A 57671-nucleotide genomic window follows, 5' to 3' on the forward strand; every position below is an offset into this window, starting at 1 on the left:
TCAATTGAGCGTCGCGCTCCATGGCGCGCAGGCGGCGGCGCAGGGCTTCGATCTGGTCTTCTGTGGTCAGACCAAACTCTTCGACCAGTTGCTCGCGGGCAGCAGGCGAACCCCGATCGGCGAGATGCGCCAGGATCAGTTCGCGGCTGGGAATAGGGTTTTCATATTTTTCCGCTTCACGAGCGGCCTCGGGATCGAGGGACTGCCAATCGGCCATTAGAGAGTTTTCACCTTGTCTATATGCGGGTTAGTTTGGCATAGGCGCCATCAAACGGGAAATTTCCGACTATATAAGGCCCTTCTGGAGCCTTGTATCGACGCCTGAAAGCCCTTTTGAACACCGCTGGTAAAAAAATTCATTTTTTTTTGCTGACAGGGGTTTACAGTTAAAAAGGCGCTCCGTATAGTGCGCGCCATCGACGACGTACACACGTTGACGAGATGCCCAGGTGGTGAAATTGGTAGACACGCCAGCTTCAGGTGCTGGTGACCTTACGGTCGTGGAAGTTCGAGTCTTCTCCTGGGCACCAATTTCGAGTTTGAGACTAGATCAGTTTCAAGGCTCACACAAAACCCGCGAAAGCGGGTTTTTTGCATTCTAAGCAACGGATTTGTTAAAACTGATTAATTAAAATTAAATCAGGGGTTTACAGATCAAAAAGCGCTCCGTATAGTGCGCCACATCAACAGCGGCAACGCTCGCGATGAATGCCCAGATGGTGAAATTGGTAGACACGCCAGCTTCAGGTGCTGGTGACCTTACGGTCGTGGAAGTTCGAGTCTTCTTCTGGGCACCAATTCAAACTCAAGGTTACGACGTTGAGTTTCCCGAAAACCCGCGAAAGCGGGTTTTTGCGTTTCTGGCGTTTGAAAACCCGCAAGCCTGTGTGGCGAGGGAGCTTGCTCCCGCTGGGATGCGCAGCATTCCTCGCTTTTACATCAGTCATTCCCTCTCTCAGGATTAACGAACGCTACGCAGCCGAGCGGGAGCAAGCCCCCTCGCCACACATGATCACCAGATCATGCTCTAGCAAACCTCCGCCCTCGTCGCAAGGCGCACTTGAGAAACAATATCGTTTATCATTGTTGCAAGTTTTTGCAATGCGACAGTGAGGAACCCTGCGAATGATGTTTCGAAATACCCTGCGCCGCGGCTTGACCTTCACCCTGCTCGGCCTGGCACTCGCCACTCCCCTCACCCAGGCAGCCGATGCGGTTTCCCTGACGCTCTACAACGGTCAACACAAGGAAGTCGGCGATGCGATCGCCAAGGCTTTCGAGGCCAAGACCGGCATTCACGTCAACGTACGCAAGGGCAGCAGCAACCAGCTCGCCAGCCAGGTCATCGAAGAAGGCGACCGCTCCCCCGCCGACGTGATTTACACCGAAGAATCTCCTCCGCTGAACAACCTCGGCGAGCAAGGCCTGCTGGCCAAGACTGACGACGCCACGCTGGCCGTGCTGCCCAAGCAATACGTAGCCGGCAACGGCACCTGGATCGGTGTCACCGCGCGGGTTCGCGTGGTTGCCTACAACCCGAAACTGGTCGATGAGAAAGACCTGCCGAAGTCGGTGATGGAATTCTCCGATCCGAAATGGCAAGGCAAAGTCGGTTTCGTACCAACCAGCGGCGCATTCCAGGAACAAGCCGTGGCGATCATCAAGATGCACGGTCGCGACGCCGCCGAAGAATGGCTGACCGGCCTGCGCGCTTTCGGCAAGACCTACAGCAACAACATGGTCGCCCTCAAAGCCGTGGAAAACGGCGAAGTCGCTACGGTGCTGGTGAACAACTACTACTGGTTCGCCCTGCAGCGTGAGAAAGGCAAACTCGACTCGAAACTGCATTACTTCACCGGCGGCGACGTCGGCGGACTGATCACCGTATCCAGTGCTGCCGTGCTGAAATCCAGCAAACATCCAAAAGAAGCCCAGCAATTCCTTGCCTACATGGCCAGTGAGGAAGGCCAGCGCGTGATCACTCAGACCACCGCCGAATACCCGCTGCACAAAGGTATGGAATCGGATCGCGGGCTCAAGCCGTTCAGCGAATTAGAAGCCCCGAACGTGACCCCGGCCGACCTGGGCAACGCCGAAGAAGCGCTGGAGCTGGAACGTGAAGTTGGCCTGAACTGATGGCCGCATCGTTATCCACCCCCGCCGCGCGCGGGGGTTACGTACCACGACGCAAGCGCCCGTCGATCTGGCTGGTGCTGCCGGTCTTATTGCTGGTGATCATGAGCCTGTTGCCTCTGGCCTATGTCGGCCTGAAAGCCTGGCAGGCCGGCTGGGCCGAAGCGCTGCACCTGTTGTGGCGCCCTTACGTATTCGGTCTGCTGCGCAACACCCTGGCGTTGATGGTCGGCGTAACGCTGACTTGCGGCGTGATCGGCCTGTCACTGGCGTGGCTGCTGGAGCGCAGCAATCTACCGGGACGTCGCCTGTGGGGGGTGGTTCTGTGCTTGCCGTTCGCGGTGCCGGCGTTCGTCAGCAGCTTCACCTGGGTGTCGTTGAGCGCGCAGTTCGAAGGCCTCGGCGGGGCGATTCTGGTGATGAGCCTGTCGAAGTATCCGCTGATCTTTCTGCCGGTCGCGGCGACCCTGCGCAACCTCGATCCGTCCCTTGAAGAATCGGCTCGCACCTTGGGACAGAATCGCTGGGGCGTGTTTTTCCGCGTCACCCTGCCGCTGCTCTGGCCGTCGCTGCTGGCTGGCTCGCTGCTGATTGCCCTGCACATGCTGGTCGAGTTCGGCGCGCTGTCGATCATCGGCCTGCAAACCTTCACCACCGCCATCTACCAGCAATTCGAACTGGAATTCAGCAACGCCAATGCGGCGATGCTTTCGGCGGTGCTGCTCACGCTGTGTCTGATGCTGCTGTGGCTGGAGCTGCGGGTGCGCGGTAAAGGGCGCCATGTGCGCACCGGCCAGGGTGCAGCGCGTCGAGCCGAGCAAGTGCGGTTGGGACCGTGGGCGGTTGCCGGTCAGTTCTATTGCCTGTTGCTGGCGATTGTCGGTAGCGGGATTCCGCTGGGAATGCTCGCGTACTGGCTGGCGGTGGGCTCATCGGCAGCGTTCCCGGTCGCGGCGATCACCGAAGCCCTGCTGTCTTCGCTGGCCTTGTCGCTGGGTGGCGCAGCGCTGTGCCTGCTGCTGGCGGTGCCGGTCGGGTTGCTGGTGGTGCGTTACAAGGGCCAACTGGCGATCTGGGCCGAACGCTTGCCGTATCTGCTCCACGCCTTGCCGGGCCTGGTAATCGCGCTGACGCTGGTGTATTTCGCCCTGCACTACGTGCCGGCGCTGTACCAGACCTCGACATTGCTGCTAATCGCTTATGCGCTGCTGTTCCTGCCATTGGCACAGGCGCCGATTCGCACGGCACTGAACAAGGCTGCGCCGCAGCTGGAGGAAGCGGCACGCACGTTGGGGGCATCGTCATTCACCGCGTTTTGCCGGGTGACCCTGCCGATCATCTTCCCGGCACTGGGTGCGGCGTTTGCGCTGGTGTTTCTGGATGCGATGAAGGAATTGACGGCGACGCTGCTGCTCAGTCCGACCGGGCTGAACACGCTGGCGACCGAGGTCTGGGCGCATACGGCAAATGTCGAGTTCGCGGCGGCAGCGCCTTATGCGGCGTTGTTGATTGTGGTGTCGGGGTTGCCGGTGTATCTGCTGACGACGCGGATGTATCTGAGCCGCTGAAATCGCCTTCGCGAGCAAGCCCGCTCCCACAGTTTGACCGAGTCCCACCAGAGGAATGCGATCGAATGCGGGAGCTGGCCTGCTCGCGAAGGGGGAAACATCAGGCCCTGAACTGTCCCAGACTGGCCTTCAGCTGCGCCGCCAGCCCATCCAGCACCTTGCCACTGGCCGTGGTTTCCACCACCGCCTGCGCCGCTTTCTCGGCCTGGGCATGAATCGTTTCGACCCGCCCACGCACTGCCTGCGCGCCCTGCGCCTGATGCGCCGCTGCCTGCGTTGCCAGACCGATCGCCGCATGCACCTGCTCGACCGAGGCCTGCACTGACTGCTGCAACCGTGCGCTGTCGCGTAACACCAGCAAACCTTCGCTGGCCTGACGCCCCGCCTGGCCGATCGCTTCGACCGCCTCACGCGCGCCCTGCTGCAACGCGACGATGTGCGCCTGAATGTCACCGGTCGAGCTTTGCGTCTTGCTCGCCAGCGCGCGCACCTCGTCCGCGACCACGGCAAAACCGCGGCCGGTCTCACCGGCCCGCGCCGCTTCGATCGCCGCATTCAGGGCCAACAGGTTGGTCTGCTCGGCGATGCCGTGAATCACCGTCAGCACCACTTCGATCTGTTCGCTCTGCTGCGCCAGTCGCTCGATGACTTTCGCCCCGGTATCAACCTGCCCTGCCAGCGCCTCGATCAGGCTGCCGACTTTCGCCGAGGTACGAGTGTTTTCATCGGTGGCCTGGCGAATATCCACCACCTGCTTCAACGCCGCCTGCATGGCATGGCTTTCCGATTGCGCCTCGTCAGCCATTTGCGACAGCGCGCGCAGGCTTTCCGCCACTTCGTCACGCTGCATCCCGGCCGCTGCGTCGGCACCGGCATTGCGCAGGGTCATGGCGCCGATTTCCACACCGGTACGCTGGGCCACGTCGCCCGCCTCGCGCACGATCGGCTGCAACTTATCCACAAAGCGATTGACCGCCGAGGCCATGTCGCCGATTTCGTCCTTGCTGTTGATCTGCACGCGCTTAGTCAGGTCGCCCTCGCCTGCCGCCAGATCGTCCATCGCCGCATTGAGCATCTTCAAGCGATTGACCACCCGGTGCCCCAGCACCACCGCCAGCAACAGCAGCACGCCACAGCCGACCAGCGCCAGACCCATGCCGATCCGCCAGCGCAAGGTCGCAGCGGCGTCCTGTACCGTGCTGGTGGTATTGGCTTTCATTTCGGCAGCGGTGGATTGCGCCGACTGCAGGCGCGCCTGCATTGCCGTCGCGCTGTCGGCGGCGGCGCCCTTGAGGCTGTCGCCCACCAGTTGATCACTGCTGGCGATCAGCGCCGAGAAGCGCTGGTCGAGCGCCGCCAGATCGGTTTCCACCGACGCGGTCGAGACGCCCATCAGCACTTTGCCGATTTCCACGCCGTTAGGGTTGATCGAGGCTTCGAGGTAGTAGACCGACGGATCGTTTTTCGCCGCGTCCAGCACCTTGTCCAGCGCGCGCTCGCCCTGGCCTTTTTCCAGCAAGGCCTTGTTGATCGGATTTTCGCGGTTGAGGTAACGCGTCAGGTGTTGACCGGTGGCATCGTCGTAAACCACGAACAACACGTTGGGATTGCGCTGGGCGCGACGAGCAAATTCGGACAGGGTCGGCACGTCGCTGTCCCACATGGCGCGCGGCGCCACCGAGGCGAGCAACTGAGCCATGTCATTGGCCGAGTCCTTGAGATCTTTTTCCAGTGTCGTACGCAGTTGCGCCTGCTCCTCCTTCAGACGGGAAGACAGGCCGGCGGTCAGACGCTGCCGGGTACTTGAGGAAAGGTTATCGAGGCTTGAGGTGACTTCACGCCCGGCCTGCTCTAGCTCGCCGGAGAGCTTTTGGCTGTCAGCGCCCAGACGAGTGCCGAGATCGGCTTCCAGCGCCGTGACCGTGCTTCGTGTCAGGGCGACTGCCACCAGCACTTGCACCAAAAGGGCGATACCAAGGGTAACGAACACGGGCCGCAACAAACGGCTTTGTAACAGTGAGAGAACGGCCGACACTGTGAATCCCTCTACTTCTGACGCCATTAATTTGATGGCACTCTTGTAGGAAGATTTACAGCAAAGGTCATGCCGTCCAACAGGCATAAACGACAAAGGCCCCGATTAAGGGGCCTTTGTTTTTTACATCAACGACTTATCAAGCGAACGGATGACGCAGAACGATGGTTTCGTTGCGATCCGGGCCCGTCGAAATAATGTCGATCGGCGCGCCGATCAGCTCTTCAACGCGTTTGATGTAGGCACGAGCGTTAGCTGGCAGCTCTTCCAGGGTTTTGGCACCCACGGTCGATTCGGTCCAGCCCGGCACTTCTTCGTACACAGGCTGCAGGCCCACGTAGCTGTCAGCGTCGGTCGGCGCCACGGCATTGCCTTGCGCGTCCTTGTAGCCGGTGCAGATGTTGATGGTTTCCAGACCGTCGAGTACGTCCAGCTTGGTCAGGCAGATGCCCGAGATGCTGTTCACATCGATCGCGCGACGCAGGATGACGGCGTCGAACCAGCCGCAACGACGGGCACGGCCGGTGGTAGCGCCGAACTCGTGACCTTGCTTGGCCAAGTGCGCACCCACGTCGTCGAACAGCTCAGTCGGGAATGGACCCGAACCGACGCGAGTGGTGTAAGCCTTGGTGATGCCCAGGATGTAGTCGAGGAACATCGGGCCAACGCCCGAACCGGTCGCCACGCCACCTGCGGTGGTGTTGGAACTGGTCACGTACGGGTAGGTACCGTGGTCGATGTCGAGCAACGAACCCTGAGCGCCTTCGAACATGATGTCTTTGCCGGCGCGACGCAGGTCGTGCAGCTCGGCAGTCACGTCGAGCATCAGCGGCTTGAGCAGCTCGGCGTATTCCTTGCACTCGGCCAAGGTCTTTTCGAACTCGATGGCCGGCTCCTTGTAGTAACCGACCAGCATGAAGTTGTGGTAATCCACCAGCTCACGCAGCTTGTCTTCGAAACGCGGCATGTTCAGCAGATCGCCCACGCGCAGACCACGACGGGCAACCTTGTCTTCGTAAGCCGGGCCGATGCCGCGACCGGTGGTACCGATCTTCAGCTCGCCGCGGGCTTTTTCACGGGCCTGGTCCAGCGCCACGTGGAAGGACAGAATCAGCGGGCAGGACGGGCTGATACGCAGGCGCTCGCGCACCGGTACGCCTTTCTCTTCCAGCTTGGTGATCTCACGCAGCAGGGCGTCAGGTGCAACCACCACGCCGTTGCCGATCAGGCACTGCACGCCTTCGCGCAGCACGCCCGACGGGATCAGGTGCAAGACGGTTTTCTCGCCGTCGATCACCAGGGTGTGGCCAGCGTTGTGGCCACCTTGGTAGCGCACTACGGCGGCAGCATGTTCGGTCAGCAGATCAACGATCTTGCCTTTGCCCTCATCACCCCATTGGGTGCCCAGGACTACGACATTCTTACCCATAACACTTGTCCTCATTCGCGCAAACTTGGTGCCGGCGATGGCCGGCAGGAAAACTCAAGAAGCCAGTGGCGATACTTGCCAAAGCCCGTTCTGCTGAATCAATTGCCGGTCGCAGTCCGCATCACGGGCGGCGGCCAAAGGTTGTCCAGGCAATGCCTGAACGACACGCTGACCCTCACTGCGCAACTGGCAAACCTGCTGCCAGAGTGCCGCATCCGTACTGTCAGGCATCCAGATACCGCCAGACGGTAGCTCGATCTCAGCACGCCCCAGGGTCACCAGGGTTTTCAAATCGGTAGAGAAGCCGGTCGCCGGACGGGCACGACCGAAGTCGGCGCCGATGTCGTCGTAACGACCGCCCTGAGCGATGGACTGGCCCACGCCCGGGACAAACACCGCGAACACCACACCCGTGTGGTAGTGGTAGCCGCGCAGCTCGCCCAGGTCGAAGTACAGCGGCAACTCCGGGAAACGCGTCGCCAGACGATCGGCGATCTCCAGCAAATCTTCCAGCGCCGCCAGAACCGGCGCCGGTGCATTGGCCAGACGCTCACGGGCCGCACTCAGTACTTCACGGCCGCCACACAGATCGACCAGCGCCCGCAGCATGCCGGACAGATCGGCCGGCAGGCCTTCGGTCAAGGTAATGACCTCGTCGATGGCCTTGCGTTGCAACGCATCGAACAACTGCTGCTCGACTTCACCGGACAGACCGGCGGCACGCGCCAGACCACGGTAGATGCCGACATGGCCAAGGTCCATGTGCACATCCGGCACATCGGCCAGTTGCAGCATGGCCAGCATCAGGCTGATCACTTCAACGTCGCTGCTCGGGCTGGCATCGCCGTAGAGCTCGGCACCCAACTGGATCGGGCTGCGCGAGGACGACAGTGCACGCGGCTGGGCATGCAGCACGCTGCCGGCGTAGCACAGACGGCTCGGACCTTCGCGACGCAGGGTGTGCGCATCGATGCGCGCCACTTGCGGCGTGATGTCGGCACGGAACCCCATCTGCCGACCCGACTGCGGGTCGATGACCTTGAAGGTACGCAGATCCAGGTCCTGGCCCGCACCGGTCAGCAGGGATTCCAGGTACTCGATATGGGGAGTCACGACAAACTCGTAACCCCAGCTCTGGAACAGATCCAACACCTGACGACGCGCGACTTCAATGCGCGCCGCTTCCGGTGGCAGTACTTCTTCGATGCCATCTGGCAGCAGCCAGCGGTCTACCGTTGCCATTACGCCATTCCCCTTTGATCCGGGCGGCCAGCCTGCGGGCGAGCCTTGAGTGAAGCAGAAAATGACCGATCCGTTCAAAACGCACGCGCATGAACGACGCGGCGAAAGGCCTGTTACCGGCTTCGCCCATCACTTTCCTCGAAAAACGCTCGGGCCATTCAACCCGATGCCTGCAACAAAAAACAGCAATCAAACGTGCAGACGCAAAAAAGCCGGGAATTTCCCGGCTGCCGCATCATACACACGTTTTCCCAAAGGATCACCCCGCCCGAGGTTTTAGCCGCCGGGCGGAATGATTCAGGTCAACGTCGTATCAAGGCTTGGACTTTTCCAGGTAACGGAAGAAGTCGCTGCTTGGGTCGAGAACCATGACGTCGGATTTGTTCGCGAAGCTTTCACGGTAGGCACGCAGGCTACGGTAGAAACCGTAGAACTCCTGATCCTGGCCGTAGGCCTTGGAGTAGATCGCAGCGGCCTGGGCATCGCCATCACCGCGAATCTCTTCGGACTCACGATAGGCTTCAGCCAGCAGCACGCGGCGTTGACGATCGGCGTCGGCACGGATGCCTTCGGCCAGCTCGTTACCCTTGGCGCGGTGCTCGCGAGCTTCACGCTCACGCTCGGTGCTCATACGTTCGAACACGCTGCGGTTCACTTCTTTCGGCAGATCGATGGCCTTGACCCGGACATCGACGACTTCGATACCCAGCTCTTTTTCCGCCATCTTGTTCAGCGACGCGGTTATGTCAGCCATCAGCGCATCACGCTCACCCGACACCACTTCGTGCAGGGTGCGCTTGCCGAACTGGTCACGCAGACCGGATTCCAGACGACGGGACAGACGCTCGTCGGCGATCTGCTTGAGGCCGGAAGTCGCGGTGTAGAAGCGCTCGGCATCTTTCACGCGCCACTTGGCGTAGGCATCGACCATCACGGCTTTCTTTTCCAGGGTCAGGAAGCGCTGTGTCGGTGCATCCAGCGTCATCAGACGTGCGTCGAATTTACGCACCTGGTTAACGTAAGGCACTTTCACATGCAGGCCCGGCTGGACATCGGCCTGAACCACACGACCGAATTGCAGCAGCACCGCGCGCTCGGTCTGAGCCACGATATAGAAGCAGTTCCAGCCCACCAGCACCACGACAACGCCAACGATCAGGGCGATCAGCGATTTATTGCTCATCAGCGGGTCTCCCTTGTACGTGTCTGCGGCAGGTCAGTGACATGCGGCGCGACGTCCGTGTTGTTGCTGGCGGCAGCCGAACCGGTAACCGGTGCATTGCTGCCCGAACTGTTCTGGATCATTTTGTCCAACGGCAGGTAAAGCAGGTTGCTCTGGCCGTTCTTGTTGCCGGTCACGAGTACCTTGCTGGTATTGCTGAAGACTTCCTGCATGGTGTCCAGGTACAGACGCTGGCGGGTGACTTCAGGGGCCTTGCGATACTCGGCGACCAGTTTGGTAAAGCGATCCGCCTCACCCTTGGCGCGCGAAACCGTTTCGTCGCGGTAACCGTTGGCATCCTCGAGGATACGCTGGGCCTGACCACGGGCTTCCGGCACGACGCCGTTGGCGTAGGTTTCCGCCTGGTTGCGCGAACGCTGCTCGTCTTCACGGGCGCGGATCACGTCGTCGAAGGCTTCCTGCACTTCACGCGGTGCCGCTGCGCTCTGTACGTTGACCTGGGTGACGGTGATACCGGTGCGATAGGTATCGAGGAAACGTTGCAGACGCTCCTTGATTTCGCTGGCCATCAATTCACGACCTTCGGTCAGCACCTGATCCATGGCGGTCGAACCCACCACGTGGCGCAGGGCGCTGTCGGTCGCATGCTGCAGACTGATTTCCGGCTGATCGACGTTCAGCACGAAGTCCTGCAGGTTGCTGATCTTGTACTGCACGGTCAGCGGCACTTCGACGATGTTCTCGTCTTCAGTCAGCATCTGGCCCTGCTTGGTGTAGGCACGCTCACGCGTGACGTTTTCCATGTACTTCTTGTCGATCGGCGGGAAGTAGATGTTCAGGCCGGGGCCGACGGTCTCGTAGTACTTGCCGAAGCGCAGCACCACGGCTTGCTCCTGCTCGTCGACCACATAGACCGCGCTGTACAGCCAGACAGCCGCCAGCACCACGAGGCCGATGCCGAGCAGACCGCCGAAGCCGCCACCACTCCTGCCCGAACCACCGCCGTCATCACCACCGCGTTTCTTACCACCACCGAACAACCCGTTCAGGCTTTCCTGCAGCTTTCGGAAGGCCTCGTCGAGATCCGGTGGCCCCTTGCGGTCGCCGTTATTGCGGCGCTTGCCACCCCAAGGATCCTGATTATTCGAGTTGCCACCCGGCTCATTCCAAGCCATAGCGCTCTCCATCTGATAAAGCAAAGACGCACCCACGGCGCGCCGACCAATGCTACAGAATGCCTGCCGTTGCGGCACAACCGCTTTGCCAGGCTTTTATTGCAAAGTGTGTTGCTCGATGAATTCCATCGGCTGCAATCCTTCGCGGCTTACCAGTCGATTCAACTCGACCCGGGGCAAACGAACGGCCAGCAGGCAGATGCCTTCTTCGTCATGCTCTTCTTTCTGTACCGCACCGAGTTCGAAGAACTGCGCACGCAGTCGAGCGAACCGTTGCGGCAAGCGCAATGTCCCCACAAACAAATCACTGCCCAGCAACTCGGCAATGGCTTGCTCAAGCAATTCCAGCCCCGTGCCATCGCGCGCCGACAGCCAGACCCGCTGCGGTTTGCCATCGGCATCGCGCTGGATCTGTGGCTCAACGCCTTCAAGCAAATCGAGTTTGTTGTATACCTCGAGGATCGGCAAGTCCTGGGCTCCGATCTCGCCCAGTACCACCATCACCTGCTCGATCTGCAACATGCGATCCGGTTCGGCCGCATCGATCACGTGCAACAGCAGGTCGGAATTGCTCGACTCTTCGAGCGTAGACCGAAATGCCTCGACCAGCTTGTGCGGCAAGTGCCGAATGAACCCTACCGTGTCAGCCAGAACGATCGGCCCCAGGTCGTCCAGTTCCAGACGGCGCAGGGTCGGGTCGAGGGTGGCGAACAACTGGTCGGCCGCGTACACCTCGGATTTGGTCACGTTATTGAACAGCGTGGATTTGCCGGCGTTGGTATAGCCCACCAGAGACACGGTAGGGATATCCGCACGGGAACGGCCGCGACGCGATTGCTCGCGCTGGCTGCGCACTTTTTCCAGACGACCCTTGATCTGACGCAGACGAACCCGCAGCAGACGCCGGTCGGTTTCGAGCTGGGTTTCACCCGGGCCACGCATGCCGATACCGCCACCCTGACGCTCAAGGTGAGTCCAGCCGCGAACCAGGCGGGTGCTCATGTGATCAAGCTGGGCCAGTTCTACCTGGAGCTTGCCTTCATGGGTACGGGCGCGCTGAGCGAAGATATCGAGAATCAGGCCGGTACGGTCGATCACGCGACACTCGAAAACACGTTCGAGGTTACGTTCCTGACTGGGCGTGAGAATGTGATTGAAAATCACCAGATCGGCCTTTTCGGCATGGACCAGGTCGCGTAATTCCTCGACCTTGCCGCTGCCAATCAGGAATTTGGCGGTTGGCCGATGACGCGGTACGTTAAAAAACGCAACGGTCTCGGCGCCCGCCGAATTAGCCAATTCCTGAAACTCCTGCGGATCTTCGCGCGCCTCAGGGTCCTGACCTTCCAAGTGAACGAGGATGACTCGCTCACCACCACCGTGGCGCTCAAAGAACAAAGGAGACTCCTATCAGGCGTTACCTGGCTCAGCGTCACCCGCATCGGATTCGGTTGCGCTAGGCAGACGAATTGGACGTACTGGCACGACTGTCGAGATAGCGTGTTTGTAAACCATCTGGCTGACGGTGTTTTTCAGCAGGATAACGAACTGGTCGAACGACTCGATCGTGCCTTGCAGTTTGATACCGTTGACCAGGTAGATGGAAACCCCAACTTTCTCTTTACGTAAAGTATTCAAGTAAGGGTCTTGTAGCGAATGCCCTTTTGACATGTGCCGCACTCCTTTAAGGATTCAATAATAAAAATAGGTAATTCAGATGGCTTTGGCCGCCACACCCCCAAGGATAGACGGCAATTGCAAGGACTCAGCTCAATATGGAGATGGTCCCAAGGTATTTCAAGGCGCGTGGCAGATTGTCGCAATCAAGACTGTCCAGCCAGTGCAGTTCTTCCCAGCTGCGCAGCCAGGTGAACTGGCGCTTGGCCAATTGACGCGTGGCAATGATGCCGCGTTCCTGCATTTCAGCTAACGACAGCTTGCCATCCAGGTAGTCCCAGACTTGGCGGTAGCCTACCGCACGTATAGACGGCAACCCGGAATGCAGGTCACTTCTTTTACGCAGGGCTACGACCTCGTCGATGAACCCCTGTTCCAGCATATTTGTGAATCTTTGTTTAATGCGCTCATGCAGTACCTGGCGATTTGCCGGAGCAATGGCCAAGTTCGCGACAGTATAGGGCAATTGTTGCCGTCCCGAAGCGGCTGCTTCAGTACTTTGCGCAGATTGTTGCTGACGCAGGGCAGTCATGCTCTGACCGCTGACCCGATAAACCTCCAGCGCCCGACTCAGGCGCTGCGGATCGTTCGGATGAATGCGTGCCGCCGACACCGGATCGATGCTCGCCAGTTGATCGTGCAGGGCTTGCCAGCCAAGGCGTGCAGCCTCTTCTTCGATCTGCGCACGGACCTCGGGATCCGCCGCCGGCATGTCCGCCAGGCCATCAACCAACGCCTTGTAATAGAGCATGGTGCCGCCAACCAGCAGCGGAATTTTCCCGCGTGCGGTGATTTCAGCCATGGCTTGCAGGGCATCGCGGCGGAAATCCGCAGCCGAATAGGCCTCGGCCGGATCAAGAATGTCGATCAACCGGTGCGGAAACTCGGCCAGCAGTTCTTTCGATGGCTTGGCGGTGCCGATGTCCATGCCGCGATAGACCAGCGCCGAGTCGACGCTGATCAGCTCGCACGGCAGCACCTTGGTCAGCTCGATGGCCAGGTCGGTCTTGCCCGCAGCGGTCGGGCCCATCAGAAAAATCGCTGGAGGAAGCTGGCTCATCAACGACCGCGCAGGAACAGTTTGTCCAGATCGTCCAGGCCCAGCTGGGTCCAGGTCGGTCGGCCATGGTTGCATTGACCGCTGCGCTCGGTGTTTTCCATGTCGCGCAGCAGGCCGTTCATTTCCGGCAGGGCCAGGCGCCGGTTGGCACGGATCGCGCCGTGGCAGGCCATGGTGCCGAGCAGTTCGTTCAGGTGCGCCTGAATCCGGTCGCTGGTGCCGTATTCCATCAGGTCCGACAGCACGTCACCCACCAGACGATTGGCCTCGGCCTGCTTGAGCAGCGCCGGAATCTGGCGGATTGCCAATGTTTCCGGGCCCAGACGCTGCAGCTCGAAGCCCAGTTTCTGGAACCATGCAGCGTGTTCTTCAGCGCAATCGGCCTCTCGCTGACTGACCGCCAGCGACTCCGGCACCAACAGCGGCTGACCGCTGAGACCTTCGCTGGCCATGGCGATTTTCAGGCGTTCGTACATGATCCGCTCGTGCGCGGCATGCATGTCCACCAGCACCAGCCCCTGAGCATTCTCGGAGAGAATGTAGATGCCCTTGAGCTGCGCCAGCGCGTAACCGAGCGGCGGAATGTCTTCCTGGCCGGCTGGCAGCGCGTTGGCATTCGCTTCCGGCAACGGTGCGAAGAACTCGCGGTAAGCAGCTTGTGCCTCGGCGGCCGGCACAGCCGACTGCGGACGCGGCGTGTACTGATACTGATAAGCGCCGCCAGCGCTGGCGCCCGACGAAGTATTGAACGCCGGTTGCGCCTGCGGCTGTTCCAGCAGCGCGTTGGCCGCCAGACGCATTTCGCCCTGCGGGCCGAACTCGCCGGCCTCGATACCGGTTGGACGCACCACGGCTGTGGTGACAGAGCCGGCCAGTTGATCTTCCGGACGCACATCGCCCAACGCGCGGTGCAATGTGCCGTAAAGGAAGTCATGCACCATGCGCCCGTCACGGAAGCGCACTTCGTGCTTGGTCGGGTGCACGTTGACGTCCACCGCAGCCGGATCGACCTCGAAAAACAGCGCGAAGGTCGGATGACGGCCATTGAACAGCACATCGCGATAAGCCTGGCGCACCGCGTGGGCCACCAGCTTGTCGCGCACCGCACGACCGTTCACGAAGAAATACTGCAAGTCCGCCTGACTGCGGTTGAAGGTCGGCAACCCGACCCAGCCCCACAAGTGCAGACCATTGCGCTCGATCTCGATCGGCAGCGCCTGCTCAAGGAAGCCCGAACCGCAGATCGCCGCCACACGCCGGGCGCGGGCCGCATCATCGTGGGCCTCGTGCAGGCTAAGGATGGTCTTGCCGTTGTGGCGCAGATGGAAGGCCACGTCGAAACGCGCCAGCGCCAGACGCTTGATCACTTCTTGCAGGTGATCGAATTCGGTTTTTTCGGTCTTGAGAAACTTGCGCCGCGCCGGCGTATTGAAAAACAGGTCGCGCACTTCCACCGAGGTACCGACCGGATGCGCCGCCGGCTGCACCCGAGGCGCCATGTCGCGACCTTCGGTTTCGACCTGCCAGGCCTGATCAGCATCGCGGGTGCGCGAGGTCAGGGTCAGGCGCGCCACGGAGCTGATCGACGCCAGTGCCTCACCACGGAAGCCCAGGCTCATCACCTGCTCCAGATCTTCGAGATTGCGAATCTTGCTGGTGGCGTGACGGGCCAGCGCCAGCGGCAGGTCGTCGGCGGAAATGCCGCTGCCATCGTCACGCACCCGCAGCAGCTTGACGCCGCCCTGCTCGACATCGACATCGATGCGCTTGGCACCGGAGTCGAGACTGTTTTCCAGCAACTCCTTGATCACCGAAGCCGGGCGCTCGACCACCTCGCCGGCGGCGATCTGGTTCGCCAGCCGCGGGCTGAGCAGTTCGATGCGTGCGGCGTTCAACACCTGATTCATTCTTTGGACGCCAGTTCGGTGCCGGGAATGGTCAGGTGCTGGCCGATCTTCAGCTCATCGCTACTTAGATTGTTGGCACTGCGCAGCGTCGCGGGGGACACCTGATAACGCACGGCGATCATCGCCAGCGTCTCGCCCGGGCTCACGCGGTGATCGCGCGGGCCTTGGGCGATCTTGCCGGAGTCACGCAGCCAGGCAATGTAGGTGCCCGGTGGCGGATTCTGCTGGAAGAACTGGCGCACGCCGCTGCTGATCGAACGCGCCAGCGCCTGCTGGTGGCTTGAAGCCGAGAGCTTGTTCGCTTCGTTGGCGTTGGAGATGAATCCGGTTTCGACGAGGATCGACGGGATGTCCGGCGACTTCAACACCATGAACCCGGCCTGCTCCACGCGCTGCTTGTGCAACGGAGTCACGCGACCGATGTTGGTCAGGACTTTCTGGCCGACGTTGAGGCTGGAAGTCAGCGATGCGGTCATCGACAGGTCAAGCAACACGCCGGCGAGCATGCGGTCCTTGTCGTCGAGGCTGACGTTGCCGGCACCACCGATCAGGTCGGAACGGTTTTCGCTGTCGGCCAGCCAACGGGCGGTTTCCGATGTCGCGCCGCGATCAGACAGGGCAAACACCGAGGCACCGAAGGCTGCCGCAGACGGCGCAGCGTCGGCGTGGATCGAAACGAACAGGTCGGCGCCCTTCTTGCGGGCAATTTCGGTGCGGCCGCGCAACGGGATGAAGTAGTCGCCGGTACGGGTCAGTTCGGCGCGGAAACCTTTCATGCCGTTGACCTGACGCTGCAGCTCGCGGGCGATCTGCAGCACCACGTCTTTCTCACGCTGGCCGCGCGAGCCGGACGCACCCGGGTCTTCGCCGCCGTGACCGGCGTCGATCACCACAATGATGTCGCGCTTGCCAGCCGGGGCCGGTGGCAACTTGATCGCCGGTTCAGACGGTGTCACCGGCACTGCCGGCACGGTGGCGACCGATGGCGTTGGCGCAGGCGGCGGCGCGGCATCGGCCGGGTTGTCGAACAGGTCGACCACCAGACGGTTGCCATATTGCGCGTTCGGCGCCAGCGAGAAACTTTTCGGGGTGACGGCTTTTTTCAGGTCGATGACCACTCGCAGATCGGTCGGCGTGCGCTGGGCCGAGCGCATCGCGGTGATCGGCGTGTTAGCAGTCGAGACCTTTAACGGCGCCCCCAGGGTGGCGCCATTGATGTCGATCACCAGCCGATCCGGTGCGGTCAGGGTGAAGACGCTGTGCTGCACCGGACCGCTCAGGTCGAAGACCAGTCGCGTGTTGTCCGGCGCCCGCCACAGGCGCACGCTGTTGACCTTTGTCTCGGCCACAGCGTTGACGGTTACTGCCATCAACATCAGTCCAACGGCAGCCACCAACGCGCGAAAGCGCATACCTAACCCCATCATTTAATTGGATTCCAATGCCAAAGCGGCACACCAGGCCTCGCCACGCGAGCCCTGGGATAAAATTTTCAGCGAACGCCCGCTGTCTTGCGGGCTAATGGTAATGGTCAGGTCAGGCTTTGGCAAAAAGCCTGCACCTTTATCGGGCCACTCGATCAGGCACAGGGCATCGTCTTCGAAATAGTCGCGGATGCCGAGAAACTCCAGCTCCTCCGGATCGACCAGGCGATACAGGTCGAAGTGGAAGGCGCGCACATCACCGATCTCGTAGGGTTCGACCAAGGTGAAGGTCGGACTTTTTACCGCGCCGACATGCCCCAGCCCACGAATGATGCCCCGCGACAGGGTGGTTTTGCCCATGCCCAGATTGCCTTCCAGGAAAATCAGGCCGTGGCCCTGGGTAATGCGGGCGATCCGTGCGCCAAAGTCGCTCATGGCCTGTTCATCGGCCAGGTACAGGGTTACTTCAGACACGGTGCATGCTCCTCCAACAACTGACGAATGACTGGAATCAGATCACTGGCCGCCAGTCCACGGCCGAATTTACCTTGTTGCGCGCCGGCATTGGCGTGCAGCCAGACGGCCAGGCACGCGGCATCGAAGCCATCCATGCCTTGGGCCAACAACGCGCCAGTCAAGCCGGCGAGTACGTCGCCCAGGCCGGCGGTGGCCATGGCCGGATGGCCTTGATGACACAGCGCCAGACGCCCATCGGGGTGGGCGATCAGGCTGCCGGCGCCTTTGAGCACGACGACGGCCGAGTATTTTTTGCTCAACGCCCGCGCGGCGGCCGGACGATCTGCCTGCACCTCGGCAGTGCTGATCCCTAACAGGCGCGCCGCCTCGCCCGGATGCGGGGTGATCACGCATTCCTTGGGCAGACTGACAAATCCGCTCGCCAGCAGATTCAATGCGTCGGCGTCCCAAACCTGTGGCAGCGGCGCATTGGCGGCAGCGGATAACAGCGCCCGCCCCCAACTCGCCTGCCCGAGTCCCGGACCAACCACCAGCACCGAAACCTTTTCCAGCAGCCCCATCAACTGATTGGCCGACGACGTGCCGAGGGCCATGACTTCCGGGATTCGCGTCAGCGCTGCCGGGACATGCTCCGGACGGGTCGCCAGCGACACCATGCCCGCGCCGCTGCGCAAGGCCGTTTCGCTACTGAGCAGAATCGCCCCGCCAAAACCCTGATCGCCACCGATCAGCAGCAAATGCCCGAAGCGCCCTTTGTGTGCAGCGGGCGCACGCGGGGCCAATCGTGGAAGATTAGCCGCCGAGAGACGCAGAGCGCTGACAGGAATGTCACGGTAGATGTCGGCGGCGGCTTGCAGATCGTTAAACACCAACGCCCCGACCTGATCCGCCGCATCCCCGGTGAACAGGCCGAGCTTCAAGCCGATGAAAGTCACGGTAAGGTCAGCGTGAACCGCAATGCCGAGGACATGTCCGGTATCGGCACACAGTCCGGAAGGAATATCCACCGCCACCACCGGCAGGCCACTGGCATTGATCGCCTTGATTGCAGCGGCATACGGTTCACGGACATCGCCGGCCAGCCCAGTGCCGAGCAAGGCATCGACAATCACCCCGCGCAGCTCGCTTTGCGCGGTCCAACCCTGCACGGCGACGCCATCGTTGATGGCCTGCGCATAAGCCTGTGCTGCATCGCCCTGCAAACGTTGCGGATCACCGACGGCCAGCACCCGCACCGCCCACCCGGCCCGGTGCGCCAGCGCGGCGATCAGAAAACCATCACCGGCGTTGTTGCCATGCCCGGCAAGCACAGTCATTTCGCTCGCCGACGGCCATTGCCGCACCAATGCACGCCAGGTCGCGTGCGCGGCGCGCTGCATCAATTCGAAGCCCGGCGTGCCCGCAGCGATCAGCCGCGCATCGAGTGCTCGCACCTGTGCAGCGCCATACAGCGCGTCGGGTAATTCATCTTTCGTGTGCGGCATGCGTCTTCGGGCTCCGATGTCTGGCAGAATTATACGCACCTCAGCTCCGGTTTCTCTCGCCTCATGTCCGCCATCACCACAGATCTGCCCGCCCTCGCCCAATCGATCAAGGATTGGGGCCGCGAGCTGGGCTTCCAGCAAGTCGGCATCAGCGGTCTGGACCTGGCCGAGCATGAGCAGCACCTGGAGCGCTGGCTCGCCGCCGGCTACCACGGCGAAATGGACTACATGGGCGCCCATGGCAGCAAACGCTCGCATCCCGAGGAGTTGGTGCCCGGCACGCTGCGCGTGGTTTCGCTGCGCATGGACTACCTGCCCGGCGACACGCAAATGGCGCAGATCCTCGCGCAACCGGAGAAAGCTTACGTCTCGCGTTATGCCTTGGGCCGCGATTACCACAAATTGATCCGTAAACGTGTGCAGCAATTGGCTGACAGGATTCAGTCGGAGATCGGCCCGTTCGGTTTTCGCGCCTTCGTCGACAGCGCCCCGGTGCTGGAAAAAGCCATCGCCGAGCAGGCCGGGCTGGGCTGGATCGGCAAAAACACTTTGGTACTGAACCGAAAGGCCGGCAGTTATTTCTTCTTGAGCGAACTGTTTGTCGATCTGCCGCTGCCGGTGGACGAACCGCACAGCAGCGAACATTGCGGGCGCTGCACGGCGTGCCTGGACATCTGCCCGACCAACGCCTTCGTCGGCCCCTATGTGCTGGACGCCCGGCGCTGCATCTCCTACCTGACCATCGAACTGAAAAACGCCATCCCCGAAGACCTGCGCCCGCTGATCGGCAACCGCGTGTTCGGCTGCGACGACTGCCAGATCGTCTGCCCGTGGAACCGCTTCGCCAAGCCATCCGGGGAAAGCGATTTCAAGCCCCGGCACAACCTGGACAACGCCGAACTGGCGGAACTGTTCATGTGGGACGAGGATAAATTTCTCAGCAGCACCGAAGGCTCGCCGCTGCGCCGCGCCGGTTACGAGCGCTGGCTGCGCAATCTGGCGGTCGGCTTGGGCAACGCGCCGTCGAGCATTCCGGTGCTGGAAGCCTTGAAGGCGCGCCGCGACTACCCGTCAGAGCTGGTACGTGAACACGTCGAGTGGGCGCTGAAACAGCACGGTCAATTGTAGGAGCTGCCGCAGGCTGCGATCTTTTGACTTTGATTTTTAAAAGACAAGATCAAAGGATCGCAGCCTGCGGCAGCTCCTACAGAGAAATGTATTAATGCTCGTCGTTGTAGACGAACTTGGGCATTTCCCAGTGGAACCGAATCGCCAGCAACCGCAACAGAAAACCGCCGAACAAAGTGATCAGAATCGCCTGCTCGCTCGGCACATTCAGGTACAGGCAGAGCATGTAGCACCACGCGGCGGCGAACGAGACGCTGGCGTACAGTTCGCGGCGGAAGATCAGCGGGATGTCGTTGCAGAAGATGTCACGCAGGATGCCGCCGAAGACGCCGGTGATCACCCCACTGACCGAGGCCACCAGCATGCCGTGGCCCATTTCCAACGCGGTCATGCAGCCGATCAGGGTGAACGCCACCAGACCGACCGCATCGAGCACCAGAAACAATGAGCGCAGGTGACGCATCCAGCGTGCGGTGAATACAGTGAGCATCGCGGCGGCCGAAGTCAGCACCAGGTATTCCGGGTGCTTGACCCACGTCAGCGGATAATGCCCGAGTAACACATCGCGCACCGAACCGCCGCCCAATGCAGTGACGCAGGCGATCAACACCACCCCGAACCAGTCCATGCCGCGCCGCCCGGCAGACAGCGCGCCGGTCATGGCTTCAGCGGTAATGGCGATCAGATAGAGCATCAGCAACATGGCGGCGGTCCTGGCAGGAAGGCGCGCAGTCTAGCCATTTCAGCGCCGCACCAGAAGGGGGCGCGCTCCGGGATGCATTTCTGACTTGAATCTTACGGGACTCTGACGCCCTCTTCGCGAGCAAGCCCGCTCCCACAGGGGGGACGCATTCCAAATTGTGGGAGCGGGCTTGCTCGCGAAGACGTCAGGGCAGACACCCCTCAATCAGAACTTGATGAAATGCTTGCGGTAGTGCTGCAGCTCGGCGATCGACTCGCGGATGTCGTCCAGCGCCAGGTGAGTGCTGCCCTTCTTGAAGCTGTCGCGCACGTCCGGTGCCCAGCGTGCGGCCAGCTCTTTGAGTGTCGACACGTCGAGGTTGCGGTAGTGAAAGTAGCTTTCCAGTGCCTTCATGTGGGTATAAAGGAAGCGACGATCCTGGCAGATGCTGTTGCCGCAGATCGGCGACTTGCCCTTCGGTACCCATTTCTCGAGGAAAGCGATGGTTTCGGCCTCGGCCTCGGCCATGCTGATACGGCTGTCACGCACGCGCTGGGTCAGGCCCGAGTTGCCGTGGGTGCGGGTGTTCCACTCGTCCATGCGGGCGAGCACTTCGTCACTGTGGTGAATGGCGATCACCGGGCCTTCGGCCAGGGTGTTCAGGTCACTGTCGGTGACGATGGTGGCCATTTCGATGATGACGTCGTTTTCCGGATCCAGACCGGTCATTTCCAGGTCGATCCAGATCAGGTTCTGCGGGTTTTGCATATTCGGGCTCCTAGGCAATGCTGCGCAGTTTAGCCTAGGCCGGTGCCCGGGCGTGCTAAACTCGCGGCCGTTTTACCTAATCGCTGCATTCTTCAGACGGAACACCCATGGCCAAACGCCAACTCAATCGTCGTCAAAACTGGCGCATCGAAAAGATTCAGGGCGAGCGCGCCGCCCGCGCCGCCAAACGCGAGTCCTCGGCGGTCGAAGCCCTCGAGGGCGGCGACCTCGGCCCCGAGCAACACGGCCTGGTGATCGCCCACTTCGGTGTGCAGGTCGAAGTCGAGGCCGTGGACGGCGAACAGGCCGGCCAGGTTTTCCGTTGCCACCTGCGCGCCAACCTGCCGGCGCTGGTAACCGGTGATCGGGTGGTCTGGCGCGCCGGCAACCAGGGCATCGGGGTGATCGTCGCGCAACTGCCGCGCACCACCGAACTCTGCCGCCCCGACAGCCGTGGCCAGCTCAAGCCGGTCGCCGCGAACGTCGACATGATCGTCATCGTCTTCGCACCGCTGCCCGAGCCGCATGCCAACCTGATCGACCGCTACCTGGTCGCTGCCGAACACGCCGGCATCCGCCCGTTGCTGTTGCTGAACAAGTTCGACCTGATCGACGAGCAGAACGCCCCGGCGCTCAATGCCCTGCTGGCGGTGTACCGCACGCTGGGTTATCCGGTGCTGGAAGTCTCGGCGCATCACGGCAATGGCATGGAACAGTTGCAGAAGCAGCTCGACGGGCGCATCAGCGTGTTCGTCGGCCAGTCCGGCGTCGGCAAGTCGTCGCTGGTCAACAGCCTGCTGCCGGAAGTCGAAACCCGTGTCGGCCCGTTGTCGGAGCTGTCCGGTCAGGGCACGCACACCACGACCACCGCACGCCTGTTCCACTTCCCGGGCGGCGGCGAGTTGATCGACTCCCCGGGTATCCGTGAGTTCGGTCTGGGCCACGTCAGCCGCGCCGACGTCGAAGCCGGTTTCATCGAGTTCAACGACCTGCTCGGCACCTGCCGCTTCCGCGACTGCAAGCACGATCGCGAACCCGGTTGCGCACTGCTCAAGGCCTTGGAAGACGGCCGCGTGCAGCAGCAGCGGATGAACAGCTACCGCTCGATCATCGCCAGCCTGCCGGAAAACGGCTACTAAACAGCTGCACCGGCAGCCCCTCGTCCGAGGGCTGCCGGATGTGGGACCGCGCCTGACAAATCCTCGATTCCGTTAAACGTCAGACTCTTCTGACAGACTCGTTCGCACCTGTTTGCAGGACATTTCTCTTTCACCGCCCAGCCCTTGTAGGCTCGCGTCAGATGCCTAGATTGGGGTCCTCCTTCGCACCTTCGCGACCTTCGAGGAACCCCATGCAGACCTATCACCTGTTCATCAGCCATTCGTGGAACTACGCCCACGCCCACGACAATCTGGTACGCCTGCTCGGCGCCAGACCGGATTTCAGTTTCAAGAATTTTTCCGTGCCGCCGCACAACCCGATCATGGGCGCGCAGACCGACAAGCAACTCGAAGAAGCCATCGAGAACAAGATTCGCCCGTGCTCGGCGGTGCTGATCATGGCCGGGATGTATTCGACTTACAGCAAGTGGATCAACAAGGAAATCGAGATCGCCAAGCGCATGGGCAAAGTGATCATAGCGATCAAGCCGTTCGGCGCCGAGCGCATTTCCACAGTCGTGCGTGAGGCGGCGCACGCCGAATGCGCGTGGAACACCAACAGCATCATTGGTGCGATCCGTCAGCACACGGCGGTGTAACCATGCGCAAGGGACTGTTTATCGGCATCAACCACTACGACCACGTCTCGCCCTTGAGCGGCTGTAACAACGACGCCATGGCCATGGCGTCGGTGCTGGAGCGTCATGCCAACGGGCGACCGAACTTCAGCAGCAAAGTGCTGACTTCAGCCGAAGAAAAACTCACGCTCAGCCACATGAAACAGCAGATCCAGAGCCTGTTCTCAGGCGATTGTGACGTGGCACTGCTGTACTTCGCCGGCCATGGTCAGTTTGACACCAGCATCGACGAAGGACTCCTGATTCCCCAGGACTATCAGCCTGGCGGAGACGGGATCCGCATCAGCGACATTCTGGAGTGGGCGGACAAGGCCCCGCACATCAAGAACAAAATCATCATTCTCGATTGCTGCCAGGCCGGCGCAGCAGGCGCCATGCGCAATCTGCGTGGCGGCAGCAGTGTGATCGGCGAAGGCGTGACCATTCTCACGGCCTGCAAAAAAGAACAGTACGCCCTGGAAAGTCGCGGTCATGGCGTATTCACGGATCTGTTGCTGCAAGCGCTGCACGGTGGCGCTGCCAACGTACTCGGCAAGGTCACCCCCGGTAGCGTTTACTCGTTTGTCGACAATGCGCTGGGCGCCTGGGAACAGCGTCCGGTATTCAAGACCAATGTCTCGCAGTTCGTACCGCTGCGCGAGGTCGCGCCGCTGATTGCCGAGGAAACCCTGCGCAAACTCAAGGACTGGTTCCCGGAGCCGAGCTTCGTTTTCAGACTCGATCCCAGCTACGAGCCCACCGAGGCGCTGTTCGACCCCGAGCACGGCGACATTTTCAAGCAACTGCAAATGTGCAACCGCCACAGCCTGATCGAACCGGTGGATGCAGAGCACATGTACTACGCCGCCATGAACTCAACTGGCTGCCGCCTCACGGCGCTCGGCGCCTATTACCGTGAACTCGCCCTCAAAGGACACTTCTGATGCCCGTATTCATCAGCTACCGCCACATGGATCGCCCGCAGGCCATGGCGATCAATGCGCAATTGATGCAGGCCAACATCAAGACTTACCTCGACGTACTCGACCCGGAGTCTCAGACCACCGACGACATCACCGGGGTGATCACCCGCAACATCACCGAATGCACACACCTGCTCGCGGTGGTTTCAGAGAAAACCGCTCTGTCGTGGTGGGTGCCGTTCGAAATCGGCGAAGCGACGATCAGCAATCGCCGGATCTGCTCGTTCCGCACCGGGCCGGCAAAGTTGCCGGAGTATCTGGACAAGTGGCCGAAGCTGAGCACGGCCAGTGATCTGAATTTCTTCATCGATGCCTATCGTGAAGAAGTATCGAGCAAGCGCTCGATGACGCTGGATTCGAGCAACGAATCCTTCAGCGGCACCTATAAGCGCAACGCCGATCTTTTCCATGAACAACTGAAGAACCGGATTCGGCGCGGTTTCTGAAGCCAATCGACAGCCACAAAAAAGCCGACATCACTGTCGGCTTTTTTGTCGCTCACTGCTTCGGCGCAGGGGCCGGTGCAGCGGCTGGCGGAGCTGTTGGCGCTGGCGCCGCAGTCCCCGGCACTGCCGGTTTCGGTGCGGCGTCGTCGAACAGGTTCAAGCGTTCGCGCAACTCGTGCGCCGGCACCGGTTGCTGATCCGCCGGCAGCGCGTTCGGATCGACCGGCGTCGCCGGAGCGGCGCCGTTCTGACCTTCGGCGGCTGGCTTGGCCGCGTCGGCACCTTGCGAACCTTCGATGGCGGCCTGGGCCTTTTTGGTCAGGACCACGATGTCGATGCGGCGGTTGACCGGATTGAACGGGTTTTCCTTGTCGAACAGCGCCGACGAGGCGTAACCGACCACGCGCGCCACCTGCGAATCCGGATAGCTGCCTGCCACCAGCGCACGCCGCGCGGCGTTGGCACGGTTGGCCGAGAGTTCCCAGTTACCGAAATCACCGGTGCCGGTGTACGGCTTGGCGTCCGTGTGGCCGCTGATACTGATCTTGTTCGGCACCGCTTTGATGGTGTCGGCCATGGCCAGCAGGATGTCTTCGAAGTACGGTTTCAGGCGTGCGGAACCTGAGTCGAACATCGGCCGGTTCTCGGCGTCCATGATCTGGATGCGCAAGCCATTCGGCGTGATCTCGAACAGGATCTGATCCTTGAACTTCTGCAGCTGCGGGTTCTCGTCGACCTTGTTCTGCAGTTCTTGCAGCAACAGCTCCAGGCGCTCTTTCTCGACCTGCTCGGCCATGCCTTCGACCTGCTCGGTGTCGACCGTGACCTTGTCCGGTTGCGGCTGCGACTTCACCTCAGGGTTGAGGGTGTTTTCCGGCGCCAGGGTCGGCGTGCCGCCCAGATCAATGATGTACGGCGTGCCACTTTCGGAGAAGCCGACCGGGTCCTTGAAGTAACCGGCGATGGCGATCTTCTGCTCAGGCGTTGCGGTGGACAGCAGCCACAACACCAGGAAGAACGCCATCATCGCCGTGGCGAAGTCGGCGAAGGCGATTTTCCACGCCCCGCCGTGGTGCCCACCGGCTATGCGCTTGACGCGCTTGATGATTATCGGCTGATTATTTTCCATGGCTTAGCGACCGCGAACGGCTTGTTCCAGCTCGGCAAAGCTTGGACGGTGCGCCGGGTACAGAACCTTGCGCCCGAACTCCACGGCCAGCGATGGCGGCATGCCGGAAGCCGACGCCACCAGCGAGGCCTTGATGGCTTCGTAGACGTTCAGTTCTTCCTTGGCATCGTGCGCCAGGGAATGCGCCAACGGCCCGAAGAAGCCGTAGGCCGCGAGAATACCGAAGAAGGTACCGACCAGTGCCGCACCCACGTGCAGACCGATGGATTTCTGATCGCCTTCACCCAGCGACGCCATGGTCACCACGATACCCAGTACCGCCGCGACGATACCGAAACCGGGCATGGCGTCGGCGATGCCGTTCACCGCATGGGACGGGTGCTCGAGGTCTTCCTTGAGGCTGTAGAGTTCCATGTCGAACAGGCCTTCCAGCTCATGCGGAGCCATGTTGCCGGAGGACATGATGCGCAGGTAATCGCAGATGAACGCGGTCATGCGTTCGTCTTTGAGCACGGCCGGGTACTTGGCGAAGATCGGGCTTGCGGCAGCGTCTTCGATGTCGCCTTCGATGGCCATCATGCCTTCGCGGCGGCTCTTGTTGAGGATCTCGTAGATCAGGCCGAGCACTTCCAGATAGAACGTGTGGCTGAAGCGCGAACTGAACATGCTCAGGGATTTCTTGAGCACGTGCATCGTCATGTAACCGGGGTTGGCCTGGAGGAATGCACCGAGGGCCGCACCACCGATGATCATCACCTCGAAGGGCTGGATCAGGGCGGCAATTTTGCCGTGGGAGAGCACGTATCCGCCGAGCACGCTCGCGAATACGACGATGATGCCGATAATTTTAGCCATAGGTAGAAAGTACTTATTTAAGTCGGGTTCAAGGTCATATTCGGAAGTTAAAAAATCTCTTCTTCTACTTATCGGCAAAACTGCGCCAGACTATAGCCAGTTCAGGCGAAAAGCCAATTTAGCCCATGCCGGGCGCGTCTACAGTCAGTGAAGATCTCGTCCAGACATGGCTAATGAAACGAACGTCCCACACGCAAAACCGACCACGCTCGAGGGCTGGGTCAAACTGCTCGATGGCGTGCGCCTACCCGTGCCGCAAGAGGCGCACGACAAGGTTTGCCGGGCGATCCGCGACAACCGCAGCTCGCTGCGCGATATCGCCGACCTGATGCAGGACAGCCCGGCGCTGGCCTTGAGCATCATCCGTGAGGCAAATCGTCACACCCACGGCACCATGGCCGCTCCGGCGGAAAATCTCGAGGTGGCGATCAACCGTCTGGGCCTGGCGCGTACCGAAGAATTGCTCGCACGTCTGCCCGTCGAACCGCAGATGCAGATACCCAAGGCCTTGCGCCAACTGCAGATGATCAGCCAGCACGCGACACAACAGGCCAACGGTTTTTTTGCCAGTCGCCTGGCGCGCCTGTGGCAGGACATTCACTGGGGCAGCCTGTTGTTTCTGTCGCCGTTATGGCCGCTGGCGCTGACGTTTCCCGAATTGCTCGAAGAGTGGGAGCTGCGGGTTATCCACAAGGGCGAATCGGCGCGCACGGTCGAGAAGCAACTGTTTGGCGTGCGCCTGCTGAAGATCGCCGAAGCGCTGGTACAAGTCTGGCACCTGCCGATCTGGGTGCAGCAGGGTTATAAACTGCTGCTCAGCGAACAGCGCGAACTGGTGAAAGTTCTGCGCATCGCCCGCGACAGCGAACATCCGTTGCGCCAGCAGAATCGCCTCGACGACGATCCGACCCTGCGCCGCTGGCTCAACCAGCCGGCCAACACCGTGTTGCTGGCCAACGGCCTGGCGCTGTCGGCACAACAGGCCTGGGACAGTCCGCACAGCGAGCGCTGGCAGTACCTGACCAGCCTTTATCTGCAAATCTCGATGGACGAAGTGCAGCAGCAGTTGCACCAGCAAGCCGCCAACAGTGCGCGCCAGCATGCCATGCCCGATCTGTGGCACCCGGCCGTTTCATTATTATGGCCATGGGGCACCCATCGCTTGCCGGCCGGGATGCTGCCGGCGGCGGCGCCGAATGCCGAGGATCTGACTCAATGGCGCCGGCAATGCGCCGAACTGCTGGCCGAGCCGAGCCGCTTCACCAATGCCATGAGCCTGACCGTCGCCGCCCGTGATGCGCTGGTCGCCAGCGGCATGCGCCGGGTGATGATTCTGATGGCCGACCGCACGCAATCGAATCTGCGGGTGAACCAGACCTTCGGTTTGCCGAAGGAAGCCGCCGCGCTGAATTTTGTCGTCAGTCAGAGCAAAGTCTTGCAGCGCCTGCTCGCACAGCAGGCACAGGTACGGATCACCCCCGAGAACAACGCACAGTTTTCCGCATTGTTACCGCCGGGCCTGCGTGCGCTGTTCCGTGGCGAGCATCTGTTCCTGCGTTCGCTGGTCAATAACGGCCGGGTGATCATGATCGTCGTGGCCGACCAGGGCGGTGGGCCGTTCGCCGACATCAGCGTGCAGGCTTTCGGCAAAACCGCACAGTGCATCGAAAAGGCCCTGCACAGCTTTAGCAGCCGTGGCCGATGAGGCTGCGCTACAATCCCCCCCTTTGTGCTCTGGAGACCTCACATGTCTGACTTCTCTGGCTTGCCGCTCGTCATCGAACCGAGCGACCTGCTCCCTCGGCTGGATGCCAGCGAACTGATTCTGGTGGACCTGACCAGTGCCGCCCGCTATACCGAGGGCCATCTGCCCGGCGCACGCTTTGTCGACCCCAAGCGCACCCAGCTCGGCCAGCCGCCGGCGCCGGGGCTGCTGCCGGCCAAAGCCGATCTGGAGGCGTTGTTCGGTGAGTTGGGCCATCGTCCAGACGCGGTCTACGTGGTCTATGACGACGAGGGCGGTGGCTGGGCCGGGCGTTTCATCTGGCTGCTCGACGTGATCGGTCACGACAAATACCACTACCTCGACGGCGGTCTGCCGGCGTGGCTGGAAGCCGGCATGCCGATGTCGATCCAGGTTCCGCCTGCTGTGGGTGGGCCGGTGGCGCTGACCCTGCACGACGAGCCGACGGCAACCCGCGAATACCTGCAAAGCCGTCTCGGCGCCGCCGATCTGGCGATCTGGGACGCACGCGGGCCGCTGGAATATTCCGGTGAGAAAGTGCTGGCCGCCAAGGGTGGACACATCCCCGGCGCCGTGAACTTCGAGTGGACCGCCGGCATGGACAAGGCGCGTCAGTTGCGGATTCGCACGGACATGCCGCAGATCCTCGAAGACCTCGGGATCACCAAGGACAAAGAAATCATTACCCACTGCCAGACCCATCACCGGTCGGGCTTCACTTATCTGGTGGCCAAGTCCCTCGGTTATCCGCGGGTCAAGGGCTACGCCGGTTCCTGGGGCGAATGGGGCAACCACCCTGACACGCCTGTCGAGATTCAAGGTTCTAAGGACAACTAATGAAAGAGCGTCTGTTTATCCTCAGTCAGTACCTGCTGCCTCATCACCTGCTGTCGCGCCTGGCCGGCTGCGTCGCCGAGTGCCGCGTGCGCTGGTTCAAGAATGCCTTCACCCAGTGGTTCGCCAAGCGTTATCAGGTGGACATGTCGCAAGCACTGGTCGAAGACCTGACCGCCTACGAGCACTTCAACGCGTTCTTCACCCGTGCCCTGAAAGACGGCGCGCGGCCACTGGACCAGACTCCGGGCGCGATCCTCAGCCCGGCCGACGGTGCGGTCAGCCAGCTCGGCCCGATCGAACACGGTCGGGTGTTCCAGGCCAAGGGCCACAGCTTCAGCGTGCTGGAACTGCTGGGGGGTGACACGGCGAATGCCGCGCCGTTCATGGGCGGCGACTTCGCCACCATTTACCTGTCGCCGAAGGATTATCACCGCGTGCACATGCCGCTGGCCGGCACCCTGCGCGAGATGGTCTACATCCCGGGCCGGATCTTCTCGGTCAACCAGACCACTGCGGAAAACGTTCCGGAGCTGTTCGCCCGCAACGAGCGTGTAGCATGCATTTTCGACACCGAACGCGGGCCGATGGCCGTGGTGCTGGTCGGCGCGATGATCGTCGCCTCGATCGAAACCGTGTGGGCCGGTCTGGTCACCCCACCGAAGCGCGAACTGAAAACCTTCCGCTACGACGAAGCCGCCCGTGCGCCGATTCATCTGGAAAAAGGTGCGGAACTGGGGCGCTTCAAGCTGGGTTCGACGGCGATCGTGCTGTTTGGCCCGGATCAAGTGAAGTGGGCTGAAGAACTGGTAGCGGGTTCGCCAGTGCAAATGGGCCAGGCCCTGGCCCTGCCGACGGCCTGAGCCGGCTGATCCGCCCTTTCACACGTCTGTGAAGGGGCGGACACGACCTGGGAGGCGCCGTTACTCTATCTGCCCACGGAAGCCGATCGGCCCTTCGTTGGCGTAGGTATTGGTGCCACTGAGGTTTTTCCCTCCATCGCTGGAAGTGACGCTCAACGCGACAACGTTCTGATTGTCCCGGCCACCGATCACCCACTTGCCGCCCGGATGCCATGGGGCATCATTGCCACCCCACTGGTTCTCGACGTTGTATTGATTTTGACCGGTGCGCTGCGCCTTGAAGCCAATCGGGCCTTCGCCGGCGTAAGTCATGGTGCCGGTGAAGCTTTTGCCACCATCGCCCGACTTGATCTCGATGGCGACGACTTGCTGGTTGTCCCGCCCGCCCAGCACCCAGGTTCCACCCGGATGCCACGGTGCCGAACTACCGCCCCATTGATTTGCCACTGCATATTTAGACATGAACCTCATCTCCTTGAAGTTTCGGGAGACCTGCCCGAGGTTGACGGCAGGCCGTGCAACCGTGCGTTTCCGATCGCACGTCTGAGAGACTAGTAGGGCTTGTTGAATGGCATCCGGCCAGCAGACCAGCGGTCAAAAAGCCTGACGCCATCCGGCGAAACAGACCACAGCTGCTAGAGTTCTTGGTGTTGCCAATTTCGCCGCTGGAGCCAGTCACGGCATGAGTGAGTCACGCCCCCAACCCTCCCTGCGCGCCCCGATCCCGACGCAAACGCGCCTGTCGTTCTGTGAAGCCACCCCGCGCGACCTCAAGCGCTGGATCGCCGGCCTGCCCAAGGCCAACATCGGCGAAACCGCCCGCCAGTTGTATCAAGGCCTGGGCGAACTCAACCAATTGCTCACCCCTAGTGACAATCGCCTGCAACTCCTCGAACTGCTGCGCCCTGAGGTTTACTTCGTCTGCCAGCATCTGGAGCGGCATTTCCTGCATCAGGCGATCATGCTCGATGACCGTTCGCGCAAGATCAACAACCTGTGTCAGGCGCTGCAAAGTCATCTGGCTATCGGCTACAAGCAGATCGTTCTGCGCATTGTCCCCAAGTATCACAAGGATCGTGCGGCGCTGGTCAGTCAGGCCCTGCAACGGGCCGCGCATGCGCTCAAGGGGCAACTGCTGCGGGCGACGCAGCTGTACAGCCCGCCGCCGGAACATCTGTGGTTCGAGCTGCATCAGTTGTATCGCTGCGCTTGCGCCTTGCAGTTGCAACAGCGTCGGGTGCATGACGATCTGGCGAGTTTGAGCAGCGAACTGAGCCTGGAACAGACCTACATCGCCGCCCTGCTGCTGGGCAGCGCCCGTTGCAATCAACTGCGGCAGAACCAGATCGCCCGGCTGGCCGAAGTGCTGGAGCCGTGGAGTGCCCTGCTCAAGCTGCATCCCGGCAGCCCGCAGGATGGACTGTTCGCCATCAGCGCTGAACTGGACGCCGGCCCGCGCTACCGCAGCATGTTTCGCAAAGAACAACAGGGCGCATTGCTGGGCTTCGATCCGCAACCGCTGGTGAACATGATCGAAGCGCATTTACTGCAACAGGAGACGTCGACGCCGCTACCTGTCCCGGCAGGACTGAGCCTCGATACCCTGCAACATTTGCACGCCAGTTGGGGACAGGCCGCCGAGCGCAGTTTTCAGCGCACCGCCGGTCAAGGCAGCCTGACCGTGTGCGTTGGCATGAGCGCCCTGCACTTTTACCTGGGCGGCGAACGCAGCTTCAGCGAACTGCTGAAACATCCCGGTGCTCGCGCGGCCAATTTCAGTCGCGTCGTGGTCCAGGGCGAAAAGGACAGCTGGAGCCAGGCCTTCGACGCCGCACCGCTGGGCGCGACTGAAGAGTTGCTGCCGTACGAAGAAATCCAGTACGACCATCTGGGCGAAGACGAGAGCAACACCGACAGCCCTCCACACTATCCGACCTACAGTTTGCCGGTGATCAACCACAGTCCCGGCGGCTATTGTCTGGCGTGGCCGAGTGAAGTACCCGCCGAATTGCAGGCCGGGGAAATGCTCGGAATTCAGGACAGTGCGAATCAGGGCTGGAGCATTGCGGTGGTGCGCTGGATTCGTCAGGTGCGCGGCAGCGGGCCGCAAATGGGCATAGAACTGGTCGCACCACACGCCGAACCTTGCGGTTTGCAACTGGTGCGCTCGCGAGATGATCACAGTCAGTATTTGCGCGGTCTGCTGCTACCGGAGATCAGCGCCATCGACCTGCCCGCGACCTTGCTCGCCCCGCGCCTGCCGTTTCAGGAAGGCAATAAAGTGCTGATCAACACCCACGGCGAAGAACACCGCGCCGGGCTGGATCGACGGGTGGCGAGTACGCACAGTTTCAATCAGTTTGCCTATCGCTCGCTGGAGGCCGCGCAGAATGGCGGGGGCGAGGAGGATTTCGATTCGTTGTGGAAATCGCTTTAGATCGGGTTGAGCCCTTCGCGAGCAAGCCCGCTCCCACAGGAGACCGAGTTCAATGTGGGAGCGGGCTTGCTCGCGAAAGGGCCCGCTCAGACTACAGAGATATCAGAGCTGCCCGTCGCGATCGCGAAAGCCCAGCAGATACAGCACGCCATCCAGTCCCAAGGTCGAAATCGCCTGCTTCGCCGACTGTTTGACCAGCGGCTTGGCGCGGAACGCCACACCCAGCCCGGCAATCGCCAGCATTGGCAGGTCATTCGCGCCGTCGCCCACAGCGATGGTCTGCTCCAGACGCAAGCCTTCCTTGTGCGCCAGTTCCTTCAGCAGATCCGCTTTACGCTGCGCATCAACGATCGGCTCGATGGCCACGCCGGTGCACTTGCCGTCGACCACTTCCAGTTCGTTGGCGAACACGTAGTCGATGCCGAGTTTGGCCTGCAGCTGTTTGGCGAAGTAAGTGAAGCCGCCAGACAGGATCGCGGTCTTGTAGCCCAGACGCTTGAGTTCGGCGAACAGGGTTTCCGCGCCTTCGGTCAGGCGCAGCGAAGCGCCGATCGAGTCCAGCACGCTGACATCCAGGCCCTTGAGCAGCGCCAGGCGCTCTTTGAAGCTGGCGCGGAAGTCCAGTTCGCCGGCCATCGCGCGCTCGGTGATGGCCGAGACCTGCTCACCGACACCGGCGGCCTTGGCCAGTTCGTCGATGACTTCAGCTTCGATCAGCGTCGAGTCCATGTCGAACACCGCCAGACGCCGGTTGCGGCGGAACAGCGAATCTTCCTGGAAGGCGATGTCGACGTTCAGCTCCTGCGCGACGCTGAGGAATTCGGCACGCAGCGCCTGCGGATCAGCCGCTTCGCCACGCACGGAAAACTCGATGCAGCCCTTGCCTTTGTCCGCCGGAGTGTCCAGCGGCATGCGACCCGACAGACGGTCGATATGGTCGATGTTCAGGCCATATTTGGCGGTGATCGAGCTGACCGCCTGCAATTGGCCGGCGGTCACTTTGCGGGTCAACAGGGTGACGATGTGGCGTTTCTTGCCCTGATTGCCCACCCACTGCTGGTAATCCTCTTCGGACACCGGGGTGAAGCGCACCTGCTGGTCGAGCTCGTAGCCCTTGAACAGGATGTCCTTGAGCACGGCTTTGCCTTGCTCGGAGTCGGGAATCTCGACCAGGATGCCGAACGACAGGGTGTCGTGGATCACCGCCTGACCGATGTCGAGAATGTTCACACCACCCTGGGCCAGAACGCCGGTAATGGCCGCAGTCAGACCCGGACGGTCGACTCCCGTGATGTTAATCAGGACGATTTCGCGCAACGCGCACCCCCGCAACTGGAAAAAAACCGCATTCTACCCACTTTCAGTGACCATCGGGCACCGCGAGCGCTTTGCCGGTCTAGGGCCTGTCGCTATACTGCGCGTCAACTTCACGGACAAAAGAGCCGAGCTCAGTGAACCGGCCCACGCCAGTTAAAACCGATAACTTCTTCCTGCTGATCTTCCGTGCACTGCGCCACCGCCGTGTGCCGATTGCATTGCGCATTGCCAGCCATAACGTGATCCTGGTCGCTCTGGCCCTAGTGATCTATGCCGGGGTGATGGGCCTGCAGTTCAAGCAGGCCATGCACGAGCAGGCCGATGCGCTGGGCGAAAGCCTGACCACGCAGACCGCCACCTCTGCCACTGAACTGTTGGTGTCCAACGACATCCTCAGCCTCAACGTGCTGCTCAACAACCTGACCAAGAACAAGCTGGTGGCCCACGCGGCTATCTATAGCGTGGACAACCGCATCCTCGCCGAATCCGGTCAGCGCCCCAAGCACAGCCTGCTGGGCGAAGCCGAGGGCATGTACGAGAGCAAGATCACCTTCCAGGACGTGACTGCCGGGCAACTGCGCATCAGCCTGGACATGGATCAGTTCCAGCAGCCGATGACCATCAGCCTGCAGAGCATGGGCATTCTCAGTGCGATCCTGCTGGCCTTGTCGCTGGCCCTGAGCCTGCGCATGGGGCGCTATCTATCGACGCCGTTGCTGCAATTGCGCGTCTGGCTGCGGCGCATCGACGAACACACGCCGGGCATAGATCGTCAGGACGAAATCGGCGATCTGGCGCGTCAGCTGCACGCCAACTACGCTCCGGAGCCTGCGCCTGAACCCGAGCCAGAGCCGGAACCCGAGTTCGAGGAAGAGGATGAGCCAGAGTTCGAAGTGCGCAACCTGCGTGACCCGAGCTTTGACGAAACCCGCCCGATGGCCGCGCAAAAACCGGCGCCGCGCCACGTGGTCAGCACCGTTGAAGACGATGATGACGACGAAGATCCGTTTGCCGATCTGCGCGACGAGTCGCTGACCGAAGCTGTTCCGGCGCCGCGTAAAGCGACACCAAGCGTGCCGCAGCACAGCGCGGTGCTGGCGATCCAGCTGGGTTCGCAAGAGCAACTGCGGCGCCTGCCGCGTGCCCGTCTGGAAGAGTTGCTGGAGCGCTATCGCGATTGTCTCGATCAGGCCGCTTCGCTGTATCAGGGCGAAATCGAAACCCTGAACGATGGCAGCACACTGATGCTGTTCCACACCGAAGACAGCGGTGACGACTACCTGACCAACGCCATCTGCTGCGGCGAGTTGCTGCGGGCGCTGGGCCATCAGTTGCAGATCGAAGTCGCCGACAGCGGCATCACCCTGCAATTGCAACTGGGCCTGACCCTGGGCGACGAGCTGTTCGGCCTGAGCCAGATCGACCTGCTGCTGACCGATTCGGCTCAGGATGCGCTGGCCCTGTCGCAACACAGTCGCAACCTGCTGCTGGTCGAGCGCAAGATCGGTGACGATGCGCTGATTCGCCAGCGTGCGCGGATCCGTCCGATCGCCAGCCCTGAGGGGGCCTGCTGTGTCGAGCGGTTGATGGAGCCTTATCCGTCGATGCTCGAGCGACAACTGGCGCGGATGCATGAGCGCCGGGCGTAAGCCTTAGGCCAGATGCACAGAAGCCCGCAGACAAGTGATTGTCTGCGGGCTTTTTTGTGGGCGATTGAAAAGCCCCTCACCCTAGCCCTCTCCCGGAGGGAGAGGGGACTCATTGGGGGATATTCCAGAGTTACACCGACCTGCCCCTGCTCTACCGAATCCACAATAGCCAACATCTTCCAAGTGGACGTATGACGCATAACACCTCGGTCAGTCCCATCTCCCTCCGGGAGAGGGCTAGGGTGAGGGAGATACAACAAAGCCCGCACAAGGCGGGCTCTGGTTTGACTCTGATTCAGATTTAGAAGCGGAACACTTCCATATCCGTGCGAATCGGCGAAGCCATCGGGATCTTCGGCTGCTTCTCTGCATCCGCCGCCGGCGCTGCCGGTTTAGGCGCTGCCTTACGCGGTGCTTCGGCCACCGGAGGCTGGTTGGCCAATGGCTTGAGCGCCACCGACAACTGCTCGGCCAGACGCTGCAGCAGAATCCCCTGCGCCTGCACCTGCGAAGCCGTGGTACCGGCATGCAGCTCCTGCAGATGAACGATGCGGTTGTCGCGCACCTGACCACGACGGTCGATCAGACGCCATTGTGCATCGAGGATCGCCGGTTGCTTCTCACCGGAGTCCAGACGCGTGATGGTCAGCAATACCTGCACATCCGGGGCAAATCCCAGAGTGGCGGGTGCCAATACCACACGCTGGCTGTCCAGATGACCGGCCACCTGACGCATCAGCAATTGATCGATATCCGACGAAAGGCTGCCCGCCCAGCGACCGTCGGTCGAGGCTTGCAGGCTGCCGTCCGGTTGACGTTGCAGCAAAGTTTCACGTTGCAGGTAATCAGCAATGACTACCGGACCCAACAAAACCGCCATGCCTGTGCTTTGCGCAGGCTGAGCCGGACTTCCGCTGTCCAGCTGATACAGCGACACCGGCTGGTGAACGCTGCAACCCGCCAGGCCCAAAACGCCGGCGAGCAGGAAAATAAGGGGGCGCAGAGCAGTCATCATCCCGTCCAGGTGGCCGCCACAAGGCTGACCACAGTGAAAATACTCAATAAATATGAAGAACGCTCGGCCACGCCGGCGCTTGGAAAGGCCATATCATCCGTGAATATGCGTTCCGACTCCAGCGCCAAAGCGTCGATCTACGCGTTAAATCGTAGATCGACGCCTCTAGATGGGCGTTTTCGCCTAATTGAGGTTTTCGACGAGCAGTGCATCGACCCGCTGGAAGCCACGTGGAAGCTTGTTGCCACGCCGTCCACGCTCACCTTTGTAGTGTTCGAGGTCTTCAGCTTTCAGTTTATACGGACGTTTGCCTGCTTGTAGGATCAAGGTTGCACCCGCGGGAATCACAGCAATGTCCGTGACAAACTCTTCACGGCTGGCGACACGGTCACCCGGTACACCGATGATCTTGTTGCCCTTGCCCTTCGCCAGCTGCGGCAAATCGCTGATATTGAAGACCAGCATCCGCCCCTCGCTGGTCACGGCGGCAAGCAAGTCATTCTCGCGATCAGTCACCGGACGCGGCGCGATCACCTTGGCGTTGTTCGGCAAGCTCAACAGGGCTTTACCGGCCTTGTTCTTGGCTTGCAGGTCTTCGCCCTTGACCACGAAACCGTAACCGGCGTCGGAGGCGATCACATACAGCGCATCGTCTTCCGGCATCAGCACGCATTCGAAGGTCGCACCCGGTGGCGGGGTCAGACGCCCGGTCAACGGTTCGCCCTGGCCACGCGCCGACGGCAAGGTGTGGGCGGCGACCGAATAGCTGCGACCAGTGGAGTCAATTACCACGGCAGACTGGTTGGAACGCCCCGCCGCCGAGGTTTTGAAGCCGTCACCCGCCTTGTACGACAGGCCGGTGGCGTCGATGTCATGGCCTTTGGCCGAACGGATCCAGCCTTTTTCCGACAGCACGACGGTGACTTTCTCGTTCGGCAGCAGATCGTGTTCGGTCAGCGCTTTCGCTTCAGCACGTTCGACGATCGGCGAACGACGGTCATCGCCATAGGTTTCAGCGTCTTTGAGCAGCTCGGTGCGCACCAGCTTCTTCAGCTTGGCTTCGCTGCCCAGCAGGGCTTGCAGCTTGGCCTGTTCCTTGAGCAGTTCGTCCTGCTCGTCGCGCAGCTTCATCTCTTCCAGACGCGCCAACTGCCGTAGGCGGGTGTCGAGGATGTAGTCGGCCTGGATCTCGCTGAGGGCAAATCGCTCGATCAGCTTGGCTTTCGGGTGCTCCTCGGTGCGGATGATGTGGATCACTTCATCCAGGTTGAGGTAGGCGATCAGCAAACCGTCCAACAGGTGCAGGCGACGCTCGACTTTGTCGAGGCGGAATTGCAGGCGGCGACGCACGGTCAGCACGCGGAATTCCAGCCATTCGACCAGCAATGCACGCAGGTTCTTCAGCTGCGGCTTGCCATCCAGACCGATAATGTTGACGTTGACCCGGTAGGTCGACTCCAGCTCGGTGCTGGCGAACAGGTGCTGCATCAGCGCTTCGTGATCGACGCGGCTGTTGACCGGAATGATCACGATTCGGCACGGGTTTTCATGATCGGATTCATCACGCAGGTCAGCGATCTGCGGTGCTTTCGACGGCTTGGCCTGCATCAGCGCGGCGATCTGCTCCAGCACTTTGGCCCCGGAGACCTGATGCGGCAGCGCGGTGACGATGATGTCGCCGTCCTCGACGTGGTACACGGCGCGCATGCGTACCGAGCCCTTGCCGGTTTCGTACATTTTCAGCAGGTCGGCACGCGGCGTGATGATTTCCGCTTCGGTCGGATAGTCCGGGCCTTGAATGTGTTCGCAGAGCTGTTCGACCGTGGCTTTCGGCTCATCGAGCAAGCGCACGCAGGCAGTGGCGACTTCGCGCAGATTGTGCGGCGGCACGTCGGTGGCCATACCGACAGCGATGCCGGTGGTGCCGTTGAGCAGGATGTTCGGCAAACGTGCCGGCAACACCAGTGGTTCCTGCAAGGTACCGTCGAAGTTCGGGCCCCAGTCAGCGGTGCCCTGGCCCAGTTCGCTGAGCAGCACTTCGGAATAGCGCGACAGGCGTGCTTCGGTGTAACGCATGGCGGCGAAGGACTTCGGATCGTCCGGCGCACCCCAGTTGCCCTGGCCGTCGACCAGCGTGTAGCGATAGCTGAACGGCTGGGCCATCAACACCATCGCTTCGTAACACGCCGAATCGCCGTGCGGATGGAACTTGCCGAGCACGTCACCGACGGTACGCGCCGATTTCTTGTGCTTGGAATCGGCGTCCAGCCCCAGCTCGCTCATCGCATAAATGATGCGCCGCTGTACCGGTTTCAGGCCGTCGCCGATATGCGGCAGAGCACGGTCCATGATCACGTACATGGAGTAGTTGAGGTAGGCATTTTCGGTGAAGTCAGCCAGCGATCGGCGTTCTACGCCGTCTAAGCTGTCTGCAAGGATGTCGCTCATGCGGGCCTCATCGGTTCGTTGTCTGGCGCAGCAGCATGGTGCCGCCGCGCTGGGTAAATTCAAGTTTGTTCAGGGCGCTCATGCCGAGCAGCACCTGATCGCCATGCAGACCTGGCGCCACCAGCGCGCGGACGTCCCGCAGCACAATGTCGCCCAGTTGCAGACGGTCGATCTTTGTCCGGTAGCCCTGGCTCAGGCCGTTGGCCGTGCTCAGGGTCACGCCGAAACCTTCTTCCAGCTTTAACCGTTTGGCCAGATCCGCCGGGATCGCCACATCGGTCGCGCCGGTGTCGAGCATGAACTCCACCGGCTCACCGTTGATCTGGCCGCTGGCGACAAAATGCCCTTGGGCGTTGCCTGCCAGCTTCACCTCGATCACGCCGCCATGCTGCTCGGACGTGACCACCACGTTCGGATTCTGCTGACGTTCTTCCCACTGGCCGAAAAACCGCGTGGCCAGAAACAGCCCCGCGCACCAGGCCAGAATCATCAACACCCGGCCGGCGCGCTTGCCCGGCGGTTGCTGACTCACGGCTTGGCGCTCCAGCCACCTTCAGGCGCGGCGAAGCGCCAGACGATCGGGCGAACCTCACCGTCGGCGCGGGGGCCGAAATTATTGTCGACGCCGACCCACGCACCATCAGCATCAACGATCAATGCTTCTTCCAACCCGAAGTTCTGCGAGTAACGGCGGTTGGCCTGCAACAGTTCAGCGGCGTACGACCAGCAGCGCTCGACCTTGGCAGTCTGCGCGTCGCGCCGACAAATCTGGAAGGCGTTGCGTTCAAGGGTAAACAATTTGCCGTTGAACAACGAAAGGTCGGAAAAGTCGCGGTCGACCGCTTTGGCGTGCGGGAACTGCGGCGGCTGCATCTCCTTGCCGCCCTCGCTGAGCAGCACGCAACGACCGTCGCAATCCCACACCGTCTGCTGACGCTTGATCAGCAGCAAGCCGCGGTTTTGCCGTTCGCCGGCCAGCCACATCTGATCGCCCGCCGGGTTGATCGCCAGACCTTCGAAGATCGCATTGAAATGCAGGAGCATGCCACTGGCCCGCGCTTCGCGAACCATCATCGGCGAAATCTTCAGCCAGTTGACCGGGCCGCTGACGGGCACCTGCAAGACCGCCGCGTGGCCCTCGCTGACAATGTAGCGATTGCCGGCGCTGTCGCAGCTGATGCCTTCGAAATCGAGGTCGCCACCGCGCACGAACGACGCGGCCCAATTGCGCGAGCGCAATCCCCACGGCAAACCGGTCTCCGGCACCAGCGGCACGTCGATGTGCAAGGCTTCGGCCTGCCAGACCTGATCGGCGGTATTGAGCCGATAGATCTGATCGTCATCGCGGTCCGACACCGTCCACAACTCGCTGCCACACATGGCCAGTCCCGACAGGTTGCCACCACGCATGCCTTCGACCGGATGTTCCGAGAGCACGCGCAACTCCTGCAGCGGCTCCGCCGACACGCCCATCGCACTCAGCAGCAATGCACCCGCCAAGGCCCAGCCAAACCGCATCAGGCCAGCACCTCGGCAAGGTTGCCCTTGGATTCGAGCCAGGTCTTGCGGTCACCGGCGCGTTTCTTCGCCAGCAACATGTCCATCATTTCCGAGGTTTCGGCAAAATCATCGCCCAGCGTCAACTGCACCAGGCGCCGGGTGTTCGGGTCCATGGTGGTTTCACGCAGTTGCGGCGGGTTCATTTCACCCAGACCTTTGAATCGGGTGACCTGCGGTTTGCCGCGTTTCTTCTCGGCCACCAGACGATCGAGAATCCCGTCGCGCTCGGCTTCGTCGAGGGCGTAGTAGATCTCTTTGCCGAGATCGATGCGGTACAGCGGCGGCATCGCCACGTAGACGTGACCGGCGTCCACCAGCGGGCGGAAATGCTGGACGAACAACGCGCACAGCAGCGTCGCGATGTGCAGACCGTCGGAGTCGGCGTCGGCGAGGATGCAGATTTTGCCGTAGCGCAGCTGACTCATGTCTGCCGCACCCGGATCGACCCCGATGGCCACGGCGATGTTGTGCACTTCCTGGCTGGCCAGCACTTCGCTGCCATCGACTTCCCAGGTGTTGAGGATCTTGCCGCGCAACGGCAGGATCGCCTGGAATTCCTTGTCCCGCGCTTGCTTGGCGGAACCGCCGGCGGAATCACCTTCGACCAGGAACAGCTCGGAACGCATCGGATCCTGACCCGCGCAGTCAGCCAGTTTGCCCGGCAACGCCGGCCCCTGGGTGACGCGCTTGCGCTCGACTTTCTTGCTCGCTTTCAGGCGGCGACCGGCGTTGTTGATCGCCAGTTCGGCCAGCGCCAAACCGGTTTCCGGGTTGGCGTTGAGCCACAGGCTGAATGCATCTTTCACGACGCCGGAAACGAATGCCGCTGCTTCACGGGACGACAGACGCTCTTTGGTCTGGCCAGAGAATTGCGGTTCCTGCATCTTCATCGACAGCACGAAAGCGATGCGTTCCCAGACGTCTTCCGGCGCCAGCTTCACCCCGCGCGGCAGCAGGCTGCGGAATTCGCAGAACTCGCGCATCGCATCGAGCAGGCCCTGACGCAGACCGTTGACGTGGGTACCGCCCTGCGCCGTCGGGATCAGGTTGACGTAGCTTTCCTGCACCGCGTCGCCACCTTCCGGCAACCACAGTAGCGCCCAGTCGACCGCTTCTTTATTACCGGCGAGGCTGCCGCAGAACGGCTCGTCCGGCAGGCGTTCGAATTCGCTGACCGCGTCCACCAGATAGGAGCGCAGGCCGTCCTCGTAATGCCACTCGACTTTCTCGCCGGTGCCCTTGTCTTCGAAGCTGACCAGCAGCCCCGGGCACAGCACAGCCTTGGCCTTGAGCACGTGCTTGAGGCGGCTGATGGAGAATTTCGGTGAATCGAAGTATTTCGGATCCGGCGCGAAGTACACGCTGGTGCCGGTGTTGCGCTTGCCAACGGTGCCGACGATTTCCAGCTCGGTGGCCTTGAAGCCATCCTTGAAGGTCATCTGGTATTCGTTGCCGTCACGCTTCACGCGCACCCGGACTTCGGTCGACAAGGCGTTGACCACGGAAATACCCACCCCGTGCAGACCGCCGGAGAACTGGTAGTTCTTGTTGGAAAACTTGCCGCCCGCATGCAGCTTGGTGAGGATCAGCTCGACACCCGATACGCCCTCTTCCGGGTGAATGTCGACCGGCATGCCGCGACCGTCGTCGCTGACTTCCAGCGAGTGATCGGCGTGCAGAATGACCTGCACCGATTTGGCGTGGCCGGCCAGGGCTTCGTCGACACTGTTGTCGATGACTTCCTGGGCGAGGTGGTTCGGCCGACTGGTGTCGGTGTACATGCCGGGGCGTTTGCGCACCGGGTCGAGGCCCGAGAGGACTTCGATGGCGTCGGCGTTATAAGAGCTAGCGCTGGGAGTGGCCATAGGGTCTCGTCGTCAGTGATTCAATGAAAAAGGGGCAAGACTTCACAGTGCGGTGAAATCGATTGCCTGATACAAATCGGCGCCAATGCCGGCAAAACTCAACAACGCCGGTAATTGTTCGGCAAAACCCTGGTAACCATGGTCGCCGCCGGCCTGAATGCGCAAGGCGCAGGCCCGGTAATGCTGCTGGGCGAGGCGATAATCCAGTGTTTCATCGCCGGTCTGCAACCACACCTGATAACGCTGTGCATCCACGGGTGCCGGCACTTCCAGCTCGGCCAGGGCCGTCACATGGTCGTGGGTCAATTCCCAGGTCTCATCGGTATACAGGTTTTTCTGTGTGCCCAGGTAGCCGTCGAACATCCGGTGCGGGCTGACCGCCGGGTTGACCAGCAGGGCTTTCAAGCCGTGGCGCTCAGCCAGGTGAGTCGCATAGTAGCCGCCGAGTGAGCTTCCCACCAGCAACGGCCGGCCCAGCTCGGCAATCGCCCGCTGCAACTGACCGATGGCTTCACGCGGGTGGTGATGCAGCGCCGGGACACGCAATTGGTCGCTCAAACCCAGCCGTTCCATCACCTCGACCAGCTGACAGGCCTTTTTCGAGGCCGGCGCGCTGTTGAAACCGTGGATATAGAGGATCGAACCGGACATTTGAGCTCCCTGGGTGTCGGCGAAAGATAGCGGAGTTTACAGGGAGAAAGCCCCTCACCCTAGCCCTCTCCCGGAGGGAAAGGGACTGAATGGGGGATATTCAAGAGCTACACCGACTTGAGCGAGTTTCAGCGAATCCATAATCGACACATTCTTTCAGGTCGATGGATAACGCCAGACACCTCGGTCAGCTCCCTCTCCCTCCGGGAGAGGGCTGGGGTGAGGGGCTCTTGATCGAAATCAGTAGCCTTCGGAGCCGTAATCGACGGTGAATTGGAAGTCGGTAACGCGCTCGACACCGGTTTCCAGCCGCCCGTCCGGCAACAGCCGCAACCAGCGATAGCCCGGCGCCTGTTCGCCGACCTTGAAGTCGTGACTGCCGGGCTCGAACTGAATGCAGGTCGATGGCGAGGCCATCAGCCGTACGCCGTTGCGTTCGCGGTCGATCTCCTGATGCACATGCCCCCACAGCACCGCGCGAGCCTGAGGAAAACGATCGAGCACGTCGAAGAATGCTTCGGGATTGCGCAAACCGATCGGCTCCGCCCAGGCACAACCCACCGGCACCGGATGATGGTGGAAACACACCAGATGATGGCGCTCCGGCGCTTCGCTCAGCGAGCGCGCCAGCAGTTGCAACTGATCATCCTGCAGATACCCCGGCACAGAGCCCGGCACCGCCGAGTCGAGCAAGGTCACGCGCCAGTTGCCGACATCGACCACTGACTCCAGCAATGCACTTTGCACTGCGGCCTGAGCCATGATTTGCGGCTCATCGTGATTGCCGGGAATCCAGCGCGCCGGCGCATCGATCTGCGCCGTCATCTCACGAAACTGTTGATACGACTCCAGAGTGCCATCTTGGGAAAGGTCCCCCGTGGCCAGAATCAAGTCGATCCGAGGTTGCTGCCTGAGCACCAGTTCGATGACCTTTTGCAGGCTCTCGCGGGTGTTCATGCCCAGCAGTGTGCCGTCCGCCTCGGCGAACAGATGACTGTCGGATAACTGCACCAGCAACGCCGGATCGGCGGTGGTCAATGTGGATACGCTCGGCAAGGCGTTCTCCCAGGGCAAAAGCACGGAATCGGTTGAGTGCCGCAATTATGCTGGGGGATGACGCAAAGAGGAAACCGGCGAACCGGACGCAGTTCACAACTAGCGTACGACTTCGTACTCGTGCCCCAGGGCCAGACAATGGCTCAGCCATTCCCCGAGGAACAGATTGAGCTGGGCCTTTTCATCCGGCTGATGCATCGCGGCGTTCGGGTAAGGATAGATGCCGCGAAAGCGTCGTGCATGTTCGGCGCTGATCACCTCGGCCATGCGCGCGTCGTGATAGACCTGCACTTCCAGTTGCGGCACCGGCAGCCACGGCAAACTGTGTTCCTGACGCACCTGCAAAGTGGTGGTGTAGGGGCAAGTCTGCAGCACTTCGAGGGCCAGCACGCCGAGCATCTGCTCGCCCTGGGTCACGGCGATCCGCCGCGCCTCGGGGTCGTTGCGCATATCCGGCACCAGTCGCATCAGGCGCGCGTAGTTGGCCTCGCAGGCGGCTTGCAGCCCGGCGAGGTCGACTCGATAGCGATCGCGCAGCTTGTTTACGACCATAACCCCCTCACTTCGGCGCGGTTCAGCGCCAGCCATTGCAAGGCGATGATGCTCGCCGCGTTGGCAATGCGTCCGTCACGGACGGCCTGCAAGGCATCTTCAAAGGCCCAGACCGTGACACGGATGTCTTCTGCTTCTTCCTCCAGCCCATGCAGGCCGCCTACGCCTTCTGTACTGCAACGCCCCAGAAACAAATGCACGTATTCGTTGCTGCCACCCGGCGACGGGAAATATTGGGTCATCGGCCACAGGGCCTTGATGTCCAGCCCAGCTTCCTCCTGCGCCTCGCGGTGAGCAACTTCTTCCGGCACTTCGGCCTTGTCGATCAGACCGGCGACCAGTTCAACCAGCCACGGGTTGTCGGTCTTGCCCATGGCACCGACGCGAAACTGCTCGAGCAGCACCACTTCATCGCGCTGCGGATCGTAGGGCAGCAGGCACACGGCATCGTGACGCACGAAGACTTCGCGGTTGATCTCGCGGCTCATGCCCCCGGCGAACAGCTCATGGCGCAGGTGCAAACGGTCGAGCTTGTAGAAGCCCTCGTAGCAGCGCTCGCGCTTTACAACATCGACGGTGGCCGGAGTGGCGTTGGCAAAATCTGTCATGAGCATCCTCTCTTGCTGCAAATCCAATACGAGGCTGCTTTTGGTTACTGGCGGCCTCGACTTCGCGCCATCCTAACGCGCCCGCGATGATTGATGCAGCCCCTTTACCGTCAGCGGGATGGACGGTGGAGGCGAAACCCACTCTAATTAGCTTAGTGGCGAACTGACTGCTTCGGCGAGAGTCGAAGCGGATAACTTTTTGCCTTCCCCTGTTTCAGAAAGGACGCCCATGTCGCTTTTCAAAATTGCCTCCGTGGCCGCCATCGCCCTGACCCTGGGCGCCTGCGCCAACCTGTTCCAGCCCAACTACCGCACGCCGCTGGAAACCACCCGCGATGCGTCGGAAACCCTGAAACCCGGCTGTTCCAATCCGGACTGCCCGCTGGTGAATATCGATACCGTGCACTTCGCGGCCGAGCCTGCGCTGGACGGCATTATCGAAAAACGCCTGCTGCAAATGACCCGCACCGAGCAAAACGCAGCGGTAGCGCCAACCCTGGCCGCCTATCGTGATCAATTCCTGCGCAACGCCGGCCCGCGCAACAGCAGCTATTTGCAGGCCAAGGTACGCGAGCAGCATGACGGCTTGGTGATCATCGAACTGTCGAGCTACCTCGACACCGGCGGCGCCCATGGCACGCCGGGCCGCGGTTTCATCAACTATTCGCGTCAGCAGCATAAAGTGCTGAACCTGTCGGACATGTTGCTGCCGGGTCAGGAAGAGGCGTTCTGGAAAGCGGCGCAAGTGGCGCATAACAGCTGGCTGATCAGCACCAAGCTCGATCAGGAAGCGGATTTCGTGAAGAGCTGGCCGTTCGTCAAAACCCCGAACGTGGCGCTGACCTACGGTGGCGTGATCCTCAAGTACGACGTGAGCACCATCGCGCCTTACGCGCTGGGCCACGTCGAACTGAAGATCCCTTACCCGCGTCTGAACGGCATTCTCAAACCCGAGCTGTTTCCCGGCCGTAACTGAACGCCCGACCGAGCACCAGTTGCAACAGCCCTGCCAGCACCAGTGCCGGCAGGGTCGCGCCGACATCCGGATACAGATTCGCCAGCAAGTGGTAGGTGCTGATCCCGCCCAGCCACGCCAACAGCGCCGGCCAGCGCAATGCGGCTGACGCCACCTGAGCGCTGCGCTTGCGCAGGATGAAGTGATCCACCAGCACCACGCCGAACAGCGGCGCAAACACCGAGCCGATCAGCAACAGGAAGTTCTGGTACTGCGCCAACGGCGCCAGCAGTGCAATCAGGGTGCAGATCACGCCGATGGCCAAGGCCAGATGCTCGACTTTCAAGCGCAACAGAATCCCGCTCGACACCGCGGCCGAATGAATGTCGGCGAAAGCGTTTTCCGACTCATCCAATAGAATCAGCAACAGTGGAATGCCCAGACCGGCCCCGGCCAGTGCCAGCAGCAACGCATTGACTTCTCCGCTCGGCGCAAACGCCAGGGTGTAGGCCACGCCGAGGCTCATCAACCAGAAATTGCCGATGAAGAAACCGATGGCGGTGCCGCCGAAGACGTTCTTCGCACGCTTGCCGAAGCGCGAGTAATCAGCGATCAGCGGCAGCCACGACAACGGCATCGCGATGGCAATGTCGAAGCCCACGGCAAACGGCATTGAGCCGTCTCCGGTACGCGCCCAGAGTGCCGCCAGATCAGCCTTGGCGAACAGATTCCAGGTCAGCCAGATGCACGCGGCGAGGATCAGCCAGATACCCCATTTACGCAGGATCTTGCGCACGAACGTCAGCGGCCCGCTGACCGCGAGCAAAGTCGCCAGTGCGCCGAAGCACAAGGTCCAGAGCATCGGGCTGGCCCACAGCGAACCTTCGCTGAACGCACGGCTGCCGAGCAGACTGGCGGCGTCGCGCATGACGATGATTTCGAACGAACCCCAACCGATCAGTTGCAGCAGGTTGAGCAGCGCCGGCAGGCTCGCGCCTTTGCTGCCGAGGCTCAGTTTCAGTGCGGCCATCGACGACAGACCGGTATCGCTGCCGATCACGCCGACCGCTGCCAGCAGCAGCACGCCAACCAGCGTGCCGAGGAAAATCGCCAGCAGCGAACCGGAAAGGCCCAGACCCGGCGCGAGCAAGGCACCGGTTTGTAATACCATCAGGCCGATGCCGAGGGAAAACCACAGGGAAAACAGATCGCGACCGCCGAATACTCGCTTGTCGGCGGGTACGGCGAGGTCGGGGGAATAAGTGCCGGGTTGAATGCTCAAGGGTGTTATCTCAGAGGGACATTTGTTGTTGTGTGTGATCAAGCTGGCCCACTTGTGGCGAGGGGATTCATCCCCGATGGGCTGCGAAGCAGCCCCAAAACCTGAGAATGCGGTACATCTGAAGGACCCGGTTCTCAAAATTGCGACTGCTGCGCAGTCGATCGGGGATAAATCCCCTCACCACAAAAGATCAGTCAGGGATCAGACTTTTTTATAGAGCTGACTGCCTTCCTTCTTGAACCGCTCGGCCTGTTCCGCCAGGCCTTGGGCGACGTCCACGTCGACCGCGTCGATCCGCTGGTTGGCCGCGTATTCACGGACTTCCTGAGTGATCTTCATCGAGCAGAATTTCGGCCCGCACATCGAGCAGAAGTGCGCGACCTTGGCCGAGTCCTTCGGCAGGGTTTCATCGTGATACGAACGCGCGGTGTCCGGGTCCAGACCGAGGTTGAACTGGTCTTCCCAACGGAATTCGAAACGCGCCTTGCTCAAGGCGTTGTCGCGAATCTGCGCGCCCGGATGCCCTTTGGCCAGGTCCGCTGCGTGGGCGGCGATCTTGTAGGTGATGATCCCGGTCTTCACGTCATCCTTGTTCGGCAAGCCGAGGTGTTCCTTCGGCGTCACGTAGCAGAGCATGGCGCAACCGAACCAGCCGATCATCGCCGCACCGATACCCGAGGTGATGTGGTCGTAACCCGGCGCGATGTCGGTGGTCAGCGGGCCGAGGGTGTAGAACGGCGCCTCGTCGCAGCACTCCAGCTGCTTGTCCATGTTCTCTTTGATCAACTGCATCGGCACGTGGCCCGGGCCTTCGATCATGCACTGCACGTCGTGTTTCCAGGCAATCTTGGTCAGCTCGCCGAGGGTTTCCAGTTCGCCGAATTGCGCTTCGTCGTTGGCGTCGGCAATCGAGCCCGGACGCAGGCCATCGCCCAGCGAGAAGCTGACGTCGTAGGCCTTCATGATTTCGCAGATTTCGTCGAAGTGGGTGTAGAGGAAGTTCTCTTTGTGGTGCGCCAGGCACCACTTGGCCATGATCGAACCGCCACGGGAAACGATGCCGGTCACGCGTTTGGCGGTCAGCGGCACGTAGCGCAACAGCACGCCGGCGTGGATGGTGAAGTAGTCGACGCCCTGCTCGGCCTGTTCGATCAGCGTGTCGCGGAACAGCTCCCAGGTCAGGTCTTCAGCGACGCCGTTGACCTTCTCCAGCGCCTGATAGATCGGCACGGTACCGATCGGCACCGGCGAGTTGCGGATGATCCACTCGCGGGTTTCGTGAATGTGTTTGCCGGTGGACAGGTCCATCACCGTGTCCGAGCCCCAGCGAATGCCCCAGGTCAGTTTCGCCACTTCTTCTTCGATGGACGAACCCAGGGCGCTGTTGCCGATGTTGCCGTTGATCTTCACCAGGAAGTTACGGCCGATGATCATCGGTTCCAGTTCGACGTGGTTGATGTTGGCCGGAATGATCGCGCGACCACGGGCGATTTCTTCGCGGACGAATTCAGCGGTGATTTCTTTCGGAATGCTCGCGCCGAAGCTGTGGCCGGCGTGTTGCTGGTTCAGCAGGCCGGCGGCGCGGGCCTCTTGCAGCTTCATGTTTTCGCGGATGGCGACGTATTCCATCTCGGCGGTGATGATGCCTTTGCGCGCGTAGTGCATCTGGCTGACGTTGGCCCCGGCCTTGGCCCGGCGCGGGTTGTTGACGTGAGCGAAACGCAGTTTGGTCAGCTCCGGGTCAGCGAGGCGCTCCTGGCCGAAATTGGAACTCAGGCCCGGCAAACGCTCGGTGTCGCCACGGTCGTCGATCCACGCCGAACGCACGTCGCCCAGACCTTTGCGCACGTCGATCACCACGTTCGGATCGGTGTACGGGCCGGAGGTGTCGTAGACGGTGACCGGTGCGTTGATTTCGCCGCCGAAGTCGGTCGGCGTCACATCGAGGGTGATTTCGCGCATCGGCACGCGGATGTCCGGGCGCGAGCCCTGAACGTAGACTTTCTGCGAACGGGTGAACGGCTGAACCGACTGCTCATCGACCTTGGCCGAGTCACTCAGGTTGATCGCGTTTTTTGCTTTTATCGTCATCACGGGCTCTCCAGACAGCATCCAGGCAATGGATTGTCGGAGCAGAACCTGAAAGGCACGGACGCACCAAGACTGGTGCTGTGCATCGTCGTCGAGCGTTCGATTGTCGAACAATATCCCGGACGAAGCACAAGAGGACTCGCCGGGTGACGAGAAATCTTGTTCCCTACGCAGGCGCTAACCTGATCAGGTTCAACGGGATCCGAAATTATTCGATCTCAGCCTCATAGCAAGGCACCCCGACAAGAACCCGGCCAGTCTAGACACAACCGGCAAAGAACGCCAACACCGCGGCAAACACCATGATGAATGGCGCAATTACCGGGACTTGCAGGATTGTTGCCGCACGATTGCGCAACTACACTCGCTGTGCCCTGCGCGCCTTGACGCTGCCGGGGCCGCGCCGTAGCCTTGGCGCGCACATTATTTTCGTAATATTTTTGCTAGGGATCGCCTCATGCTGCGCAAACTTTCACTGGCTCTTGCCGTGTCTTGTGCGTCCAACGCAATGGCCTGGGCAGCAGAAGCGCCCTTGTCGACCAAGACCGATCTGGTCAGCGTCTATCAGGAAGCCGTCGACAACAACGCCGATCTGGCCGCCGCCCGCGCCCAGTACGGCGCCCAGAAAGAAGTGGTGCCACAGGCCCGTGCCGGCTTGCTGCCGAACTTGTCTGGCGGCGCCGAAGTGGCGAATGTGCGCACCTCGATCGACCAGCCTTCAGCCATTGCCAATCGCAGCGCGCATTCCTATCAGGCGACCCTGGCACAACCCTTGTTCCGCGCCGATCGCTGGTTCCAGTACCAAGCGGCGAAAGACGTCAACGAACAAGCCGCCCTGCAACTGTCGGCCACCGAGCAGAACCTGATCCTGCAATCGGCTGAAAGCTACTTCAACGTGCTGCGCAGCCAGGACAACCTGGCCTCGACCAAGGCTGAAGAAGCCGCGTTCAAGCGTCAGCTCGACCAGTCCAACGAGCGTTTCGATGTCGGCCTGTCGGACAAGACCGATGTCCTGCAATCGCAGGCCAGTTACGACACCGCGCGCGCCAACCGTATCGTTGCGCAGCGTCAGGTTGACGATGCGTTCGAAGCGCTGATCACCCTGACCAACCGTCAGTACAACTCGATTCAGGGCATCGTCCACACGCTGCCGATCCTGCCGCCGGCGCCAAACGACGCCAAGGCTTGGGTCGACACCGCGGGCAAGCAGAACCTCAATCTGCTGGCGAGCAACTTTGCGGTCAGCTCCGCCGAACAGACCCTCAAACAGCGCAAGGCCGGTCACCTGCCGACCCTCGATGCCGTGGCCAAATACGAAAAGGGTGACAACGACGCCCTCGGTTTCGCCAACCCGAACGCCTTCGGTACGCCGTACAGTGGCAACGTCGAGCAAAGCACCCTGGGCCTGCAACTGAACATTCCAATCTACAGCGGCGGGCTGACCAGTTCGCAAGTGCGCCAGTCCTATGCGCAACTGGATCAGAGCGAGCAACAGCGCGAATCCCTGCGCCGGCAAGTGGTGGAAAACACCCGCAACCTGCACCGCGCGGTGAACACCGATGTCGAGCAGGTGCAGGCGCGCCGCCAGTCGATCATCTCCAACCAGAGCGCGGTGGAAGCCACGGAAATCGGTTATCAGGTGGGTACGCGCAACATCGTCGATGTGCTCGACGCCCAGCGCCAGCTGTACACCTCGGTGCGCAACTACAACAACACCCGCTACGACTACATCCTCGACAACCTGCGCTTGAAGCAGGCGGCGGGGACGTTGAATCCGGGTGACTTGCAGGACCTGGCACGCTATCTGAAGCCCGACTACAACCCGGACAAGGACTTCCTCCCGCCGGATCTGGCCAAGGCAGCCGAAGCACAGCTCAAGGCGCGCCCGTAAACAATCTGGAAAATCCCCTGTGGCGAGGGGATTTATCCCCGATGGGGTGCGTAGCAGCCCCAAAACCATTCACCGCGGTGATTCAGTCAGATATGGCAAGCAGGGTTAACGACTGCTGCGCAGCCGATCGGGGATGAATCCCCTCGCCACAATAAATGTTCCAAGCGACTATTTGATCAACCTGCCCAGCCCATCCAGCAACCGCTGCAACGCTCCCTGATTACGGCGCATCACCGCCAGCCCGGCCTCGGCCATGCGTTGCGCATCGCGCGGCAATTCGAACAGGCGCTGCACTTCCACCGCCAGCCCTTCGGCATCATCCACTTCGGCCAGCGCACCGGCCTCGCGCAACTGCGCGGCGATGTCGAGGAAGTTGAACAGATGCGGGCCGCTGAGCACAGGTTTTGCCAGTGCCGCCGGCTCCAGCAGGTTATGCCCGCCGTTGGGCACCAGGCTGCCGCCGACGAAAGCACTGTCAGCCAGCGCATAGAGAAACAGCAGTTCGCCCATGGTGTCGCCAAGCAGCACTGAAGTGTCCGCTTCGACGTTGGCACCGGTGGAACGGCGCACCGTGGCAAAGCCTTCACGCTGGCACAACTCGAACACCGAGTTGAAGCGCTCGGGATGGCGCGGCACCAGAATCAGCAGCGCATTCGGGTAGTTCGCCAGCAGCCGACGATGGGCGTCGAGCACGACCTCGTCTTCGCCTTCGTGGGTGCTGGCGGCGATCCATACCGGGCGCTCCAGCGCTTGCCACTGCCCGCGCAGCTCAGCGGCACGTTGCAGCAGTTGCGGGTCGATGGTCAGATCGAACTTGATCGAACCGGTGACTTCAACCGTCTGCGGGCGGGCGCCGAGATCGCGGAACCGTTGGGCTTCGGCTTCGGTCTGCACCGCAAAAAAACTCATTTCAGCGAGCATCGGCGCGGTCAGCTTGCTGAAGCGGCCATAGCCTCGGGCCGAGCGCTCGGACAATCGCCCGTTGGCCAGCGCCACCGGAATCCCGCGCTTGGCGCACTGATGGATGTGGTTGGGCCACAGTTCGGTTTCCATGATCACCGCCAGTTTCGGTTTGGCGTGATCAAGAAAACGCGCCGCTGCGCACGGCAAGTCATAGGGCAGATAGCAATGCTGGATGCGCGGCTCATTGGCGAACAGTGCCTGAATCCGTTCCGATCCGGTCGGCGTCATGCAGGTCACGGTGATCGGCAGCTGTGGATAACGCTGCAGCAAGGCGCGAATCATCGGCGCGGCGGCAATGCTTTCGCCCACCGACACCGCGTGCACCCAGATCCCGCCGGGTTGCAGTCGCGGCATCCCGTAAGAGAAGCGCTCGCCAATCCGTTTGGCATATGCCGGGGCCTTGCGCGAGCGCAGCCACAGCCGAATCGCCACCAATGGCAGCCCCAGGTAAAACAGCGCGGTGTAGAGAGTTCTATTCATGGCGGCGGAGTTTATCGACTTTTGCCGCCAATCGCCCGCAAGTGCACGGCAAAACGTTCAGCCAGCCAGCGCGCAGCCGGGCCGAGGGGTTCATCCCGGCGCCAGACCAGCTCCACCACCAACGCCGGCGGGGTCCATTCGCTGTCCAGTTCGACCATCAGGCCCTGATAAGCCGAATACTGCACCACATGCCGGGGTAGCCAGGCCCAGCCCAGATCCCGCACCAACCATTCGGCCATCACGTAGAAACTGTCAGCGCGCCACACCTGCGGGCTAGCCGGTTCGTTGCCGGGGTAGACGCTGGTTTGCGTCGACATCAGCAATTGCCGATGCTGCGCCAGTTGCTGGCAGGTGACGTAGGACTGCGTCGCCAGCGGATGATTGATCCCGCAGACGGTGACCATTTCCACCCGGCCCAATACCCGACGCTCCAGCGCTTCGGGGATTTCATCGTGATAGAACAGCAGGCCCAGATCGGCGCGACGCTCGACCAGTTTGCGTGCGACTTCACCCTGGGCGGCGCTGGTCAGTTGCACTTCAAGGCTGGGAAATTGCTCGGCCAGCGCATCGAAGCTTTCCACCAGTGCCTGATACGGCATCGCTTCATCCTGCGCCACGCGCAACTGCGCTTCCTGGCCGCGCATCATTGCCATCGCCCGACCGTTCAGCCGCGCACATTGGCGCAACACTTCCCGGGCTTCTTCGAGCAGGGCTTCGCCCGCTTCGGTGAGCCTGGGTGAGCGACCACTGCTACGCTCGAACAGGCTGACGCCCAAATCGTCCTCCAGCATGGCAATCGCACTGCTGATCGCCGACTGCGCCTTGCGCTGCTGGCGCGCCACGGCAGAAAACGAGCGCTGTTCGGCGACGCTGACGAAGGCGCGCAGTTGTTCCAGATTCCACAGGGTATTCATGCTGCAACCCATCTTCAAAACAGATAGGTAATGACTTTACCCCATCTGAAGAGCGACTAGAATGCCGCCTCAGCAAGCAACGTTTTACATGAGGATCTACACATGAACGCCTACGCCTTCCTGGCTATCGCCATCTGCGCCGAAGTGATCGCCACCGTTTCGATGAAAGCGGTCAAAGGCTTGAGCACCCCGCTGCCGTTGATTCTGGTGATCGTCGGCTACGGGATTGCTTTCTGGATGCTGACGCTGGTGGTGCGCACTGTGCCGGTGGGGGTCGCCTACGCCGTGTGGGCGGGCATGGGCATCGTCATGGTCAGCGTCGCAGCGCTGTTCATTTATGGGCAGAAGCTGGACGTGCCGGCGATGCTCGGGATGGCGCTGATCGTGCTCGGCGTGGTGGTCATCCAGCTGTTCTCCAAGACTGCCGGGCACTGATTTGCAGTAACGCAAATCCCCTGTGGAAGCGGGCTTGCTCGCGAAGGCGGTGTATCAGACAACATTTCCGTTAACTGACACAGCGCATTCGCGAGCAAGCCCGCTCCCACATTTGGTTTTGCATCTGCCCTGTTGATCATCGACAAATCCCGCTCTTTCCCGAGTCTGTATACTGCGCCCTCGTCTTGAACACTGAGGTCGTTGCATGCCATCCGTTATTTCCACCGACGTTCTGATTGTCGGCGCTGGTGTCGCCGGCCTCTGGCTGAACGCGCGTCTGCGCCGTCAGGGTTTTTCGACCGTGCTGGTGGAGAGCGCCAGTCTCGGCGGCGGGCAGAGCGTGAAGTCCCAGGGCATCATTCACGGCGGCGCCAAATATGCGTTGCACGGTGCGCTGACCGGCGCCTCGGAAGCCATCGCCGACATGCCGCGCCGCTGGCGTGAAGCGCTGGCCGGCAACGGCGAGCTGGACCTGTCCGGCGTGCGCCTGTTGTCCGAAGCGCATTACCTGTGGTCGCCCGGCACCCTCGCCGGCAACCTCACCAGTTTCTTCGCCAGCAAAGCCGTGCGTGGCCGGGTCGATCAGGTCAAGGGCGATCAACTGCCGCCGGCCCTGCAAGACAAGCGCTTCAAGGGTAAGGTCTATCGCCTCGCCGAACTGGTGGTTGACGTGCCGAGCCTGATCCAGCGCCTGGCCGATCTGGCCGGTGACGGCCTGCTCGCCGGGCAAACCATCGAGCCGCTGCTGGAAGCCGGTGTGCTGGTCGGCCTGAAGGTCGACGGTCGTGAAATCCACGCCCAGCGCATCGTCCTCAGTGCCGGCGCCGGCACTGCCCGGTTGCTGGAAGACCTGGGCCTGACCCATCCACAGATGCAACGCCGACCGCTGCACATGATCATCGCCAAAGGCCCAAGCCTGAAGCCGCTGTACGCTCACTGCCTGGGCGGCGGCACCAAGCCGCGCATCACCGTCACCACCCACCCGGCCGCTGACGGCAACTGGGTCTGGTACCTGGGCGGCGACATTGCCGAAAGCGAAGGCGTGGCCCGCGAACCTGCCGAGCAGATCGCCACCGCGCAGAAAGAGCTCGGCCAGTTGCTGCCATGGATCGATCTGAGCCAGGTGCAATGGGCGACCTTGCGCGTCGACCGCGCCGAGCCCCTGCAAACCGGCCTGAGCCGGCCGGACAACGCCTTCCTCGCCGAGCAGGGTCGCCTGCTGGTGGGCTGGCCGACCAAACTCGCACTGGCGCCAGACTTTGCTGACCGGGTCATCGCCTCGCTGGAGCGCGACGGTATCCAGCCGCAACCGGCCGAGCCATTACCGGCACTGCCAAAACCACCTATGGGCGTACCAGCCTGGGAGCAACTGTTGCCATGAGCGTAGCGACCCTGCACGAACTGCATCGCCCCTTGGGCAGCACCGGCCTGATGGTTTCACCGCTGGGCCTGGGCACGGTCAAACTCGGCCGCGACCAGGGGGTGAAATACCCCAACGGTTTCCAGATCCCCGACGATGACGCGGCACGCATGCTGCTCAAGCAGGCCAAAGGGTTGGGCATCAACCTGATCGACACCGCCCCGGCCTACGGTCGCAGCGAAGAACGCCTCGGCCCGTTGTTGCGCGGCCAGCGGCAGGACTGGGTAATCGTCAGCAAGGTCGGTGAAGAGTTTGCCGACGGCCTGTCGCGCCATGACTTCAGTGCGGCGCACACGCGGATGTCGGTGGAGCGCAGCCTGCAACGTCTTGAAACCGATTTTATCGACCTGGTGCTGGTGCACTCCGACGGCAACGACATGGCCATCCTCGAACACGAAGAGGTCTACGCCACCCTCGCTGCACTCAAGGCCGAGGGCAAGATTCGCGGTTTCGGCTTCTCCGGCAAAACGGTCGAGGGCGGACTCAAGGCGCTGGAGCAAGGGGACTGCGCGATGGTCACCTACAATCTGAACGAACAGAACGAGAAGGCAGTCATTGACTATGCTGCTGCCCACGGCAAAGCCATTCTGGTGAAAAAAGCCCTGGCCAGCGGCCATGTATGCCTGAGTCCGGGCGTGGATCCGGTGCGCGCCAGCTTCGAGTTGTTGTTCCAGCAGCCCGGCGTGGCCAGTGCTATTGTCGGGACGATCAATCCGCTGCACCTCGCCCATAACGTTGCGACCGTTGCCCAGGTCCTTCGTGGTCACTGACGCCGCCCCGCGGCCTTAAGCAGGAGCCGACATGCCGCGCACGCTCATCAGAAAGAACCCGAGCAACTTCAAGACGCTGCCGCTGTTCGTCGAGGCCACGCCCGAAGGCCTGACGTATCAGAGCGTCGGCATGCCGCTGAATTTCGCCCAGACCCTGCAGCGGCGCAAACCGGTGAGCGTGGCGGATGCCGAGCGCTTTGCGGTGGAACTGGCCAACCTCGGGGTCTCTGTGCGCCTGACCCTGCACTGGCAGAATCGCGATTACTGGGTGCTGGTGCGCCAGCGTCGGCAGGATCGTGGGGACGTCGTGCTCAAGCTGATTTCCGGTTACGTACCTGCTCAAGAACTGAACATCCCGCTGCACACGGCGATTCAGGAAATTGCCGAAGAGTGCCTGCTGGAAACCCCGGAAGGCTGGCTCGGCGGGCGCTTCAACGACACCTGGCTACCGGCGCCCTACGCCTCCGCCCTGCATTATCGCGAGGCCCTGCCGTTTCGCCTGACGCCGCAGTCCGGTTCGGCGCGACCGGTGCGTTGCGCCAATCTGCAATTGCTCGAACGACCACGGGCCTACGTGCATCTGCCGACAGCATCGCTGCAACTGATCTACGACTTGCGCCTGGACGTGCCCAAGGAAGCCAAATCCCTGAGTCTGTTTCACGTCGATGAACGCCTGGAAGGTGATCAACTGGTGGCGCGACTGGACCGCAAGCGCCCGGATTTGTACCTGATGCCGTTGCAGGACGGCGAACCGCTGGCCGAGCTGTATACCTTGAAGAAAGGTCAGCTGTCTCCGGCGGGCACGCGCGGTCTGTATCTGGCCGAAAGCTTTGCCAGACAGGATGGCTGGCTGGTGCGTGACGAGCGGATTCGCTGGAAGGACTGGTTACGCCAACAAGGCCTGACCCCGCCGGAGAAACCCACGGGACTGGCGCGGTTGCGCGGCAAGGCCAGGCAATTGCTGAAGAAGATCGTACCGCGCAAGAAAGTCAGTTCCTGAAAAGCAAAAGATCGCCGCCTGCGGCAGCTCTACAATGGAATGCATTTCCCTGTAGGAGCTGCCGCAGGCTGCGATCTTTTGGCTTTATTGACCGCGGATTTTTTCCACGATCGCCGTGGTCGAGCTGTTTTCCACCAGACCCAGCACTTTCACCGTGCCGCCGTAAGCCTTGACGATATCGGCACCAACAACCTGGTCGATACCGTAATCACCGCCCTTGACCAGCACATCCGGCTTGACCTCGCGCAGCAGGTTTTCCGGGGTGCCTTCGGGGAAGCTGATCACCCAGTCCACCGCACCGAGGCCGGC

General features: G+C 61.5%; 51 protein-coding genes, 2 tRNA genes and 1 riboswitch (2 of these 54 cut by a window edge). Of the genes, 20 read left to right on the forward strand and 33 right to left on the reverse strand.

Annotated elements, in window-relative coordinates; all coding sequences use genetic code 11:
- Positions 1–217 carry the 5' portion of a ribonuclease R gene (rnr, locus tag J1G18_RS04350; protein WP_027611420.1) on the reverse strand. The gene continues 2414 nt to the left of window position 1, outside the view, so only the first 217 of its 2631 coding nucleotides appear in the window; the start codon lies at positions 215–217; its stop codon lies off the left edge, out of view.
- A 226-nt stretch (positions 218–443) separates the two neighbouring features.
- On the opposite strand from rnr, the gene J1G18_RS04355 reads away from it, so the two are divergent.
- The 4 genes from J1G18_RS04355 to J1G18_RS04370 all read left to right on the forward strand — a co-directional run bounded on the left by J1G18_RS04355 (position 444) and on the right by J1G18_RS04370 (position 3701).
- Positions 444–530, forward strand: a tRNA-Leu gene (locus J1G18_RS04355).
- A gap of 180 nt (positions 531–710) precedes the next feature.
- A tRNA-Leu gene (locus J1G18_RS04360) sits at positions 711–797 on the forward strand.
- A gap of 328 nt (positions 798–1125) precedes the next feature.
- Positions 1126–2136, forward strand: coding sequence for an extracellular solute-binding protein (locus J1G18_RS04365; RefSeq protein ID WP_098966939.1), 1011 nt, complete (start codon positions 1126–1128; stop codon positions 2134–2136).
- Positions 2136–3701: an ABC transporter permease gene (locus J1G18_RS04370; protein ID WP_135294836.1), complete on the forward strand. Its 1566-nt coding sequence runs from the start codon at positions 2136–2138 to the stop codon at positions 3699–3701. Before J1G18_RS04365 ends, J1G18_RS04370 begins: the two co-directional genes overlap by 1 nt.
- 100 nt (positions 3702–3801) lie before the next feature.
- Here the strand turns inward: J1G18_RS04370 and J1G18_RS04375 are convergent, their stop codons facing one another.
- From J1G18_RS04375 to J1G18_RS04430, 12 genes are all read right to left on the reverse strand, one after another.
- A complete protein-coding gene (locus tag J1G18_RS04375) occupies positions 3802–5736 on the reverse strand; it encodes a methyl-accepting chemotaxis protein (RefSeq protein ID WP_098966935.1) in 1935 nt (644 codons plus the stop codon).
- A gap of 139 nt (positions 5737–5875) precedes the next feature.
- Positions 5876–7165, reverse strand: coding sequence for an adenylosuccinate synthase (locus tag J1G18_RS04380; protein WP_003221122.1), 1290 nt, complete (start codon positions 7163–7165; stop codon positions 5876–5878).
- Between the two features lie 54 nt (positions 7166–7219).
- Positions 7220–8407, reverse strand: coding sequence for an ATP phosphoribosyltransferase regulatory subunit (locus J1G18_RS04385; protein WP_047600701.1), 1188 nt, complete (start codon positions 8405–8407; stop codon positions 7220–7222).
- 313 nt (positions 8408–8720) lie between these two features.
- Positions 8721–9590 (reverse strand): protease modulator HflC, encoded by an 870-nt coding sequence (hflC, locus tag J1G18_RS04390; protein ID WP_027611416.1) that lies wholly within the window; start codon positions 9588–9590, stop codon positions 8721–8723.
- Positions 9590–10765 carry an FtsH protease activity modulator HflK gene (gene hflK / locus J1G18_RS04395; RefSeq protein ID WP_007967435.1) on the reverse strand — a complete coding sequence of 392 codons (1176 nt, stop codon included), beginning with the start codon at positions 10763–10765 and terminating at the stop codon, positions 9590–9592. The genes hflC and hflK overlap by 1 nt, the downstream gene beginning before the upstream one ends.
- Before the next feature lie 96 nt (positions 10766–10861).
- Positions 10862–12163 carry a ribosome rescue GTPase HflX gene (gene hflX / locus J1G18_RS04400; protein WP_003221114.1) on the reverse strand — a complete coding sequence of 434 codons (1302 nt, stop codon included), beginning with the start codon at positions 12161–12163 and terminating at the stop codon, positions 10862–10864.
- Between the two features lie 12 nt (positions 12164–12175).
- The gene (gene hfq, locus J1G18_RS04405; RefSeq protein WP_003221112.1) at positions 12176–12436 is read right to left on the reverse strand and encodes an RNA chaperone Hfq; all 261 of its coding nucleotides are present in this window, start codon (positions 12434–12436) and stop codon (positions 12176–12178) included.
- 94 nt (positions 12437–12530) lie between these two features.
- A complete protein-coding gene (gene miaA / locus J1G18_RS04410) occupies positions 12531–13502 on the reverse strand; it encodes a tRNA (adenosine(37)-N6)-dimethylallyltransferase MiaA (protein ID WP_096794765.1) in 972 nt (323 codons plus the stop codon).
- Complete coding sequence (gene mutL, locus J1G18_RS04415) at positions 13502–15400, reverse strand: DNA mismatch repair endonuclease MutL (protein ID WP_171061819.1); 1899 nt, start codon at positions 15398–15400, stop codon at positions 13502–13504. Before mutL ends, miaA begins: the two co-directional genes overlap by 1 nt.
- A gap of 5 nt (positions 15401–15405) precedes the next feature.
- Positions 15406–16785: an N-acetylmuramoyl-L-alanine amidase gene (locus tag J1G18_RS04420; protein ID WP_371260346.1), complete on the reverse strand. Its 1380-nt coding sequence runs from the start codon at positions 16783–16785 to the stop codon at positions 15406–15408.
- A gap of 51 nt (positions 16786–16836) precedes the next feature.
- Entirely contained in the window at positions 16837–17307 is a 471-nt protein-coding gene (tsaE, locus tag J1G18_RS04425) for a tRNA (adenosine(37)-N6)-threonylcarbamoyltransferase complex ATPase subunit type 1 TsaE (RefSeq protein WP_098966932.1), read from the reverse strand.
- The gene (locus tag J1G18_RS04430; RefSeq protein ID WP_223007147.1) at positions 17295–18794 is read right to left on the reverse strand and encodes an NAD(P)H-hydrate dehydratase; all 1500 of its coding nucleotides are present in this window, start codon (positions 18792–18794) and stop codon (positions 17295–17297) included. The genes tsaE and J1G18_RS04430 overlap by 13 nt, the downstream gene beginning before the upstream one ends.
- A 63-nt stretch (positions 18795–18857) precedes the next feature.
- On the opposite strand from J1G18_RS04430, the gene queG reads away from it, so the two are divergent.
- Positions 18858–19922, forward strand: a complete 1065-nt coding sequence (gene queG, locus J1G18_RS04435) for a tRNA epoxyqueuosine(34) reductase QueG (RefSeq protein WP_223007148.1) — start codon at positions 18858–18860, stop codon at positions 19920–19922.
- A 91-nt stretch (positions 19923–20013) separates the two neighbouring features.
- Here queG and J1G18_RS04440 read toward each other — a convergent pair whose 3' ends face one another.
- Together J1G18_RS04440 and orn are read right to left on the reverse strand one after the other, a co-directional pair.
- Positions 20014–20625 (reverse strand): trimeric intracellular cation channel family protein, encoded by a 612-nt coding sequence (locus J1G18_RS04440; RefSeq protein WP_047290974.1) that lies wholly within the window; start codon positions 20623–20625, stop codon positions 20014–20016.
- Positions 20626–20829: 204 nt separating this feature from the next.
- Positions 20830–21372 carry an oligoribonuclease gene (gene orn / locus J1G18_RS04445; protein ID WP_003221098.1) on the reverse strand — a complete coding sequence of 181 codons (543 nt, stop codon included), beginning with the start codon at positions 21370–21372 and terminating at the stop codon, positions 20830–20832.
- A gap of 107 nt (positions 21373–21479) precedes the next feature.
- On the opposite strand from orn, the gene rsgA reads away from it, so the two are divergent.
- From rsgA to J1G18_RS04465, 4 genes are all read left to right on the forward strand, one after another.
- Positions 21480–22511, forward strand: coding sequence for a small ribosomal subunit biogenesis GTPase RsgA (gene rsgA, locus J1G18_RS04450; RefSeq protein WP_123585491.1), 1032 nt, complete (start codon positions 21480–21482; stop codon positions 22509–22511).
- Between the two features lie 212 nt (positions 22512–22723).
- The gene (locus J1G18_RS04455; RefSeq protein ID WP_047600711.1) at positions 22724–23131 is read left to right on the forward strand and encodes a TIR domain-containing protein; all 408 of its coding nucleotides are present in this window, start codon (positions 22724–22726) and stop codon (positions 23129–23131) included.
- Positions 23132–23133: 2 nt separating this feature from the next.
- The gene (locus tag J1G18_RS04460) at positions 23134–24093 is read left to right on the forward strand and encodes a caspase domain-containing protein (protein ID WP_223007149.1); all 960 of its coding nucleotides are present in this window, start codon (positions 23134–23136) and stop codon (positions 24091–24093) included.
- Positions 24093–24578, forward strand: a complete 486-nt coding sequence (locus J1G18_RS04465) for a toll/interleukin-1 receptor domain-containing protein (RefSeq protein ID WP_027611406.1) — start codon at positions 24093–24095, stop codon at positions 24576–24578. Before J1G18_RS04460 ends, J1G18_RS04465 begins: the two co-directional genes overlap by 1 nt.
- Before the next feature lie 52 nt (positions 24579–24630).
- On the opposite strand, the gene motB is transcribed toward J1G18_RS04465, so the two are convergent.
- Together motB and motA are read right to left on the reverse strand one after the other, a co-directional pair.
- On the reverse strand, positions 24631–25707 hold the full coding sequence (motB, locus tag J1G18_RS04470; protein WP_134785299.1) for a flagellar motor protein MotB: 1077 nt from the start codon (positions 25705–25707) through the stop codon (positions 24631–24633).
- Between the two features lie 3 nt (positions 25708–25710).
- The gene (gene motA, locus J1G18_RS04475) at positions 25711–26562 is read right to left on the reverse strand and encodes a flagellar motor stator protein MotA (protein ID WP_007952169.1); all 852 of its coding nucleotides are present in this window, start codon (positions 26560–26562) and stop codon (positions 25711–25713) included.
- A gap of 166 nt (positions 26563–26728) precedes the next feature.
- On the opposite strand from motA, the gene J1G18_RS04480 reads away from it, so the two are divergent.
- The 3 genes from J1G18_RS04480 to asd are packed head-to-tail and all read left to right on the forward strand — an operon-like array spanning position 26729 to position 30003.
- Positions 26729–28267 carry an HDOD domain-containing protein gene (locus J1G18_RS04480; RefSeq protein ID WP_097089861.1) on the forward strand — a complete coding sequence of 513 codons (1539 nt, stop codon included), beginning with the start codon at positions 26729–26731 and terminating at the stop codon, positions 28265–28267.
- 42 nt (positions 28268–28309) lie between these two features.
- Positions 28310–29143: a thiosulfate sulfurtransferase gene (gene rhdA, locus J1G18_RS04485; protein ID WP_098966921.1), complete on the forward strand. Its 834-nt coding sequence runs from the start codon at positions 28310–28312 to the stop codon at positions 29141–29143.
- Positions 29143–30003, forward strand: a complete 861-nt coding sequence (gene asd / locus J1G18_RS04490) for an archaetidylserine decarboxylase (RefSeq protein ID WP_027611402.1) — start codon at positions 29143–29145, stop codon at positions 30001–30003. The genes rhdA and asd overlap by 1 nt, the downstream gene beginning before the upstream one ends.
- A 60-nt stretch (positions 30004–30063) precedes the next feature.
- Here the strand turns inward: asd and J1G18_RS04495 are convergent, their stop codons facing one another.
- Positions 30064–30465 carry a hypothetical protein gene (locus J1G18_RS04495; protein WP_027611401.1) on the reverse strand — a complete coding sequence of 134 codons (402 nt, stop codon included), beginning with the start codon at positions 30463–30465 and terminating at the stop codon, positions 30064–30066.
- A gap of 220 nt (positions 30466–30685) precedes the next feature.
- Here J1G18_RS04495 and J1G18_RS04500 point away from each other — a divergent pair, with 220 nt between their 5' ends.
- A complete protein-coding gene (locus tag J1G18_RS04500; protein ID WP_223007150.1) occupies positions 30686–32440 on the forward strand; it encodes a molecular chaperone in 1755 nt (584 codons plus the stop codon).
- Between the two features lie 102 nt (positions 32441–32542).
- On the opposite strand, the gene serB is transcribed toward J1G18_RS04500, so the two are convergent.
- A complete protein-coding gene (serB, locus tag J1G18_RS04505) occupies positions 32543–33757 on the reverse strand; it encodes a phosphoserine phosphatase SerB (protein ID WP_007967407.1) in 1215 nt (404 codons plus the stop codon).
- A 134-nt stretch (positions 33758–33891) separates the two neighbouring features.
- Here serB and J1G18_RS04510 point away from each other — a divergent pair, with 134 nt between their 5' ends.
- Complete coding sequence (locus J1G18_RS04510) at positions 33892–35406, forward strand: AhpA/YtjB family protein (RefSeq protein WP_096794755.1); 1515 nt, start codon at positions 33892–33894, stop codon at positions 35404–35406.
- A 301-nt stretch (positions 35407–35707) separates the two neighbouring features.
- On the opposite strand, the gene J1G18_RS04515 is transcribed toward J1G18_RS04510, so the two are convergent.
- From J1G18_RS04515 to J1G18_RS04555, 9 genes are all read right to left on the reverse strand, one after another.
- The gene (locus J1G18_RS04515; RefSeq protein ID WP_095138104.1) at positions 35708–36418 is read right to left on the reverse strand and encodes a membrane integrity-associated transporter subunit PqiC; all 711 of its coding nucleotides are present in this window, start codon (positions 36416–36418) and stop codon (positions 35708–35710) included.
- 186 nt (positions 36419–36604) lie between these two features.
- Positions 36605–38869, reverse strand: coding sequence for a DNA topoisomerase IV subunit A (gene parC, locus J1G18_RS04520; protein ID WP_047600727.1), 2265 nt, complete (start codon positions 38867–38869; stop codon positions 36605–36607).
- A gap of 7 nt (positions 38870–38876) precedes the next feature.
- Positions 38877–39401: a TIGR02281 family clan AA aspartic protease gene (locus tag J1G18_RS04525; RefSeq protein ID WP_027611396.1), complete on the reverse strand. Its 525-nt coding sequence runs from the start codon at positions 39399–39401 to the stop codon at positions 38877–38879.
- Positions 39398–40387, reverse strand: a complete 990-nt coding sequence (locus tag J1G18_RS04530; protein ID WP_223007151.1) for an esterase-like activity of phytase family protein — start codon at positions 40385–40387, stop codon at positions 39398–39400. The genes J1G18_RS04525 and J1G18_RS04530 overlap by 4 nt, the downstream gene beginning before the upstream one ends.
- On the reverse strand, positions 40387–42294 hold the full coding sequence (gene parE / locus J1G18_RS04535; RefSeq protein WP_007967400.1) for a DNA topoisomerase IV subunit B: 1908 nt from the start codon (positions 42292–42294) through the stop codon (positions 40387–40389). Before parE ends, J1G18_RS04530 begins: the two co-directional genes overlap by 1 nt.
- A 42-nt stretch (positions 42295–42336) precedes the next feature.
- Complete coding sequence (locus J1G18_RS04540) at positions 42337–42945, reverse strand: YqiA/YcfP family alpha/beta fold hydrolase (protein ID WP_134785294.1); 609 nt, start codon at positions 42943–42945, stop codon at positions 42337–42339.
- Between the two features lie 240 nt (positions 42946–43185).
- Positions 43186–44001 (reverse strand): 3',5'-cyclic-AMP phosphodiesterase, encoded by an 816-nt coding sequence (cpdA, locus tag J1G18_RS04545; protein ID WP_098966917.1) that lies wholly within the window; start codon positions 43999–44001, stop codon positions 43186–43188.
- 99 nt (positions 44002–44100) lie between these two features.
- Positions 44101–44553, reverse strand: a complete 453-nt coding sequence (locus tag J1G18_RS04550) for a DUF1249 domain-containing protein (protein WP_007967395.1) — start codon at positions 44551–44553, stop codon at positions 44101–44103.
- Entirely contained in the window at positions 44544–45161 is a 618-nt protein-coding gene (locus tag J1G18_RS04555; protein WP_210556718.1) for an NUDIX domain-containing protein, read from the reverse strand. The genes J1G18_RS04550 and J1G18_RS04555 overlap by 10 nt, the downstream gene beginning before the upstream one ends.
- Positions 45162–45390: 229 nt before the next feature.
- Here J1G18_RS04555 and J1G18_RS04560 point away from each other — a divergent pair, with 229 nt between their 5' ends.
- Complete coding sequence (locus J1G18_RS04560; protein ID WP_027611391.1) at positions 45391–46137, forward strand: RsiV family protein; 747 nt, start codon at positions 45391–45393, stop codon at positions 46135–46137.
- Here J1G18_RS04560 and cytX read toward each other — a convergent pair.
- Complete coding sequence (gene cytX, locus J1G18_RS04565) at positions 46106–47398, reverse strand: putative hydroxymethylpyrimidine transporter CytX (protein ID WP_223007152.1); 1293 nt, start codon at positions 47396–47398, stop codon at positions 46106–46108. The genes J1G18_RS04560 and cytX overlap by 32 nt on opposite strands.
- A 201-nt stretch (positions 47399–47599) precedes the next feature.
- Positions 47600–49489, reverse strand: a complete 1890-nt coding sequence (gene thiC / locus J1G18_RS04570; protein WP_223007153.1) for a phosphomethylpyrimidine synthase ThiC — start codon at positions 49487–49489, stop codon at positions 47600–47602.
- Positions 49490–49635: 146 nt separating this feature from the next.
- A riboswitch (TPP riboswitch) is annotated at positions 49636–49741 on the reverse strand.
- A gap of 205 nt (positions 49742–49946) precedes the next feature.
- On the opposite strand from thiC, the gene J1G18_RS04575 reads away from it, so the two are divergent.
- On the forward strand, positions 49947–51380 hold the full coding sequence (locus tag J1G18_RS04575) for a TolC family outer membrane protein (protein ID WP_134785290.1): 1434 nt from the start codon (positions 49947–49949) through the stop codon (positions 51378–51380).
- Between the two features lie 168 nt (positions 51381–51548).
- Here the strand turns inward: J1G18_RS04575 and waaA are convergent, their stop codons facing one another.
- Both waaA and J1G18_RS04585 read right to left on the reverse strand, forming a co-directional pair.
- Entirely contained in the window at positions 51549–52823 is a 1275-nt protein-coding gene (gene waaA, locus J1G18_RS04580; RefSeq protein WP_135294826.1) for a lipid IV(A) 3-deoxy-D-manno-octulosonic acid transferase, read from the reverse strand.
- Positions 52824–52834: 11 nt separating this feature from the next.
- The gene (locus J1G18_RS04585) at positions 52835–53737 is read right to left on the reverse strand and encodes a LysR family transcriptional regulator (protein ID WP_223007154.1); all 903 of its coding nucleotides are present in this window, start codon (positions 53735–53737) and stop codon (positions 52835–52837) included.
- 102 nt (positions 53738–53839) lie between these two features.
- Between J1G18_RS04585 and J1G18_RS04590 the strand changes: the two genes are divergently transcribed.
- The 4 genes from J1G18_RS04590 (at position 53840) to J1G18_RS04605 (ending at position 57362) form a co-directional block, all read left to right on the forward strand.
- A complete protein-coding gene (locus J1G18_RS04590; RefSeq protein ID WP_003221050.1) occupies positions 53840–54172 on the forward strand; it encodes a DMT family transporter in 333 nt (110 codons plus the stop codon).
- 205 nt (positions 54173–54377) lie between these two features.
- Entirely contained in the window at positions 54378–55553 is a 1176-nt protein-coding gene (locus J1G18_RS04595) for an NAD(P)/FAD-dependent oxidoreductase (protein ID WP_223007155.1), read from the forward strand.
- Complete coding sequence (locus tag J1G18_RS04600) at positions 55550–56362, forward strand: aldo/keto reductase (RefSeq protein ID WP_134785287.1); 813 nt, start codon at positions 55550–55552, stop codon at positions 56360–56362. Before J1G18_RS04595 ends, J1G18_RS04600 begins: the two co-directional genes overlap by 4 nt.
- Positions 56363–56393: 31 nt before the next feature.
- Positions 56394–57362 carry a hypothetical protein gene (locus J1G18_RS04605; RefSeq protein ID WP_027611383.1) on the forward strand — a complete coding sequence of 323 codons (969 nt, stop codon included), beginning with the start codon at positions 56394–56396 and terminating at the stop codon, positions 57360–57362.
- Between the two features lie 84 nt (positions 57363–57446).
- On the opposite strand, the gene hldE is transcribed toward J1G18_RS04605, so the two are convergent.
- Positions 57447–57671, reverse strand: the end of a protein-coding gene (gene hldE / locus J1G18_RS04610) for a bifunctional D-glycero-beta-D-manno-heptose-7-phosphate kinase/D-glycero-beta-D-manno-heptose 1-phosphate adenylyltransferase HldE (RefSeq protein WP_007967376.1). The gene runs 1197 nt beyond the window's last position; only the last 225 of its 1422 coding nucleotides appear in the window; the start codon falls outside the window, past its right edge; its stop codon occupies positions 57447–57449.

It is taken from the genome of Pseudomonas sp. MIS38 (assembly GCF_019891575.1).
GTDB lineage: Bacteria > Pseudomonadota > Gammaproteobacteria > Pseudomonadales > Pseudomonadaceae > Aquipseudomonas > Aquipseudomonas putida_A.

Coding starts and splice junctions, on each gene's coding strand:
- rhdA (WP_098966921.1), top strand. CDS start 28,310: ATGTCTGACTTCTCTGGCTTGCCGCTCGTCATCGAACCGAGCGACCTG.
- parE (WP_007967400.1), bottom strand. CDS start 42,294: ATGGCCACTCCCAGCGCTAGCTCTTATAACGCCGACGCCATCGAAGTC.
- J1G18_RS04585 (WP_223007154.1), bottom strand. CDS start 53,737: ATGAATACCCTGTGGAATCTGGAACAACTGCGCGCCTTCGTCAGCGTC.
- J1G18_RS04480 (WP_097089861.1), top strand. CDS start 26,729: ATGGCTAATGAAACGAACGTCCCACACGCAAAACCGACCACGCTCGAG.
- hflK (WP_007967435.1), bottom strand. CDS start 10,765: ATGGCTTGGAATGAGCCGGGTGGCAACTCGAATAATCAGGATCCTTGG.
- J1G18_RS04555 (WP_210556718.1), bottom strand. CDS start 45,161: ATGACAGATTTTGCCAACGCCACTCCGGCCACCGTCGATGTTGTAAAG.
- orn (WP_003221098.1), bottom strand. CDS start 21,372: ATGCAAAACCCGCAGAACCTGATCTGGATCGACCTGGAAATGACCGGT.
- J1G18_RS04365 (WP_098966939.1), top strand. CDS start 1,126: ATGATGTTTCGAAATACCCTGCGCCGCGGCTTGACCTTCACCCTGCTC.
- J1G18_RS04540 (WP_134785294.1), bottom strand. CDS start 42,945: ATGTCCGGTTCGATCCTCTATATCCACGGTTTCAACAGCGCGCCGGCC.
- queG (WP_223007148.1), top strand. CDS start 18,858: ATGTCCGCCATCACCACAGATCTGCCCGCCCTCGCCCAATCGATCAAG.
- parC (WP_047600727.1), bottom strand. CDS start 38,869: ATGAGCGACATCCTTGCAGACAGCTTAGACGGCGTAGAACGCCGATCG.
- J1G18_RS04515 (WP_095138104.1), bottom strand. CDS start 36,418: ATGACTGCTCTGCGCCCCCTTATTTTCCTGCTCGCCGGCGTTTTGGGC.
- J1G18_RS04430 (WP_223007147.1), bottom strand. CDS start 18,794: ATGCCGCACACGAAAGATGAATTACCCGACGCGCTGTATGGCGCTGCA.
- J1G18_RS04420 (WP_371260346.1), bottom strand. CDS start 16,785: ATGTTGATGGCAGTAACCGTCAACGCTGTGGCCGAGACAAAGGTCAAC.
- J1G18_RS04590 (WP_003221050.1), top strand. CDS start 53,840: ATGAACGCCTACGCCTTCCTGGCTATCGCCATCTGCGCCGAAGTGATC.
- hflC (WP_027611416.1), bottom strand. CDS start 9,590: ATGAGCAATAAATCGCTGATCGCCCTGATCGTTGGCGTTGTCGTGGTG.
- J1G18_RS04575 (WP_134785290.1), top strand. CDS start 49,947: ATGCTGCGCAAACTTTCACTGGCTCTTGCCGTGTCTTGTGCGTCCAAC.
- J1G18_RS04530 (WP_223007151.1), bottom strand. CDS start 40,387: ATGCGGTTTGGCTGGGCCTTGGCGGGTGCATTGCTGCTGAGTGCGATG.
- J1G18_RS04380 (WP_003221122.1), bottom strand. CDS start 7,165: ATGGGTAAGAATGTCGTAGTCCTGGGCACCCAATGGGGTGATGAGGGC.
- J1G18_RS04440 (WP_047290974.1), bottom strand. CDS start 20,625: ATGTTGCTGATGCTCTATCTGATCGCCATTACCGCTGAAGCCATGACC.
- J1G18_RS04550 (WP_007967395.1), bottom strand. CDS start 44,553: ATGGTCGTAAACAAGCTGCGCGATCGCTATCGAGTCGACCTCGCCGGG.
- rsgA (WP_123585491.1), top strand. CDS start 21,480: ATGGCCAAACGCCAACTCAATCGTCGTCAAAACTGGCGCATCGAAAAG.
- hfq (WP_003221112.1), bottom strand. CDS start 12,436: ATGTCAAAAGGGCATTCGCTACAAGACCCTTACTTGAATACTTTACGT.
- thiC (WP_223007153.1), bottom strand. CDS start 49,489: ATGACGATAAAAGCAAAAAACGCGATCAACCTGAGTGACTCGGCCAAG.
- J1G18_RS04595 (WP_223007155.1), top strand. CDS start 54,378: ATGCCATCCGTTATTTCCACCGACGTTCTGATTGTCGGCGCTGGTGTC.
- J1G18_RS04605 (WP_027611383.1), top strand. CDS start 56,394: ATGCCGCGCACGCTCATCAGAAAGAACCCGAGCAACTTCAAGACGCTG.
- J1G18_RS04455 (WP_047600711.1), top strand. CDS start 22,724: ATGCAGACCTATCACCTGTTCATCAGCCATTCGTGGAACTACGCCCAC.
- J1G18_RS04385 (WP_047600701.1), bottom strand. CDS start 8,407: ATGGCAACGGTAGACCGCTGGCTGCTGCCAGATGGCATCGAAGAAGTA.
- miaA (WP_096794765.1), bottom strand. CDS start 13,502: ATGAGCCAGCTTCCTCCAGCGATTTTTCTGATGGGCCCGACCGCTGCG.
- motB (WP_134785299.1), bottom strand. CDS start 25,707: ATGGAAAATAATCAGCCGATAATCATCAAGCGCGTCAAGCGCATAGCC.
- J1G18_RS04500 (WP_223007150.1), top strand. CDS start 30,686: ATGAGTGAGTCACGCCCCCAACCCTCCCTGCGCGCCCCGATCCCGACG.
- J1G18_RS04465 (WP_027611406.1), top strand. CDS start 24,093: ATGCCCGTATTCATCAGCTACCGCCACATGGATCGCCCGCAGGCCATG.
- J1G18_RS04495 (WP_027611401.1), bottom strand. CDS start 30,465: ATGTCTAAATATGCAGTGGCAAATCAATGGGGCGGTAGTTCGGCACCG.
- J1G18_RS04600 (WP_134785287.1), top strand. CDS start 55,550: ATGAGCGTAGCGACCCTGCACGAACTGCATCGCCCCTTGGGCAGCACC.
- asd (WP_027611402.1), top strand. CDS start 29,143: ATGAAAGAGCGTCTGTTTATCCTCAGTCAGTACCTGCTGCCTCATCAC.
- J1G18_RS04370 (WP_135294836.1), top strand. CDS start 2,136: ATGGCCGCATCGTTATCCACCCCCGCCGCGCGCGGGGGTTACGTACCA.
- waaA (WP_135294826.1), bottom strand. CDS start 52,823: ATGAATAGAACTCTCTACACCGCGCTGTTTTACCTGGGGCTGCCATTG.
- motA (WP_007952169.1), bottom strand. CDS start 26,562: ATGGCTAAAATTATCGGCATCATCGTCGTATTCGCGAGCGTGCTCGGC.
- J1G18_RS04460 (WP_223007149.1), top strand. CDS start 23,134: ATGCGCAAGGGACTGTTTATCGGCATCAACCACTACGACCACGTCTCG.
- J1G18_RS04560 (WP_027611391.1), top strand. CDS start 45,391: ATGTCGCTTTTCAAAATTGCCTCCGTGGCCGCCATCGCCCTGACCCTG.